Annotated in this window: 51 protein-coding genes, 1 tRNA gene and 2 pseudogenes (2 of these 54 cut by a window edge); 11 read left to right on the forward strand and 43 right to left on the reverse strand. The window is 61.5% G+C overall.

Translation table 11 applies throughout. The features are described from left to right. The 5 genes in view from murB to QZ571_RS01145 are tightly spaced (at most 40 nt apart) and all read right to left on the reverse strand, a layout consistent with a single transcriptional unit that may run on beyond the window. Nucleotides 1-96, reverse strand: partial view of a UDP-N-acetylmuramate dehydrogenase gene (gene murB / locus QZ571_RS01125; RefSeq protein ID WP_295530406.1) — the 5' portion only. Its footprint begins 834 nt before the window's first position; the window shows 96 of its 930 coding nt (coding positions 1-96); its start codon is at nt 94-96; its stop codon lies off the left edge, out of view. A 40-nt stretch (nt 97-136) separates the two neighbouring features. Continuing rightward, complete coding sequence (locus QZ571_RS01130; RefSeq protein ID WP_295530409.1) at nt 137-394, reverse strand: DUF2484 family protein; 258 nt, start codon at nt 392-394, stop codon at nt 137-139. Between the two features lies 1 nt (nt 395). Then, nucleotides 396-1805, reverse strand: coding sequence for a UDP-N-acetylmuramate--L-alanine ligase (gene murC / locus QZ571_RS01135; RefSeq protein WP_295530412.1), 1410 nt, complete (start codon nt 1803-1805; stop codon nt 396-398). After that, complete coding sequence (locus QZ571_RS01140) at nt 1802-2905, reverse strand: UDP-N-acetylglucosamine--N-acetylmuramyl-(pentapeptide) pyrophosphoryl-undecaprenol N-acetylglucosamine transferase (protein WP_295530415.1); 1104 nt, start codon at nt 2903-2905, stop codon at nt 1802-1804. Before QZ571_RS01140 ends, murC begins: the two co-directional genes overlap by 4 nt. 14 nt (nt 2906-2919) lie before the next feature. Then, nucleotides 2920-4086, reverse strand: a complete 1167-nt coding sequence (locus tag QZ571_RS01145) for a putative peptidoglycan glycosyltransferase FtsW (protein WP_295530418.1) — start codon at nt 4084-4086, stop codon at nt 2920-2922. A gap of 218 nt (nt 4087-4304) precedes the next feature. Between QZ571_RS01145 and murD the strand changes: the two genes are divergently transcribed. Continuing rightward, entirely contained in the window at nt 4305-5705 is a 1401-nt protein-coding gene (gene murD, locus QZ571_RS01150) for a UDP-N-acetylmuramoyl-L-alanine--D-glutamate ligase (RefSeq protein ID WP_295530421.1), read from the forward strand. 39 nt (nt 5706-5744) lie between these two features. On the opposite strand, the gene QZ571_RS01155 is transcribed toward murD, so the two are convergent. Beyond that, complete coding sequence (locus QZ571_RS01155) at nt 5745-6236, reverse strand: hypothetical protein (protein WP_295530424.1); 492 nt, start codon at nt 6234-6236, stop codon at nt 5745-5747. After that, the gene (gene proS / locus QZ571_RS01160; protein ID WP_295530427.1) at nt 6223-7560 is read right to left on the reverse strand and encodes a proline--tRNA ligase; all 1338 of its coding nucleotides are present in this window, start codon (nt 7558-7560) and stop codon (nt 6223-6225) included. The genes QZ571_RS01155 and proS overlap by 14 nt, the downstream gene beginning before the upstream one ends. A gap of 202 nt (nt 7561-7762) precedes the next feature. On the opposite strand from proS, the gene QZ571_RS01165 reads away from it, so the two are divergent. The 4 genes from QZ571_RS01165 to QZ571_RS01180 are packed head-to-tail and all read left to right on the forward strand — an operon-like array spanning nt 7763 to nt 13336. Then, nucleotides 7763-8851 carry an AI-2E family transporter gene (locus tag QZ571_RS01165; RefSeq protein ID WP_295530430.1) on the forward strand — a complete coding sequence of 363 codons (1089 nt, stop codon included), beginning with the start codon at nt 7763-7765 and terminating at the stop codon, nt 8849-8851. Nucleotides 8852-8854: 3 nt separating this feature from the next. After that, on the forward strand, nt 8855-9529 hold the full coding sequence (locus QZ571_RS01170) for a DnaA/Hda family protein (protein WP_295530433.1): 675 nt from the start codon (nt 8855-8857) through the stop codon (nt 9527-9529). A gap of 51 nt (nt 9530-9580) precedes the next feature. Continuing rightward, a complete protein-coding gene (locus QZ571_RS01175; protein ID WP_295530436.1) occupies nt 9581-11746 on the forward strand; it encodes an RNA degradosome polyphosphate kinase in 2166 nt (721 codons plus the stop codon). Between the two features lie 39 nt (nt 11747-11785). Continuing rightward, nucleotides 11786-13336: a Ppx/GppA family phosphatase gene (locus tag QZ571_RS01180; RefSeq protein WP_295530440.1), complete on the forward strand. Its 1551-nt coding sequence runs from the start codon at nt 11786-11788 to the stop codon at nt 13334-13336. On the opposite strand, the gene QZ571_RS01185 is transcribed toward QZ571_RS01180, so the two are convergent. From QZ571_RS01185 to QZ571_RS01195, 3 genes are read right to left on the reverse strand one after another with little or no spacing between them, the layout of a single operon-like run. Continuing rightward, nucleotides 13333-13779: an AAA+ family ATPase gene (locus QZ571_RS01185; protein ID WP_295530443.1), complete on the reverse strand. Its 447-nt coding sequence runs from the start codon at nt 13777-13779 to the stop codon at nt 13333-13335. The genes QZ571_RS01180 and QZ571_RS01185 overlap by 4 nt on opposite strands. 32 nt (nt 13780-13811) lie before the next feature. Beyond that, a complete protein-coding gene (locus QZ571_RS01190) occupies nt 13812-14840 on the reverse strand; it encodes an endonuclease/exonuclease/phosphatase family protein (RefSeq protein ID WP_295530446.1) in 1029 nt (342 codons plus the stop codon). Continuing rightward, on the reverse strand, nt 14840-15538 hold the full coding sequence (locus QZ571_RS01195; RefSeq protein ID WP_295530449.1) for a TerB family tellurite resistance protein: 699 nt from the start codon (nt 15536-15538) through the stop codon (nt 14840-14842). Before QZ571_RS01195 ends, QZ571_RS01190 begins: the two co-directional genes overlap by 1 nt. Nucleotides 15539-15800: 262 nt before the next feature. Here QZ571_RS01195 and recJ point away from each other — a divergent pair, with 262 nt between their 5' ends. Both recJ and QZ571_RS01205 read left to right on the forward strand, forming a co-directional pair. Further along, nucleotides 15801-17543 (forward strand): single-stranded-DNA-specific exonuclease RecJ, encoded by a 1743-nt coding sequence (gene recJ, locus QZ571_RS01200; protein WP_295530452.1) that lies wholly within the window; start codon nt 15801-15803, stop codon nt 17541-17543. Nucleotides 17544-17688: 145 nt separating this feature from the next. Continuing rightward, a tRNA-Glu gene (locus tag QZ571_RS01205) sits at nt 17689-17763 on the forward strand. 106 nt (nt 17764-17869) lie between these two features. Here QZ571_RS01205 and QZ571_RS01210 read toward each other — a convergent pair. From QZ571_RS01210 to ggt, 5 genes are all read right to left on the reverse strand, one after another. Next, nucleotides 17870-19396 (reverse strand): tripartite tricarboxylate transporter permease, encoded by a 1527-nt coding sequence (locus tag QZ571_RS01210; RefSeq protein ID WP_295530455.1) that lies wholly within the window; start codon nt 19394-19396, stop codon nt 17870-17872. Beyond that, nucleotides 19393-19839 (reverse strand): tripartite tricarboxylate transporter TctB family protein, encoded by a 447-nt coding sequence (locus QZ571_RS01215; RefSeq protein WP_295530458.1) that lies wholly within the window; start codon nt 19837-19839, stop codon nt 19393-19395. The genes QZ571_RS01210 and QZ571_RS01215 overlap by 4 nt, the downstream gene beginning before the upstream one ends. Before the next feature lie 3 nt (nt 19840-19842). Beyond that, nucleotides 19843-20820 carry a tripartite tricarboxylate transporter substrate binding protein gene (locus QZ571_RS01220; RefSeq protein ID WP_295530462.1) on the reverse strand — a complete coding sequence of 326 codons (978 nt, stop codon included), beginning with the start codon at nt 20818-20820 and terminating at the stop codon, nt 19843-19845. A gap of 201 nt (nt 20821-21021) precedes the next feature. Next, entirely contained in the window at nt 21022-22893 is a 1872-nt protein-coding gene (locus tag QZ571_RS01225; protein ID WP_295530465.1) for a heavy metal translocating P-type ATPase, read from the reverse strand. Between the two features lie 253 nt (nt 22894-23146). Further along, nucleotides 23147-24907, reverse strand: coding sequence for a gamma-glutamyltransferase (ggt, locus tag QZ571_RS01230; RefSeq protein WP_295530467.1), 1761 nt, complete (start codon nt 24905-24907; stop codon nt 23147-23149). Nucleotides 24908-25136: 229 nt separating this feature from the next. Between ggt and QZ571_RS01235 the strand changes: the two are divergent. Next, nucleotides 25137-25972, forward strand: a pseudogene (locus QZ571_RS01235) (IS5 family transposase). A gap of 337 nt (nt 25973-26309) precedes the next feature. On the opposite strand, the gene QZ571_RS01240 reads toward QZ571_RS01235, so the two are convergent. Beyond that, nucleotides 26310-28301, reverse strand: a complete 1992-nt coding sequence (locus tag QZ571_RS01240) for an AsmA family protein (RefSeq protein WP_295530471.1) — start codon at nt 28299-28301, stop codon at nt 26310-26312. A 295-nt stretch (nt 28302-28596) separates the two neighbouring features. On the opposite strand from QZ571_RS01240, the gene QZ571_RS01245 reads away from it, so the two are divergent. Then, nucleotides 28597-29118, forward strand: coding sequence for a hypothetical protein (locus QZ571_RS01245; protein WP_295530474.1), 522 nt, complete (start codon nt 28597-28599; stop codon nt 29116-29118). Between the two features lie 191 nt (nt 29119-29309). Here QZ571_RS01245 and speB read toward each other — a convergent pair whose 3' ends face one another. From speB to QZ571_RS01280, 7 genes are read right to left on the reverse strand one after another with little or no spacing between them, the layout of a single operon-like run. Further along, nucleotides 29310-30263 (reverse strand): agmatinase, encoded by a 954-nt coding sequence (speB, locus tag QZ571_RS01250; RefSeq protein WP_295530477.1) that lies wholly within the window; start codon nt 30261-30263, stop codon nt 29310-29312. A gap of 10 nt (nt 30264-30273) precedes the next feature. Then, entirely contained in the window at nt 30274-31044 is a 771-nt protein-coding gene (locus QZ571_RS01255) for a creatininase (RefSeq protein ID WP_295530481.1), read from the reverse strand. A gap of 11 nt (nt 31045-31055) precedes the next feature. Then, nucleotides 31056-31763 (reverse strand): SDR family oxidoreductase, encoded by a 708-nt coding sequence (locus QZ571_RS01260; RefSeq protein WP_295530484.1) that lies wholly within the window; start codon nt 31761-31763, stop codon nt 31056-31058. Then, nucleotides 31757-32512, reverse strand: a complete 756-nt coding sequence (locus QZ571_RS01265) for an SDR family NAD(P)-dependent oxidoreductase (RefSeq protein ID WP_295530487.1) — start codon at nt 32510-32512, stop codon at nt 31757-31759. Before QZ571_RS01265 ends, QZ571_RS01260 begins: the two co-directional genes overlap by 7 nt. Continuing rightward, nucleotides 32509-33297 (reverse strand): ABC transporter ATP-binding protein, encoded by a 789-nt coding sequence (locus QZ571_RS01270; protein WP_295530490.1) that lies wholly within the window; start codon nt 33295-33297, stop codon nt 32509-32511. Before QZ571_RS01270 ends, QZ571_RS01265 begins: the two co-directional genes overlap by 4 nt. Continuing rightward, entirely contained in the window at nt 33297-34112 is an 816-nt protein-coding gene (locus tag QZ571_RS01275; protein WP_295530494.1) for an ABC transporter permease, read from the reverse strand. Before QZ571_RS01275 ends, QZ571_RS01270 begins: the two co-directional genes overlap by 1 nt. Before the next feature lie 57 nt (nt 34113-34169). Then, nucleotides 34170-35231 carry an ABC transporter substrate-binding protein gene (locus QZ571_RS01280; RefSeq protein WP_295530497.1) on the reverse strand — a complete coding sequence of 354 codons (1062 nt, stop codon included), beginning with the start codon at nt 35229-35231 and terminating at the stop codon, nt 34170-34172. Between the two features lie 122 nt (nt 35232-35353). On the opposite strand from QZ571_RS01280, the gene QZ571_RS01285 reads away from it, so the two are divergent. Next, a complete protein-coding gene (locus QZ571_RS01285) occupies nt 35354-35974 on the forward strand; it encodes a TetR/AcrR family transcriptional regulator (protein ID WP_295530500.1) in 621 nt (206 codons plus the stop codon). Between the two features lie 191 nt (nt 35975-36165). On the opposite strand, the gene QZ571_RS01290 is transcribed toward QZ571_RS01285, so the two are convergent. From QZ571_RS01290 to QZ571_RS01360, 15 genes and pseudogenes are all read right to left on the reverse strand, one after another. Next, on the reverse strand, nt 36166-37965 hold the full coding sequence (locus QZ571_RS01290) for an ABC transporter ATP-binding protein (RefSeq protein WP_295530503.1): 1800 nt from the start codon (nt 37963-37965) through the stop codon (nt 36166-36168). After that, nucleotides 37962-38921: an acetamidase/formamidase family protein gene (locus QZ571_RS01295; protein WP_295530507.1), complete on the reverse strand. Its 960-nt coding sequence runs from the start codon at nt 38919-38921 to the stop codon at nt 37962-37964. The genes QZ571_RS01290 and QZ571_RS01295 overlap by 4 nt, the downstream gene beginning before the upstream one ends. Nucleotides 38922-38927: 6 nt before the next feature. Next, nucleotides 38928-40553, reverse strand: coding sequence for an ABC transporter substrate-binding protein (locus QZ571_RS01300; RefSeq protein ID WP_366929933.1), 1626 nt, complete (start codon nt 40551-40553; stop codon nt 38928-38930). Nucleotides 40554-40627: 74 nt separating this feature from the next. Beyond that, nucleotides 40628-41548 carry an ABC transporter permease gene (locus QZ571_RS01305; protein ID WP_038132514.1) on the reverse strand — a complete coding sequence of 307 codons (921 nt, stop codon included), beginning with the start codon at nt 41546-41548 and terminating at the stop codon, nt 40628-40630. Further along, entirely contained in the window at nt 41548-42435 is an 888-nt protein-coding gene (locus QZ571_RS01310; protein WP_295530516.1) for an ABC transporter permease, read from the reverse strand. The genes QZ571_RS01305 and QZ571_RS01310 overlap by 1 nt, the downstream gene beginning before the upstream one ends. After that, complete coding sequence (locus tag QZ571_RS01315) at nt 42413-43021, reverse strand: ANTAR domain-containing protein (protein ID WP_295530519.1); 609 nt, start codon at nt 43019-43021, stop codon at nt 42413-42415. The genes QZ571_RS01310 and QZ571_RS01315 overlap by 23 nt, the downstream gene beginning before the upstream one ends. Continuing rightward, nucleotides 43018-44121 carry a transporter substrate-binding protein gene (locus QZ571_RS01320; RefSeq protein ID WP_295530522.1) on the reverse strand — a complete coding sequence of 368 codons (1104 nt, stop codon included), beginning with the start codon at nt 44119-44121 and terminating at the stop codon, nt 43018-43020. Before QZ571_RS01320 ends, QZ571_RS01315 begins: the two co-directional genes overlap by 4 nt. 336 nt (nt 44122-44457) lie before the next feature. Then, nucleotides 44458-44619 (reverse strand): annotated as a pseudogene (locus QZ571_RS01325) (IS5/IS1182 family transposase); the annotation flags it as partial. A gap of 40 nt (nt 44620-44659) precedes the next feature. After that, nucleotides 44660-45430 carry a carbon-nitrogen hydrolase family protein gene (locus QZ571_RS01330; RefSeq protein WP_295530526.1) on the reverse strand — a complete coding sequence of 257 codons (771 nt, stop codon included), beginning with the start codon at nt 45428-45430 and terminating at the stop codon, nt 44660-44662. Between the two features lie 56 nt (nt 45431-45486). Further along, on the reverse strand, nt 45487-46662 hold the full coding sequence (locus QZ571_RS01335; RefSeq protein WP_295530529.1) for an iron-containing alcohol dehydrogenase: 1176 nt from the start codon (nt 46660-46662) through the stop codon (nt 45487-45489). A 22-nt stretch (nt 46663-46684) separates the two neighbouring features. Further along, a complete protein-coding gene (locus QZ571_RS01340; RefSeq protein WP_295530532.1) occupies nt 46685-47518 on the reverse strand; it encodes an ABC transporter permease in 834 nt (277 codons plus the stop codon). After that, a complete protein-coding gene (locus tag QZ571_RS01345) occupies nt 47511-48383 on the reverse strand; it encodes an ABC transporter permease (protein WP_295530536.1) in 873 nt (290 codons plus the stop codon). The genes QZ571_RS01340 and QZ571_RS01345 overlap by 8 nt, the downstream gene beginning before the upstream one ends. Before the next feature lie 3 nt (nt 48384-48386). Beyond that, nucleotides 48387-49475 carry an ABC transporter ATP-binding protein gene (locus QZ571_RS01350; RefSeq protein ID WP_295530539.1) on the reverse strand — a complete coding sequence of 363 codons (1089 nt, stop codon included), beginning with the start codon at nt 49473-49475 and terminating at the stop codon, nt 48387-48389. 64 nt (nt 49476-49539) lie between these two features. After that, complete coding sequence (locus QZ571_RS01355; protein WP_295530542.1) at nt 49540-50673, reverse strand: extracellular solute-binding protein; 1134 nt, start codon at nt 50671-50673, stop codon at nt 49540-49542. A 51-nt stretch (nt 50674-50724) separates the two neighbouring features. Next, entirely contained in the window at nt 50725-52086 is a 1362-nt protein-coding gene (locus QZ571_RS01360; protein ID WP_295530545.1) for a glutamine synthetase, read from the reverse strand. A gap of 110 nt (nt 52087-52196) precedes the next feature. On the opposite strand from QZ571_RS01360, the gene QZ571_RS01365 reads away from it, so the two are divergent. Then, nucleotides 52197-52979: a helix-turn-helix transcriptional regulator gene (locus QZ571_RS01365; protein WP_295530548.1), complete on the forward strand. Its 783-nt coding sequence runs from the start codon at nt 52197-52199 to the stop codon at nt 52977-52979. Between the two features lie 256 nt (nt 52980-53235). On the opposite strand, the gene QZ571_RS01370 is transcribed toward QZ571_RS01365, so the two are convergent. The 5 genes from QZ571_RS01370 to QZ571_RS01390 all read right to left on the reverse strand — a co-directional run. Further along, the gene (locus QZ571_RS01370) at nt 53236-54321 is read right to left on the reverse strand and encodes a tartrate dehydrogenase (RefSeq protein ID WP_295530550.1); all 1086 of its coding nucleotides are present in this window, start codon (nt 54319-54321) and stop codon (nt 53236-53238) included. Nucleotides 54322-54329: 8 nt separating this feature from the next. Beyond that, on the reverse strand, nt 54330-55172 hold the full coding sequence (locus QZ571_RS01375) for an SDR family NAD(P)-dependent oxidoreductase (protein ID WP_295530553.1): 843 nt from the start codon (nt 55170-55172) through the stop codon (nt 54330-54332). 47 nt (nt 55173-55219) lie between these two features. Continuing rightward, nucleotides 55220-56245 (reverse strand): LacI family DNA-binding transcriptional regulator, encoded by a 1026-nt coding sequence (locus QZ571_RS01380; protein WP_295530556.1) that lies wholly within the window; start codon nt 56243-56245, stop codon nt 55220-55222. 117 nt (nt 56246-56362) lie between these two features. Next, complete coding sequence (locus tag QZ571_RS01385; protein ID WP_295530559.1) at nt 56363-57256, reverse strand: NAD(P)-dependent oxidoreductase; 894 nt, start codon at nt 57254-57256, stop codon at nt 56363-56365. Nucleotides 57257-57304: 48 nt separating this feature from the next. Further along, nucleotides 57305-57348: the 3' portion of a sugar ABC transporter ATP-binding protein gene (locus QZ571_RS01390; protein WP_295530562.1), read on the reverse strand. Its footprint extends 1459 nt past the window's final position; 44 of the gene's 1503 nt are visible here — the last part of the coding sequence; its start codon lies beyond the right edge, outside the window; the stop codon is at nt 57305-57307.

Below are 57348 nucleotides of genomic sequence, written 5' to 3' on the forward strand. Positions count from 1 at the left end.
ATCCGCCGGGCCACCCACGCGCAGCCATGTCAGATCGGCCAAAGGCCGGTTCTGCGTAAGCGCGCCACGCGGCGTATAGCTGGACAGGTTGGTCATGGGCGCTCTCCTAGCGGGGTCACGCAAATCAGGCAAGAGACTAGGGGCGATCTGTCGAAGTGGCGACGCGGCGCAGCGCGCGCAGGAGAAAGATCACCGGCCAGCGCAGAACCGACATTCCGCCCGCCAGCACCAACAGCCCGACCACCGGCCCATGCACGAAGGTGATCCAGCCCAGCAACGGCACACCAAGCACGATCAGCACCCAAGCGGCAGGCCAATGAAAGCGCCCCGGCGCCATCGCCGCAAGGCTGGCAGCCAGTGCCCAGATACATGCGAGGGTCAAGGGAGTGGTCATATTACGCTTTCAGTTGTTCAGGCAGGTTATTGGCCCAGGTCGAGATCGTGCCCGCGCCAAGGCATACGACAATATCGCCGGGACGCGCCTGTTCGCGCACCAGCCGGGCAAGGTCGTCCTCAGAGAGGATCGCGCGCGCATGGCGGTGGCCATGTGCGATCAACCCTGCGACCAGATCGTCGCGCGACGCGCCCTCGATCGGGTCCTCGCCTGCGGCGTAAACCTCGGCGATGGCGACCACATCGGCCTCGTTAAAACAGGTGCAAAAATCGTCAAACAGCGAATGCAGGCGGGAATAGCGGTGCGGTTGATGCACCGCGATGACGCGCGCGCCGGGTTTCACAGATTGCCGCGCAGCCTTAAGAACAGCTGCGATTTCAACTGGATGGTGACCGTAATCATCAATGATCGTGACGCCACCCAGCACCTCGCCCACTTTGGTAAAGCGCCGGTTCACGCCACCAAACGCCGCCAGCGCCGCGCGAATTTCGCTGCGCTTCATGCCCAGATGACGCGCGACGGCCACAGCCGCCAAGGCGTTGGAGACGTTGTGGTCGCCCGGCATCGGCAGGGTGCAGCCCTCAATCACCGGCTTGCCCTCTTCGCCTTGCAGCGCGATGTCGAAATGGGCCACGCCCGCGTCGTAATGCAGGCTCACCGCGCGCACATCGGCCTGCGCGTTGAAGCCAAACGTCACCACGCGGCGGTCGTTGAGCTTGCCGACCAGCGTCTGCACTTCGGGGTGATCGGTGCAGCACACCGCCAGCCCGTAAAACGGGATGTTGGAGACGAAATCGTAAAACCCTTTGCGCAGCGCGGCGAAATCTCCCCAATGCTCCATATGCTCGGGGTCGATATTGGTCACGATGGCGATGGTCGCGGGCAAGCGATTGAAGCTGCCATCGCTCTCGTCGGCCTCCACCACCATCCATTCGCCCTCGCCCGCGCGCGCATTCGAGCCATAGGCATGAATGACACCGCCATTGATCACGGTGGGGTCGAAACCACCCTTATCTAGCAGCGTGGCCACCATCGTCGTGGTGGTCGTCTTGCCATGCGTGCCACCGATGGCGATGTTGGATTTGAGCCGCATCAGCTCGGCCAGCATCTCGGCGCGGCGCACCACGGGCAGGCCACGACGGCGCGCCTCTTCCAGTTCGGGATTGCCGCGTTTGATCGCGGTCGAGATCACGACAACGCCCGCCTCGCCCAGATTTTCGGCGCGCTGACCCTCGAAGAATGTCGCGCCAAGGCTTTCGAGCCGCTTGGTGATCTTGGACGCCTTTGCATCCGAGCCCTGCACGGTGAAGCCTTGGGTCATCAACACCTCGGCAATACCGGACATGCCGATCCCGCCGATGCCGACGAAATGGATGGGGCCGAGTTCTCCGGGCAGTTTGGTCGCGTTCATGTATTCTGTCCTGCTAGGTCTTGCACGAGCGCCACAAGCCGCTCGGTCGCATCGGGAACGCCGTAGGAAACGGCGGCGAGCGCCATTTGCAGCGCACCATCGGGATTGTCCAGCACCAGCGCGATCTGATCGCGCAGCGTATCGGGGTCGAGTTTGCTTTCGGGAATGGTGATCGCGCCGCCTGCTTTGGCCAGTCCCTTGGCATTGGCAACCTGATGATCGCCCGCGGCTGCCGCATAAGGGATCAAAATGGCAGGGCGCCCGATCACGGAGATATCGGCGATTGAACTGGCTCCGGCGCGCGAGATCACCAGTTGGCATTCGCTCAAGCGGCGGGGCACGTCATTGAAGAACGGTGCGACCTCGGCGTCGATCCCGGCCTGCTGATACGCCTCGTTCACACGATCCAAGTCCTCGGCCCGCGCCTGATGGGCGACGCGCAGATTGGCGCGCTGGTTTTCGGGCAGGCGCGCCATAGCTTCGGGCACCATGTCAGACAGGATCCGCGCACCTTGCGAGCCGCCGATTACTAGGATCGACATCGGGTAATCGCCGGGCGCGATATAGGCAGCCCCTGCGCGCTCCAGCACCGAGCCACGCACCGGATTGCCGGTATAATCCGCCTGCACGCCCTCGGGCACATCGGTGGGCCAAGTGCCACAGGCAAAGCGGTTCACCCGCTTGGCAAACACCCGGTTCACGCGCCCCATAATACCGTTTTGTTCATGAATGGCGCGCGGCAGCCCCAAGAACGTGGCCGAGGCCAGTGCTGGAATCGTCGGATATCCGCCAAAGCCGACGACCACCGTGGGGCGATCAGAGACATTGCGCAAAATGGCCGAGAGTATGCCGCCGAAAATCTTGAACGGGGTGGTCAGTTTCGCCAACACGCCACCGCGCGCGAAGGTCGCTGAACTGACCTGTTCGATCGTGACCACATGCGGAAATCCACCTGCGTAACGTGCGCCGCGCGCATCCGTAGACAGCTTAACCCGCCAGCCCCGGCGCACCATCGCTTCGGCCAAGGCTTGGGCGGGGAACATATGCCCGCCCGTGCCGCCTGCAGCGATTAACAATAACGGAGTTTTATCCTTGGCCATGTCACCCTCCTGGGTTAGCGGCCACGCCGCGCGAGGATATCAGAAATCTGCCCCTGCGGCCGCGTGCGCGTCAACGCAAGCAACATGCCCACCGCGATCCCCGAGGCAATCACCGACGAGCCACCATAGCTGACAAACGGCAAGGTCATACCTTTTGCAGGCAACAGCCGCACTGCAACACCCATATTGATGATCGCCTGAATGCCAAAGGCACAGGCCAAACCGGTGCCCGCAATCCGCGTAAACGGGTCGCGCTCGCGCGTCAGGCGCAACATCGAGCGGATCACGACAGTGGCGTAAAGCGCGATGATACACAGCACAAGGATCAGCCCGTATTCCTCGGCCGCCACGGCAATGATGAAATCGGTATGCGCATCGGGCAGCGACCACTTGACCGAGCCCTGCCCCACGCCGACCCCAAAGAACCCGCCCTCTTGAATGGCGTTGGTCGCATAGCCGATCTGCGTGCGCGGATCGACATCGGTCGAGAGAAACCCGTCAATCCGGCGCGCGAAGTGATCCGAGAAATTATAGGCGAAAAAGCCCCCCGTGATCGCCAGCCCGCCGATGCCCGTCAACAGCGCAATCGGCGCGCCCGAGACGAAATACATCACCGACCAGGCGAACAGCACCAATGAGGCCTGCCCAAAATCGGGCTGCAGCGCCAGCGCCACCACGATCACGCAGGTCAGCAAGAACGAATAGGCACGACCGGGCGGGCCGCCGACCTCATGCGCCGCCGCCATGAACCAAGCCGAAATGATCACAAATCCGGGCTTGAGAAATTCCGAGGGCTGAATCGACGCAAATCCCAAACTATACCAACGCACCGCGCCTTTGCCGAAATCCGTGCCCAAAATCGGCAGGAACATCACCGCAACAAACGCGCCCGCAAAGCCGATCACGCCAAGCCGGCGGATCTGGCGCGGGTCCAGCATCGAAATGCCCAGCATGATGATCAGCGCAATAGCGCCGAACACCGCTTGCCGTTTAACATAGTAAAATTGCTCCAGCCCATTGCGTTCAGCCAACGGAACCGAGGCCGCCAGCCCCAGCAACATGCCAACCCCAAACAGGATCAGCACCGCTGAAAGCGCCCATTTATCAATGGTGCGCCACCATTTCGGAAGAACAGGCTCCCCTGCGCGCACAGGCACAGTGCCAAAGGCCATCTCTGTCATCGGTAATACCGCCGTCTCTGCCTCAAATCGCCCGTTTGCCGGGTCTGCTTGAAACTCTAACCGAAATCGCTTGGGCTGGCTAGAAGAAAGGGCGCGCGGCGAAGGGGTTCGCGCGGCGCTTCTTGGCGCGATCGCGCAGGAAATCCCTTTCCCCTTCCCCTTGGTTCAAATATCCCGGGGGTGCGGGGGCTGGCCCCCGCTTGGCGCAGGAGACACGCATGATACCGGTTCAGGGCTATGACGGGCAAAAAGTGGCGGTGCTGGGTTTGGGCCGCTCGGGTCTGGCGAGTGCCGCAGCCCTGCGCGCAGGCGGGGCCGACCCAATCTGCTGGGATGACAGCCCCGAAGGGCGCGCGCGCGCGCAAGCGGCGGGTTTCACCTGCACCGATCTGAGCAAACAGGGCGCGTTTGACGATATTGCCGCACTGATCACCTCGCCCGGCATCCCCCATCTCTACCCCGTCCCCAACGCAGTGATCGCGGCGGCGATGACGGCTGGCGTACCGGTCGATAATGATATCGGGCTGTTTTTTGCCTCTTGGGCCACGCCCGAATGGGAGAATTTCGACATTGCCCCGCGCACGATCTGTGTCACCGGATCGAACGGGAAATCCACCACCACAGCGCTGATCCACCACATCCTGACCGAGGCCGGGCGGTCGTCGCAAATGGCGGGCAATATCGGGCGCGGCGTGCTTGATCTCGACCCGCCCGAAGCGGGTGAGGTCGTTGTGCTGGAGCTATCGAGCTATCAAACCGATCTGGCGCGCGCGCTGACCCCCGATATCGCCGTGTTCACCAATCTCTCGCCCGATCATCTGGATCGTCACGCCGGTTTGGGGGGCTATTTCGCCGCCAAGCGCCGCCTGTTTTCCGAGGGCGGGCCGGATCGTGCCGTGATTGGCGTGGATGAGCCCGAGGGCACCTATCTGGCCAATCAGCTGGCGGTGTCGCGCAGCGATGATCGCGTGATCCGGGTGTCGGCCGGACGCAAGCTGGGCGATTGGGGCTGGTCGGTTTTCGCGCGCAAGGGTTTCTTGAGCGAGTGGCGCAAGGGCCGCCAGATCGCCTCGATTGATCTGCGCGACGTGACGGGACTACCGGGCGCGCATAACCACCAAAACGCCTGCGCTGCCTACGCCGCCGTGCGCGCGCTTGGGGTCGCCCCGCGCGAGATCGAGGCCGCGTTTCACAGCTTTGGCGGTCTTCCCCATCGCAGCCAGACCTTGGCGGACAAAGCCGGCGTGCGCTATGTCAACGACTCCAAAGCGACCAATGTCGACAGTGCCTCCAAGGCCCTGCAAGCATTCAACAATATCCTCTGGATCGCGGGGGGCTTGGGCAAAGAAGGTGGCGTTTCAGGCGTAAAACCGCATCTGGGGTCCGTCAAGAAGGCCTATTTCATCGGACATTCGGCGCGCGATTTCGCGCTGGAACTTGCGCCGTTAAACCATGAAATCTGCGAAACGATGGAAGCCGCCGTGGCCGCAGCCGCACGCGATGCCGAGGCGGGAGACACGGTGCTGCTGGCCCCCGCCGCCGCCAGTTTCGATCAATATCCCAATTTCGAAAAGCGCGGCGAGCATTTCGCCGAACTGGTCGCGGCCCTCCCCGGCTAAGCCCCTGCCCGGCTAAGCTGATCAGCCGCAGAACCGCGCTTATTTACAGGCCAATGAACCCGGGATGTCGGCCAGAAGCGGCGCCATCTCGGCGCTTTGGTCTTGCATGTAATCAATGCGCAGCTCGGCCAAGATCGGACCGCCCTTGCAATTGAGACGCACGGTCTTGCGCAGCTCGACCTTGCCCAGCGCGGTCAAAGAGCGCAGATCAAACCCCGCCTTGTCATGCTGATCCGAGGTCACCTGATCGCCATCAAGCAGCAAAGACTGCAGCATCTGATCATGCGCCGCACCCAAATCTGCCCCGCTGTCGGGATGGGCGCGCAAGGCGACATGGGGGGCGACATGGCGCTCAAACCCCGGAGCGGTGAACAGATAGCCACCGCCATACATCTGCGCCGAGGGCCAGCCTTCGGGCACCTGCGCGGCAACCCCGAGACTGTCACTGGACCACGCCACCAGCCCCGCCGCCTGCGCCATCGGCGCGACCAGCACCAGCGCCGCTGCCAGCATCAGATCACAGCGCCGCATAGATCGCTGCGACCTTTTCGACCGCCTCCTCTGATGTCATCTCTTCGCTTTCGCCGGTGCGCCGCGAGGTCAGTTCGACCTTGCCCGACGCAATCCCGCGCGGGCCAACGGTGATGCGCCACGGCAGACCGATCAGATCCATCGTCGCGAATTTCGCGCCAGCGCGTTCCGCGCGATCATCATAAAGCGGCTCAAGTCCAGCCTCGACAAAGGCGCGATAAAGCGCCTCGCAGGCGCTGTCACAGCTGACATCGCCTTGCTTGAGGTTGACGATGCCGACATGGAACGGCGTCACGCCCTCGGGCCAGATGATGCCCTTGTCGTCGTGATTGGCCTCGATCAGCGCACCGACAAGGCGGCTGACGCCAATGCCGTGGCTGCCCATATGCACCGGCACGCGGCCCTGATCGGGGGTGTTGACGGTGGCCCCCATTGCCTCGGAATATTTGGTGCCGAAGTAGAAAATCTGGCCGACCTCGATGCCCCGGCCCACGCGGCGGCGCTCTTCGGGGATGGCGTTGAACAGCGCTTCATCATGGGTCTCATCGGTGCGCGCATAAAGGGTCGTGAACTCTTCGCAGATGCCAGCGACTTCATCGCGATTGTCGTAATCGACGCGGCGCTCACCCAGTTTCAGATCGGGCACTTGCGCATCGTAGAACACCTCGGATTCGCCAGTCTCGGCCAGCACGAGGAATTCATGCGTATCATCGCCGCCAATCGGGCCGCTATCGGCGCGCATCGGGATCGCGGTCAGCCCCATACGTTCGTAAGTGCGCAGATAGCTGACCATGTGGCGGTTATAGGCGTGCAGCGCATCTTCCTTGGTCAGGTCGAAATTATACCCGTCCTTCATCAGGAACTCGCGCCCGCGCATCACGCCGAAACGCGGACGGACCTCGTCGCGGAATTTCCACTGGATATGATACAGCGTAAGGGGCAGCGATTTATAGCTTTCCACATGCGAGCGGAAAATATCGGTGATCATTTCCTCGTTGGTCGGCCCATACAGCATGTCGCGACCATGGCGATCCTTGATGCGCAGCATCTCGGGGCCGTAGGCGTCATAGCGCCCCGATTCCTGCCACAGATCGGCAGGTTGCAGCGTGGGCATCAACAGCGGGATGTGACCGGCACGCACCTGTTCCTCATGCACGATCTGCTCAATGCGCTTAAGCACCTTGAAGCCCAGCGGCAGCCAGGAATAAATCCCGGCCTGCTGCTGCTTGATCATGCCCGCGCGCAGCATCAGCCGGTGGCTGGCGATTTGCGCATCGGCGGGGGTTTCCTTGAGAACGGGTAGAAAATAGCGGGACAGGCGCATGTGCGGTCCTTTGGGCGTTGGGTGATCTGTTGGCAAATGGCCTAGAGGAAATGGGGGGCGTGGGCAAGATGGCGGTTACGCACAAGCCCCTTGCGAAACAACAGCGCCCTTGCGCCCCGTTTGGGTCTGATCCAAGCAGGCAGTGCTTGATTTCCCCCGATTATCCGCCACGTTAAGACGACCGCTTTGAAAAGGAGCCCCGATGGCCCTGCCCGTTCGACAGCAAATGATCTATTGGACCCTCGCCGCTGTGGTGCTGGTTCTTGCATTGTGGCGCCTTGGGGATGTGATCTTGCCCTTCATCATGGGCGGCGCCATTGCCTATTTTCTGGACCCGCTTGCCGACTGGCTTGAACGGCTGGGGCTCAGCCGGGCGGTCTCGACCATCCTGATCGCACTGGTTGGGGTGCTGGCCTTTGTCGTGTTGTCGCTCGCGGTCCTGCCCATGCTGGTGCGCCAGTTAGGGCAGTTGATCGCGCTCGCTCCGGACTTGCTGGCATCGTTCCAGGCCTTTTTGACCGATCGCTTCCCCAATCTGGTGCAAAATTCGGTGGTCAGTGACACGCTCACCGCAGTGGGTGACGCGATCAAGGCGCAGGGCGGTCAATTGGCGAGCACGCTGCTGAGTTCGGCGATGACGGTTGTGAATCTGGTGATCTTCATCGTCGTGGTGCCGGTCGTGGCGTTTTACATGCTGCTGGACTGGGACCGGATCGTGGCCAAGGTCGATAGTTGGCTGCCGCGCGATCACGCCCCCACCATCCGCGAAATCGCACATAATATTGATCGGGTGCTGTCGGGTTTCGTGCGCGGACAGGTCACGGTCTGTCTGATTCTGGGCACGTTCTATGCGATCGCCTTGATGCTGGCGGGGCTGCAACTTGGGCTATTGGTGGGCGCGGTCGCGGGTGCGCTGACCTTCATTCCCTATATCGGCGCGATCATCGGGGGCACTCTGGCGATCGGCTTGGCGCTGTTTCAGTTTTGGGGCGATTGGCTCCAGATCGGGATCATTGCGGGGATCTTTGCCTTTGGCCAGTTCATGGAGGGCAATATCATCACCCCCAAGCTGGTCGGCGATTCCGTTGGGTTGCATCCGCTGTGGTTGCTGTTTGCCCTGTCGGCCTTTGGCACGCTGTTTGGCTTTGTCGGGATGTTGGTCGCGGTGCCGGTGGCAGCGGTGATCGGGGTGGTTGCAAGGTTCCTGATCAATCAATATCTGCATGGGGCGCTGTATGGCGGCGTAGTCGGGCAAATCCTGCCCTGCGACCCTGAGGACAACGAGAGCTGACATATGGCCGAGCAGTTGATCTTTCCCCTGCCAATCCGCTCGGCGCAGGGGCGAGAGGATTTCTTTATCGCCCCGGCGAATGCGCTGGCGCTCAGCACGCTTGATGCGCCAGCGAGCTGGCCAAACGGGCGGATGATCTTGATCGGGCCAGAGGGGGCGGGAAAAACGCATCTCGCCGCGATCTGGGCGCAGGAACAGGGCGCGCAAACCATCCGTGCCGCCGATCTGAGCGATGCCGACGCCCCGCGTCTCTCCGCCCAGGGCGCGGCTGTGGTTGAGGATGGCGATGACCTCCGCAACAACCCGACGTGCGAGAAAGCGCTGTTTCATCTGCACAATCTGATGCAGGCCGAAGGGGGCAAGCTGTTGATCACCGCACGCACCCCGCCGCGCGATTGGGGGCTAAGCCTGCCCGATCTGATCAGCCGGATGCAGGCCTGCGCCACCGTGCGCATCACGCCCCCCGATGACGCGCTGCTGGCCGCCGTTCTGGTCAAACTGTTTGGCGACCGCCAACTCAGCGTCACGCCCATGCTCATCGAGTGGCTGGTGACGCGCATGGATCGCTCGCTCTCGACCGCGCGCCGTCTGGTTGTCGCGCTTGATGCCCGCGCACTGGCCGAAAAACGCGCCATTACGCGCCCTTTAGCGGCGCAGGTGCTGGACAGTCTGGACTAAGCTGCGCACACTGTCACAGCGCCTTTACAAACCCTAACGATAAGCGCGGACATGACCCAAGCCGATTTCCTCAAGACCCCGTTCCCTGCGCCCGTCACCCTGCCCGAAGAGGAAATCTTGGGGCCGGGTCGGTTCTTTAACCGTGAACTGAGCTGGTTGGCCTTCAACTGGCGCGTGCTCGAAGAGGCCCGCAACCCGCGTGTGCCGCTGCTGGAACGGGTGCGGTTCCTGTCGATCTCGGCAACCAACCTGGATGAGTTCTATTCAGTGCGCGTCGCTGGCCTGATGGAGCTGGTGCGCGAGGGCAATATCAACCCCTCAGATGATGGGCTGACCCCGGCCGAGCAGCTGGACCGGATCAACGCCGACGCGCGCAAGCTGATGGACACGCAGCAAACGACGTGGTCCGCGCTAAAGCGCGAGATGGAGCGCGAAGGGATCACCGTTGTGTCGCGCTCTCGGTTGACCCGCGCCGATCTGAACTATCTCTCCGAGCATTTTCTCAACAAGGTGTTCCCGGTGCTCTCGCCCTTGGCGATCGACCCGGCCCACCCGTTCCCGTTCATCCCCAATACCGGCTTCTGTCTTGCGCTGGAATTGGAGCGCGACACCGACAAACGCCGCCTGCAGGCGCTGCTGCCGATCCCTCAGCAGATCGACCGTTTCGTGCGCCTGCCCGGCGAGGCGCGGTTCTTGCCGCTTGAACAGTTGCTGATGATCCACCTTGGATCGCTGTTTCCGGGCTATCGCGACGTTGGTTCGTGCAGCTTCCGGGTGCTGCGCGACAGCGATCTTGAGGTTGAAGACGAGGCCGAAGATCTGGTGCGCGAATTTGAAACCGCGCTCAAGCGGCGTCGGCGCGGTCAGGTCATTCGGATGTCGGTTTCCGCCGGCGCGCCCGCCGATCTGCAAGCGCTGGTGATGCGCGAATTGCATGTCGATCCCGATGAGGTGGTCGCCGAAAAGGGCCTTGTGGGCATCGCCGATGTCAAGGAACTGGTGCTCAACAACCGCACCGACCTGCTTTGGCCGCCCTTCACGCCCCGCGTGCCCGAGCGCGTGCAAGACCACGAGGGCGACATGTTCGCCGCGATCAAGCAAAAGGATATTTTGCTGCACCACCCCTATGAAACCTTCGATCTGGTGGTGCGCTTTCTCGATCAGGCGGCCAATGATCCTAATGTCTTGGCGATCAAACAGACGCTTTATCGCACCTCGAAAGACAGCCCGATCGTGTCCTCGCTCTGTGAGGCGGCCGAGGCGGGCAAATCCGTCACCGCGCTGGTCGAGCTGAAAGCGCGCTTTGACGAGGCCGCCAATATCCGCCAGTCGCGTCGGTTGGAACGCTCGGGGGCGCATGTTGTTTATGGCTTCATGAACTACAAAACCCACGCCAAGATCAGCACCGTGGTGCGCCGCGAGGGTGAGAATCTGGTGACCTATACCCATTACGGCACCGGCAATTATCACCCGATCACCGCCAAGATTTACACCGATCTCAGCTTTTTCACCTGCGACGCTGCGCTGGGGCGCGATGCGACCAAAGTGTTCAACTACCTGTCGGGCTATGTGCAGCCCGAAGGGCTTGAAAACCTTGCGATCTCGCCGATTTCGCTGAAACCGCGCCTGCTGGAGATGATCGCGCGCGAAAGCGCATTTGCCAAGGCGGGCAAGCCAGCCTCGATCTGGGCCAAGATGAACTCGGTGATCGATTCCGAGGTGATCGACGCGCTCTATGCCGCCTCGCAGGCGGGAGTGAAAATCTCGCTCGTGGTGCGCGGCATTTGCGGCATTCGCCCTGGCATCAAGGGATTGTCGGAAAATATCCGGGTGAAATCCATCGTCGGGCGGTTCTTGGAACATTCCCGCATCGTGTGTTTTGGCAATGGCCACGGCCTGCCCTCGGATCAGGCGCGGGTGTTCTTTTCCTCGGCCGATTGGATGGGGCGCAACCTCAACCGGCGCGTCGAAACGCTGGTCGAGGCGAAAAACCCCACCGTCAAAGCCCAGATCGTCAGCCAGATCATGGCCGCGAATATGGCCGATGAGGCGCAAAGCTGGATCTTGCAGCCCGATGGCAAATTCATCCGCCACCTGCCCGAAGATCGCGAAAAGCTGTTCTCGTGCCACCGCTTCTTCATGGAATTCCCCTCACTCTCGGGGCGGGGTTCCGCAGGGGCAAGCGACGTTCCAAAACTTGCTCATAGCTTCGACTAGCCCTAGCGTGCGCATAAGACGACTCAACCGGACGGGCCGATGAAATCCAAAAATAGTGCGCAGCCGACCACCCAAGGCAATGATGATTGGGACCCGTTTGGCCAGCCGCTTTTCGACGACCCCTCGGTGCGTGCGCTCAGCCGCGTCGGTGTTGTCGATATCGGCTCGAACTCGATCCGGATGGTGGTCTTTGACGGGGCCGCGCGCAGCCCGGCCTATTTCTTCAATGAAAAGGTGATGGCGGGTCTGGGCCAAGGTCTGGCCGAAACCGGCAAGTTGAGCGCTGACGGGCGGGTGCGGGGCTTGGCCGCGCTCAAACGCTTTGCCGCGCTCGCCGAGGGGATGGAGATCGGCCCGCTGACCTGCGTCGCCACCGCCGCCATGCGCGACGCCGAGGATGGCCCCGAATTTCACGCCGAGATCGAGCGCGAAACCGGCCTCAAGCTGCATGTGATCGACGGTATCGAAGAGGCGCGGCTTTCCGCGCAGGGCGTGCTTTTGGGCTGGCCCGAGGCCGAGGGGTTGGTCTGCGATATCGGCGGCAACTCGATGGAGCTGGCAGAGATCAAGAACGGCAAGGTCTGGCGACGCGCCACCTCGCAGCTTGGTCCCTTTCGCTTGCAGATGGTCGAAGGCGGCAAAAAGGCGCTCGCGGCGCATATCCGCGACACGATTGCCGATCTGGCCGCCCAAGTTGGCACCAATCACGACCGGATTTATCTGGTGGGCGGATCGTGGCGCGCGATTGCCCGACTCGATATGGAGCGGCGCGGATATCCGCTTTTGGTGCTTCACGAATACCGCATGAGCCCCGATGATCTGCGCGAAACGATCGACTGGATCGCCAAGTCCGACATGGACAAGCTGCGCGCGAAAACCGGCACCTCCTCGGCGCGGATGGAGCTTGTGCCGCTGGCCAGTCAGGTGCTGGGCGAATTGATCGAACAGTTCCAGCCCCGCGAGATTGACGTCTCGGCTTACGGAATCCGCGAGGGCCTGCTGTATGAGCAGATGCCCGAACGGTTGCGGCGGCGCGATCCGCTGGTCGAGGCCTGTCGCCACACCGAACGCCTGATGTCGCGCATGCCCGGTTTTGGCAAGAAACTGCATGCCTTTATCGAGCCGATCTTTGGCCCGCTGCCACCCGAGAAATTCCGCCTCGTGCGTGCCGCCTGCCTGCTGCACGACACCACATGGCGCACCCATCCGGATTACCGCGCCGAGGCCTGTTTTGAAAACGTCACGCGCGCGAATTACTCGGCGATGTCGCATACCGAGCGGGTGTTTCTGGGCCTTGCGCTGTTGCACCGCTACAAAAACTCGCGCTCCGGCTCGCAGCTTGAACCGCTGTTTGGCCTGCTCTCTGAGGAACGTCTGCAAGAGGCAGAGGTGCTGGGCAAAGCGATGCGGTTTGGCGCGATGTTTGCCACGCACAGCCCGGCCGATGCGGGTGAGTTGTCTTATTCGTCCAAGGCTGGCGTGTTGGAGCTCAAGCTAACCAAACGCGGCAAGGCGCTGTTTGGCGAGGTCGCCGAGGCGCGGTTCCGCTCGCTTGCCAGCGCGCTCAAGGCCGAGGCGAAAGTGTCCTAAAGCTCGATCCCGTCATTGGGAATTGGCGGGTGGCCCGGCGGCAAATTTGGCCGACCCGGACGCGGCATTTTCGGCTTTGGCGTGTCCGGAATCGGGGCCTCGGGCGGCTCGGTCAGAAGTGGCGGTGGTGGCGGCGCATCGGCACGGCGGCGCAACAGGATATCGCCATTGTCCAGCCGCTCGGGGGCTTCGTAGTTTTTCACATCGTCAATCAACGCCATGAATTGACGCAGCTTCGGGCCAAATTTCTCAGCCGCATCGCCCAGCCCTTTTTGCATGTCTTCCAATTCGGGACGCATCTGATCAATGATGCCGCGAAACAGCAGTTGCGCGCCCTGCTCAAGCAGCGAAAATCCGCGATCGGCATCGCTTTCGGGCGTCTGCGCCTGCGCTGGGCACGCGGCAAGACAGGCCATCAAAATGGGAACCGTAAATGCTTTCATACCTCCCAGCCTACGCCGAGAAACGACAAAAATCACGCCTCTTCGACAGGGCCGAACTGCAAATCGACCGAGACGGGAAAATGATCCGAAGCTTGCAGCAACGCCTCGCGCAATTCGGGCACGCGATAGATTGCCGGGTCGTCAAACGGGTGCCAAATGCGCCACGCTGACGCCTGCGCCACCAGATCAGGCGAGAGCATCACGAAATCCAGCATCGCCGAGAAATACTGTTTCTGCTCAACCAGATAGAAACGCGCAGAACTGGGCGCGGCAGAGGTTTGATGGGCGGCACTCAGGCGCGCATGCGGGTCGTGCAAGCGCCACGCCTCCGGCCCGCCCTCGCCCGCCACGATTTCCACGCCCGAGCGTCCAAACAGCTTTTCATATTCATCCAGCCCCGGACCGTCGTTGAAATCGCCCAGCACAACAAGGCTATCGCCCGCGCGCAGATGCTCTTCGATGCGACCGCGCAGCCAAATCGATTGCGCCAACTGCTTTCGCCGGTTCTCGATGCCGATCCGGATCGCGGCCTCGCGGCTGGTCACACCATGGGGCCCCTTGGATTTGATATGCACCCCGATCAGATGAATCACGCGACCTGCAATTGCTTCCAATCTCACCTCAAGTGGCGGCTTGGAAAAGGTCACCGTGTCCATTTGCGCATCAATATCGAGGTCGATTTTCAGCACACCATCAAAGCGCGGCCAAGCCTCGCTTTGCCCCGGGTCATGGCGTGCGCGCACCACATCCGGGTCATAGAGCAACGCAACTTCCTGCTGCGTCTCATTGGAAAACCCGATCAGCGCCTTGCGCTGGCGCAGCTCGAATTTCGCCGCGAACTCTTCAAGCATCGCGACCGTCTTGTGGCGGCGATTGTCGTCAGGTGCCTCGACGATGAGCAGCACATCGGCCTGCAAAGCGCTCAGCACGATGCCAATCGCCCCGATCTGCTCGGCACGCGTCACACTATAGCGCGCCGACCATTCGCCATCCTCCAACAAATGACCGTTGCGGTCGAACAGGTTGGTGAACCACTCGATATTCCAGGTGGCCACCCGCATCAGGGATGCGCCGTAGAATCGCGGATTTCTTCCCACGCGGCATTGAGTGCAATCAAGCGTTGTTCGGCCAGTTGCACAGCCTCGGGCGGCAGGCCACGGGCAATCGCGCGATCGGGATGGGCCTCGCGCACCTTGGCGCTCCAAATCTTGCGCACCTCGGCAATCGGCGTGCCGGGCGCCACTTCCAGTACCGACCACGGATCAGGCGCGGAATCGGGCACGAAAGCGGCCTTCATCGCGCGAAAACAGCACTCTTCCAGCCCGAAAATCCGCGCGACTTCGTGCAAGAACGCATCCTCGCCCTCGTGGTAATCGCCATCGGCCATCGCAATAAAGAACAGCCCCTCGAGCACATCTTTAAGCACATCCGCGCCGGGCCCGAACATCCGCGCGATCTTGCGCGCATAGGCGTCAAAGCCCGCCACATCGGTGCGCGCCATGTCAAAGACGCGCGCCGCGTTGACCTCTTCGCCCGCCGGAATCTGAAAGATGCGCCGGAACGCGGCGACCTCATCGCGGGTGACCTGCCCATCGGCCTTGGCCATCTTGGCCCCCAGCGCAATCACCGCGATGGTGAAGGCAACCGAGCGTTCTGGCGGTTCGCGCAGGTTGTCAAAGACACTCGAAAGCCCCTCACCCCGCCCAAGGGCGGACAAGGCTTGCGCGATACGCGACCAAAGTGAAAGTGGTTTATCCATACCATCCCAGATCTGACTCTGCGCAGCAAAGTTTACCCTGCGCGTTTCGGATTTGCACCCGTTCAAATACGCAGCCGGATTACAACGCTGTAATGTCGATAAAAGGACGCTCTGGGATAGATTACGATGCCCGAGTGTCTCAAAACATCGAAAAATGGAAATTTATGGCGCGCGGAGATGCCGTCATGCCCGCGCCTTTCGCATGCCAAGCCGCACTCTGCGCCCTCTGGCGGGGACGCCTTCATTTGGCTATGAACACTGCATGAGCAGTTTTCTCTCCGTTGATCATTCATTGAGCGGGCGGCGTTGGGTTGGTCCCACCCCCGAGACCGACCGCCTTGCCGAGGCGATGGCGCAAACCACCCGCCTGCCGCTGCCGCTTGCACGCATCCTTGTGGCGCGTGGCGTCAGCCCGCAGGAGGCCGAGGGGTTCCTTGAGCCGACCCTGCGCGACCTGCTACCCGATCCGCGCAGCCTCAAGGATATGGAGCGCGCCGCGACGCGGTTTCTCGCAGCGATAAATGCGCATGAAAACATTGCCATTTTTGCTGATTACGACGTGGATGGCGGTTCGTCGGCGGCGCTTTTGATCCATTGGTTACGCGGCATGGGCCGCCAAGCGACGCTGTATATTCCCGACCGGATTGACGAGGGCTATGGCCCCAACGAGCCCGCGATGGAGGCCTTGGCGCGCGATCATTCGCTGATCGTCTGCGTCGATTGCGGCACGCTCAGCCACGGCCCGGTTGCGGCCGCCAAACCCGCCGATGTGATCATTCTCGACCACCACTTAGGCGGCGAGACCCTGCCCGACGCGCTGGCCTGCGTGAACCCCAATCGGCTCGATGAAACCGGCGATCTGGGGCATCTTTGTGCTGCCTCGGTGGTGTTCTTGATGCTGGTTGAGGCCAATCGCCAATTGCGTGCGCAGGATGTGCAGGGCCCGCCCCTGATGGCGCTGCTTGATTTGGTGGCGCTGGCGACGGTGGCCGATGTCGCGCCACTGCAGGGCTGCAACCGCGCGCTGGTGCGCCAAGGGCTCAAAGTTATGGCGCGGCGCGAACGCCCCGGCCTTGTGGCGCTGTGTGATGTCGCCCGGCTGGATCGCGCGCCAAGCGCCTATTCGCTGGGCTTCGTGCTGGGGCCGCGGATCAATGCGGGCGGACGGATCGGTGCCGCCGATTTGGGCGCGCGGCTTTTGGCCACGGATGATCCCAACGAAGCGCTGGCACTGGCAGAGCGGCTTGATGTGCTCAACTCGGAACGTCGCGAGGTCGAGAACGCGGTGCGCGCCTCGGCGCTGGTTCAGGCCGAGCAACGCGGGTTGGACGGGCCGCTCGTTTGGGCGGCGGGTGAAGGCTGGCATCCCGGCGTGGTCGGCATCGTGGCCGCGCGGCTCAAAGAGGCCAGCAACCGCCCCGCCGTGGTGATCGGGCTGGAGGACGGTATCGGCAAAGGCTCGGCGCGCTCGATCAATGGCGTCGATATTGGCGCGGCCATTCAACGCGTCGCCGCCGAAGGGTTACTGCTCAAGGGCGGTGGGCATCGCATGGCCGCCGGGCTGACTGTTGAAGAGGGCAAACTGGAGGCCGCGATGGCGCGCCTGTCCGAATTGCTGGCCAAGCAAGGGGCTGGCACGCAGGGCCCGCGCGATTTGCGACTTGATGGGCTGTTGATGCCCGGCGCCGCAACCCCGCAACTGATCGAGGATATCGACCGCGCCGGCCCCTTCGGCCAAGGCGCGCCCGCCCCGCGATTTGCCTTTTCCAATATGGAAATCGTTTCGCCACGTCCGATCGGCGAAAGCCATCTGCGTTTCATGTTTGGCGATGGGATGGGCGCACGAATCGAGGCGATAAACTTTGGCGCGTTCGACGGCCCGCTTGGCCCCGCGCTCAGCGAACGCGGCGCACAGCGCTTTCATCTGGCTGGTCGTCTTGAGATCAATTCCTGGGGCGGGCGCAACAAGGTGCAGCTGCGTCTTGAAGATGCAGCGCGCGCCTGAAGCCGCTGTTTTCACACCGCATTCGGCGCGGATTCGATCTCGATGCGAAAGTTTCGCAAAAACATCAAAAACCCCCTTGCGAGTCACCAAGCTCTGGCCTAAACACCGCCCACGCTGACAAGCCAAGCGCTTGATCGTCGTAAGTGGCCCGTTCGTCTATCGGTTAGGACGCCAGGTTTTCAACCTGGAAAGAGGGGTTCGATTCCCCTACGGGCTGCCACTTTTCTGATAAATTCCATGAAATTAAGGCCCTGCGCGAACGCGTCAGGATTGGTCCACGACTTGCTACGTTGTGGGCTTTGTTTGATTCCCGAGACTTGTGGCGCCTACTCGGCCTCGCCATTGACCGACGCGACCCGATCTGGCCCGCGCGATTTGCGCCGGATGGCTTGCAGGAGCGACATCGCCAATAGGGCAGCCGTGGCCAGCACGAAAGCGGCCGCGATGGGGCGGTGCAGGAACACCATCGGATCGCCGCGCGAGATCAGAAGGGCGCGGCGCAGATTGGTCTCGATCAGCGGCCCCAGCACGAAGCCAAGCAATAGCAGCGCCGGGTTGAACCGCGCCAGCGACAGCGCGTAGCCGATGGCCCCAATCAGCGCGACCGCGAAGATGTCAAAGCTTGATCCGCGCACCGAATAGACGCCGAGGCAGACAAAAATCAGAATCGCCGGATAGAGCCAGCGAAACGGGATGCGCAGCATCGACACCCAGATGCCGATCAGCGGCAAGTTCAGCACCAACAACAGCAGGTTGCCGATCCCGAAGCTCGCGATCAGCCCCCAGAACATGTCGGGGCGCTCTGCCAGCATCAGGGGACCGGGTTGCACGCCGTGAATGACCAGCGCGCCCAGCATCAGTGCCATGATCGGATCGCCCGGAATGCCCAGCGTGAGTGTTGGGACAAAGGCGCTGATCGCAGCGGCGTTATTGGCGGCTTCGGGGCCTGCAACGCCCTCGATCGCTCCATTGCCGAACCGCTCGGGGTGGCGTGAGATGCGGCGCTCGGCGGCATAGGCGAGAAACGACGAGATCGTCGAGCCGGTGCCCGGAAGGGCGCCGAAGAAGCTGCCTAGGCTTGCGCCGCGCAGCGCCGGAAAGGGAATGCGGCGCAGCTCGGCCCGGCTGGGCAGCAACTCGCGCAGCGCAATGCGGCGCGGCACGCCGGTGCGTTCGGCGACGTGGATATTGGCAATCACCTCAGCCACGCCAAACAGCCCCATCGCCAGCGCCACAAGGTTCACACCGTCCATCAGCTCGGTCTGCCCAAAGGTGAATCGCTGCTCGCCCGAGTTCACATCGGTGCCAACGCAGCCCAAAATCAGCCCCAGCACCACCATCGCAAAGCCTTTGGCCGGGTGCTTGGCACCGATGGTTGAGGCGGCAACCAGCCCCAGCAGCATCATCGCGGCATAATCCGCCGCGCCAAAGGCCGTGGCCGCGCGCGACAAGACGCCCGACAACAAGATCAGCACGAAGATACCAAAGAACGAGCCCAGAAAACTTGAGATCATCGAGGTGAACAGCGCAACACCCGCGCGCCCCTGCTGCGCCAGCGGATAGCCATCCAGCGTGGTCACCGCCGATTGCGGCGTGCCCGGCAGGCGCAGCAAGATCGAGGCCACCGCGCCACCATATTGCGAGCCGTAATAGACCCCCGCCAGCATGATCAGCGCCGCCTCCGGGCTGAGGTAGTAGGTGATCGGCAGCAAAAGCGAGATCGTGGCCATCGCACCGATCCCCGGCAAGACGCCCACGAACGTGCCCAGCACCACGCCCAGCACGCAATAGATCAGCACGCCCGGTTGCAGCGCAACGCTCAAGCCATGCAGAAAGCCGTCCCAGCCGCTCATGCTTGCCCCGGCCAAAGCGGGACCGTCATTTTTAGTCCGAAATGAAACACCACGACCGACAGCACGGTGATGCCCAGCGCCAAAGCCAGCCGCCAGCCGACCCGACGATCAGGCGCGGCGATCGAGGCGATAAGAACGCTCGCCAGCGTCACCGGCACCAGCCCCACAGGTTCCAGCCCTGCCGCGAAAACAAGGATCGCGGCGAGAACGGCACCGGCCTCTTTCCACGCGATGCGCCCGCGATGGCCTGCGCGCGCCCAAGCGGGCAGCGCGATCATCAGCCCCAGCACCGCCAGTACGCCGCCCAGAATCGCCGGAAAGAACCCCGGCCCCATCCGGCGCAGCGAGCCGATATCGTAATGGCCAGCAGCATAGAGGGCGACAAACAGGCCAATCGCGGCAAGAAGAATGCCGCTCGCCAGATCGTGGATATCGTGCTTCATCGATCAGTTTTTCGCGTCGATCCGGTCCAGCACGGCCCCCCAGATCTTGGTGTCTTGCGCAATCCGCTGTTGCAGATCCTCGGGCGTGCCCCCCGCCGCCTGCCAGCCCATATCCTCAAGACGCTTTTGCACCGCCCCATCCGCGAGGATCGTGTTGATATCGGTGTTGAGCGTTTTGATGATCGCCGGATCGGTTCCGGTGGGGGCAATGAAAGCGTTCCACAATTCCGCCCGAAAATCGGCAGGCAGCCCGGCCTGCCCGGCCATCACCGGCACACCGGGGGCTTGGGCAAAGGGCTTTTGCGAGGTGATCCCGAGGATCTTCAGCGTGCCCGCCTTGACATATTGCATCGCCGCCGAGGGGGCCATGAAACCGGCGTCGATCTCATGACCGATGATCGCGGTGGTGACCGGAGCATACGAGGTAAAGGGCACGTGCAGCATCTCGACGCCCGCACGGTCCGAGAACAGCTCAGCCGTCAGATGCGCGCCAGATCCCTTGCCGACCGAGCCATAGCTAAGCGCTTCTGGCTCTTTGCCCGCAGCGGCGATGAAACCCGCCAGATCGTTGGCCGGGAAATCCGCCGCCACGACCAGCACCAGCGGCGAAGTGGCGACCAGCACGATGGGCATGATGTCGGTCGCGACGTCATAGCCCAGATTCGGCATCAGACGCGGCGCGGTCGTCATTGGCCCGTTGATCGTGGTACCAAACGTGTAGTCCTTGTCCTTGGCGTTCAGCATCTGCTGAATACCGATCACACCGCCCGCGCCGGGTTTATTCTCGATCACGATCGGCTGGCCCAAAGCGGTGGCGAGAGGGTCCGTCACGATCCGCGCCAACAAGTCCGGCGAAGAGCCCGCAGGAAAGCCCACGAAGGTGCGCAGCGGCTTGGTGGGCCATGCGGCTTGTGCGAAAGCAGGCTTGCAAAGCGTAAGGGCGGCCGCCCCCATAAAAGCCGCGCGGCGCGTGATGGTCATGGCTGTCTTCCCCCGGATGTGTCGTGCATCAAAGCACTGTCATCGCGCAAGATTGCGGAAACACTCCCCCTTGGCAAGGGTCGCGCAATTCAACGCGCGAAATCGCCGCGCGCAGGCCTGACCGTGGTCGGATCGTCATGCGCAGAGCTTGATCGACGCCTTCACCCCACTTGAGAGCAGCCCCATAAGGCCAACGCAAACCTATTGGCCTTGGGCGCTCTGCCCGGATCGGTTGGGCACGATCCTGAGCGCGCGCAAGGCGTTCAAGATGACGGCGACATCGATCAGTTCTTGCAAGAGCGCACCTTCAACCGGCGTCAGATAGCCAAACGCCGCCGCGGTCATGCCCAGTACCGAAAGCCCGATCCCGACCACGACACTTTGCAGCGCAATCTGGCGCGCGCGCTGCGCAATCTCGACCCCCGCCAACAGGCGGTCGAGATGGTCAACCAGCAAGACGATATCCGCCGCCTCCGCCGAGGCCGCAGTCCCACGCGCGCCCATTGCAACGCCAATATCGGCGGCGGCCAAAGCGGGCGCGTCGTTCACGCCATCGCCGACCATCATGACCGGGCCGTTCTTGCGCTCGCTTAGCACCAGCAAGACTTTTTGGTCCGGGGTCAGCTCGGCGCGCACGCCCTCCAGCCCAAGCCCCTTGGTCACCGCCGCGGCCACCGCTTGGCGATCACCGGTGGCCAGCAAGATGCGCCCGATCCCGAGCGCGCGCAGCCCCGCCAGCAGATCCCCCGTGCCTGCGCGCAACGCATCCGCCATCACCAGATGCCCCACCGCTTTGCCGTCAACCGCCAGCGACACGACCACCGACCCCGCCTCGATAATCGTGCGCTCCAGCGCCGGGGCTCCGGTCTGCGTGGCGACAAACGCAGCGCCACCCACCACAACCGCACGCCCGTCAACGGTTCCGGCCACGCCTTCGCCTGGTGTCTCAAGCACGTTTTGCGGGATCGGCAGTTCTGTCCCGCGCGCATGGGCCGCAGCAACGATTGCCTGCGCGATCGGATGTTTCGAGGCCTGATCGAGCGCGGCTGCGAAATACAAAACTTCGTCTTCAGACAGCTCCCCCGACGCCTCGATGGACACGATTTGCGGGCGCCCGTCGGTCAGTGTTCCCGTCTTATCAAGGATCAGCGTCTTGATCCGCGCCAGCGCCTCAAGCGGCTTGGCCCCTTTGATCAACACGCCGAAATGCGCCGCCCGCGACAGCCCCGCGACAAGTGCCACCGGAACCGCAAGGATCAGCGGGCAAGGCGTTGCGACCACCAGAACGGCGACCGCACGGATCGGATCGCCCGTCATCCACCACGCCGCCGTCGCCAGCACCACGGTGACGATCAGGAACAGCAGCGAATAGCGATCCGCCAGACGTGCCATCGGAGCCTTTGAGGCTTGCGCGGCCTCAACCAGCCGGACAATCCCGGCATAGGTGCTATCTGCCGCCCGCCGCGTGACCCGCAGATCAAACGCATCGCCCGCATTGGTGGCCCCACTCATGATCTCTTGCCCGCGCTGCATCCGCACCGGCATCGACTCGCCCGTCAGCGCGGACTGGTCCAGCATCGCCCACTCTGTCGCAAGCGTGCCATCGACAGGCACCGCGTCGCCCTGCCGGATCAGCAACAGGTCATCCGGCACGATCTCGTCCAGAGGAACGTCGTCCAGCGCGCCTTCGCGGTGTCGCGTGGCGCTGCGTGGCACGCGCGCGAGAAGATCGCTCATCTCGCGGCGGGCCCGGCCTTCGGCAAAGCTTTCGAGGTACGTGCCCCCGGAATACATCAGCGCCACCACCGCGGCCGCCAGTTCCTCGCCAAACAGCAGCGCTGCAGACATCGACAGCGCGGCCACAATATCGAGCCCAACCTCGCCCTTGGCCAAAGACTGCGCGATCTCGACCACAAGGCCGATCAGCACAGGCACGACAGCGCCCCACCAAATCAGCGTCGCCAGATCGGGTTTGCCCGCAAACATGACCCCCAAACCCGCGAACAGCCCGAGAGCCGCGATGACCAACAGGACCGTTTTCAGACGGTCTTGCAACTGAACCGGTTTCTTCATGGGCTTCCTTTTTCGGGCTTTCTTGGGAAGGTTAAGCCAGCACTGACATCATATGACAGGTCTTTCATATGTCATCCGCCCTGTTTCTGTCGCGCAAGAAAGATCGGCCTGTCTTTAGCCCTCAGAAATACCTGCCCCCGGCAAGAGCCAGCGCGAATTCAATCGCGCCCTTGCAGACACCGCATTTTTGGACATCGCGCCGAAATTCTGCAGCCGGGCCAAAGCTTTGAACAGCGATGTTCCCGCCGCGCGTTTAATACCCTTTCGCCAGACCAGAGGGTCGACGGTTGTCATTGGCCCCCTCCAGCAGCCCGGTCGCGGGATTGGCCAAGATCGCCTCATCCGCGCCCCAAGGCGCGCGCTCTTTGAATGTATAGCCCATCGTCTCAAGCGCGGATTGCGTCTTGCGCGTCAGATAGCCGGGCTCGACAGAAACCAGATCGGGCAACCACTGATGATGGACACGCGGCGCATCGACAGCCTGCTGCATGTTCATCCCGAAATCGACCACGTTCAGGATGCTTTCCAGCACAGTCGAGATGATGGTCGAGCCGCCGGGGCTGCCAGTCACCATGAACAGCTTGCCATCCTTGAGCACAATCGTGGGCGTCATTGAACTCAGCGGGCGCTTACCGGGCGCGACCGCATTCGTCTTGCCCTGCACCAGACCGAAGGCGTTGGGCACACCCGGTTTGGCGGTGAAATCATCCATCTCATTGTTAAGGAAAAACCCGGTATCGCCCGCGATCTTGCCGCTCCCGAAAAAGAAGTTGAGCGTGTAGGTCACGGCCACCGCATTGCCCTTGGCGTCCACGATGGAATAATGCGTCGTGTGCTGCCCCTCATTCGCCCCCAGACTGCCTTTAACCTGCGAGGACGGCGTGGCGCGATCTGGCTGGATCGTGGCGCGCAGGCCGGCGGCATGTTCGGGCGAGATCAGCGTTTCAACCGGGTTTTTCACGAAGGCCGGGTCGCCCAGATAGGTGTTGCGATCCGCAAAAGCACGCCTCTCGGCCTCAACCAGCGCATGGGTGACCTCGCCAGAGGCATAGCCCCATTTCGCAAAAGGATAGGGTTTGATGATCTGCATGATCTCACATACCGTGGTGCCGCCAGAACTGGGCGGCGGGGCCGAAACGACCTGATAGCCGCGATAGTCACAGCTGACAGGTGCGCTCCAGGGGGCGGTGTATTGGGCGAAATCCTGCATCGTGAACAGCCCGCCCCCCGCCTGACTGGCGGCCACGATCGCCTTCGCAATCGGGCCGTCGTAAAACGCCTTGCGCCCTTGGTCTGAGATCAGCTCCAGCGTTTTGGCAAGCTCGGGCTGCTTAAGCCGCTCGCCCGCAGCGTAGGGCGTGCCATCGGGATGCAGGAAGGTTTTCGCGACATTGGGCTGGCTGGCAAATAGCTTGGTGCGCAGCTCCATGAGTTTCACATCCGCCGCGTTGAGCACAAACCCGTCGCGCGCCAGCTTGATCGCCGGGGCCATCACCTGCGCGCGCGTCATCGTGCCATATTTAGCCAGCGCCTCTTCCATCCCCATCACGGTGCCCGGCACGCCCGTTGCGAGCCACGAATCCCGGCTCAGCTTGGGGTCGGCATTGCCCTGTGCATCCAGAAACATATCCGCCGTCGCCGCCAACGGCGCCTTTTCGCGAAAATCGAGAAACAGGTTTTGGCCATCGGCCAGATGAACGGTCATGAAGCCGCCCCCGCCAAGATTGCCGCAACACGGATGCACCACCGCCAGCGCGTAGCCCACCGCGACCGCCGCATCCACCGCATTTCCCCCGCCCTGCAGGATATCGACGCCAATATCGGTGGCCAGATGCTGCGCCGTGACCACCATCGCATGTTTGGCCGTCACCGGTTGAGCGGCCGCCATCTTGGCGCGGCTCGCCCCGACCACGCCGAGATCGGGCAAGGCCGAGGCGGCACTGCCTTGGGTGTCGGCAAAGGCCGGAGATGCAAGCAGAAGACAGGCGGAGAAAAGGGCGACAGCGCGGCGCATGGGCAAGGCTCCTTGATGGCGTTCAGTCTTGCGCCAATCAGATAGAGCGGATCGCGGGCTTGAACAGCCGCCTATGCGCCCAGATCATGGACCAACGCCGCAAGCCCGTTCATGCGTCGCCCCCCTCGCCCACAATTTTGAACCCAAAGATTTCGCAATCCTCTAGGGTCTGGACCCATTGATTTCAGGCTCGCTGCGTGATTCACGACGCCGCAAACGGAGCGGTGCCGTGTCTGATCTTTTCTGGTTGAGCGATGCGCAGCTGGCGCGTCTTGAGCCCTGCTTCCCCAAGTCCCATGGCAAGCCACGGGTCGATGACCGCAGAGTATAGAGTGGAATTATCTTCATCAATCGCAATGGGTTACGTTGGCGAGATGCGCCTGCGGAATACGGACCGCACAAGACGCCATATAACCGCTGGAAGCGATGGAGTGAAAAGGGCGTTTTTGCCCGGATCATGGCCGGCCTCGCAGTGGAGCACCGCGAGGAGAAGACCGTCATGATTGACGCGACCTACCTCAAGGCCCACCGAACAGCGACCAGTATGGGCGTGAAAAAGGGGGGCGTGGCCGTCTGATTGGCCGAACCAAGGGCGGGATGAACCACTGCCCGGCAGGGCATTGCGCAGCAATGGCCCGAGAGGGACAAAACTGCATGCCATCTGTGACAGCCAGGGGCGCCCGCTCAACCTGTTCGTGACCGCAGGGCCCCCTCTCGGCGATGCTTGCATCGCCTGCCGGGCAGCGGGTCAGTGATTATATCGAAGCGCGGGCATTGCTCAGCAGCCTGCCAAACGTGGATTGGTTACTCGGAGATCGCGGCTATGACGCCGATTTGTTCAAAGAAGCGTTGGAAAACAAAGGGATACGCGCCTGTATCCCTGGCCGAAAGCAACGCAAGACGCCCGTGAAATACGACAAGCGCCGCTACAAACGACGCAACCGCATCAAGATCATGTTCGGTCGGCTCAAGGACTGGCGGCGCGTCGCAACCCGATACGACAGATGCCCAAAAGTCTTCCTCTCGGCCATCGCCCTCGCGGCAACCGTCATCTACTGGCTTTGAACCTCAATGAGCCAGACCCTAGCTGACCGACCAAGCCCATCGCGCCAATATAAAGAAAGACCGACAGTAAAATACGGGCGACGACACTGGCAATTTGTGCCAGCGGCAAGAAGCTGCCCACTTTCGGATACCCCTGCCGCAAGACGGCTTCGGTCGCTTCAAGATGGCGCAGAAGACGCGGATCCAGCTCCGGCCTTTGACTGGGCACCAACGCAACCGCCCCCTCGCATACCCATCCAAAACACTGCGCGGCCCGTGCCTGCCTTTCACGCCAAAACGTCTAGAATGATGCGTGGGCTGGGCACGACAGGCTTGAACCGGCCCTGCCTGCAACGCACTACTTGAGCAGTTTCAAAAGCCCCTTCTTGGCCTCGTCTTCCAGCCTTTGACGCACGGCGTCTTGCGCACTCTGGCCGTCTTGAGGCGTGATCCCAAGCTTCTTGGCAACCTCGGACTTAGCCCTGTTTTCAAGGTCTTTCTTGGCCGCATCGACCTTGTCGCCGGTAATCGCATTCATATCGAGGCCGAATTTCGGCTTGGCCCAGGACCCGGTAATTGTCAGCGGCACCTGCACGCCGCCGCTGCCATCAGCCTTACTCAGCGCGGTGGGTGTCAGCGTGTAATTCAGCGCCTGCGCGCCGACATTCACCTGCCCCTTGCCAGCCGCGCTTAGCAGCGGTGCCTTGAGCGCTAGATCATCATTGCTCAGCACCCCTTTATCAATGGTGAAGCTGGCACTGATCTGATCAAAAATCGTCTTCGCCCCCTCGCCCACATAGTTCAGGTTCAGCGTGCGCAGCATGCCCACCAGATCAAGCCCCTGCAACGCGCCCTTTCCCAGCGTGAAATTGCCCGAGCCCGACAGCGAGCGCGCCAGCGCCGCCTCGCTATTGCCCGAGGCCAGCAGCTTTACCGTCACATCGGCCGCGGAATCGAGGCGCTTGTAATCGACCAGATCGCTGAGAAACGGCTCTAATGAAACGCCTTTTGCCACCAGATTAGCCGCCACTGACAGCCCGCCGCGCGCATTGGCCACCACCTGCCCCGAGATGTCGCCGCCATAGGCCGACACTTGGCGCAGATCGGCCACCGCGCGGCCATTCTCCAGCGTGATCTGCGCGCGGGTCTGGCCCAGCTTACTTACCCCAAGGTCGATCGAAGGTGCGTTCAGCGTGATCTGCGCGTCCGCCATGTGCAAGGCGCTCAGGTCAATCGGCGCGGTTGACCAGCCGCTGGCCGCTTTGGTGCCAGAGCCCGTGCCTCCACCTCCGCCGCCCCCGTTTGATGCCGCCAGCGCGGACAGGTTCAGCGCATCCGCATCAATCTGCGCAGTAATCTTGGGCTTGCCCTTGGGAAATGTCAGAGCGCCCGCCACGCGCATCGCATTGCTATCGAGCGTAATCTGACCTGCCGTCAGGTTTAGCGCTCCGTTTGGCGAGAGCGTCACATCCCCCTTGGCGGTGATACTGTCATGGCCCAACCCTTGGGGCAGATCAGATATTGACTGGCCAACAAGGGCCGCCAGCGCCGCTGGATTTTTGAGAGTAGCGACCAGTTTGCCCTGCGCAGCCAGTGGCGACGTGCCCAGATTGCCCTTGAAGGCCACGTTTGAAGCCCCCATCCCAACCGTCACATCCGCTGGCACCGCCTTGCCCGTCAAGCTCGCCGCAAACTGCGCCAGCGTGCCCGTCAGGGTCATCGGCTGGCCATTGAGTTCGGCCTTGAGGTTGAAATTAGCCGGGCCGGTATAGGACGGGATTTCCAGCGTCGCGTCGATCTTGGACAGGGCGATGCGCTGGCCCGTCGCTTGGTCGATCCACGTCAGCGACCCATCGCTAATGATACCCTGATCCAAGCTGAAAGCCTGCCTCACGCCGCCCGTGCTCGGGACCTTCTTCCCGGCGGGGTCGGTGCTGGCGGGTTCGATGCTGGCGGGCTTGGCCGGGGGAGTAAATTCCCAATTGCCCGTGCCATCCCTGCGCCGCTCAAGCAGGATCCGGGGCGCCAGCAGCTTGACCTTGGAGACGCGGATCTCCCCGCCAAACAGCACCGCAGGCTCAACCCCGATTTCGACCTCTTTGGCAGACAGCATCGGCCCGTCCTTGGCCCAAGACGCATTGGCGATTTCCACCGGCCCCATGCGCACCCCCAACTGCGGCCATAGCGTTGCATGAACCGCGCCCGTCAGAGTCATTTTGCGCCCGGTCGCGGCCTCAAACTGGGTCTCGGCAATCTGGGCGATCTTTTTCGACGGGATCAGCAGCAGCGCCCCCCCGGCCGTCAGTGCAAGCAGCAAGATAAGAGCAATGGCGCGAACGATCCAACGCATGGGGCCTCCGGGGATTTGACGTTTGGCTCTGGTCGATGTGCAAGAAAAGGGGTGCAGGGCGCGCAAGGACAAACGGATTGCGCTGAGAACACCACGGAAGCGCTGCGGGGGCAAGTGTGGCGACAGGCATCCAAGACCCCGCATTTCTGGCGGCGCGCCGCGCAAAAACCAACTTCCGCGTGAGGCGCGCGCTGCGTGCATTGCTGCCAAAGCCTCACGCGGGTAGGTTTGGGGCTGGCGAAAATCGCAAGACCCCGTCCCCCGTCACAGACAGATCGAAAAGGGTAGAAACATCATGCGGATAGCTCTTGGCGGACTGATCGTGCTTAGCTGTCTGTCTTGCGCCAACGCGCAGCAATCAGCGCCCCAGCCCTTTGCCCGCCCCGATTACTCCGACAATCGCTCCAGCGCGGTTGATGTGATCAAATCCTATTACAACGCCATCAACCTGTCGCAATATGCCCGCGCCTATAGCTACAAACTGCGCGGCACGCCCGAGCTTGACGCAAACGCGCTTGCGGCGGATTACGCGAAATTTCGCGATGGATTTTCCGATACCGCGCATGTCTGGTTGAAGTTGGGCTTCGTGACGTCGGACACCGCAATGAGCACGACCCATTACGCGGTGCCCGTGGTGATCGAGACCCTCTCGGATTCCGGCACCCGCCAAGCCTATGCCGGCTGTTATGATGTCGTGCGCGTCTCAGCAGGGGTGCAGGATTTTGTGCCCTTCGATCCAATCCGCATTGCGGGTGGAACGCTGCACAAGATCAATGGCGACATGGCGTCGGCTGCGATGCCCAAGTGTCCCATCTGATTTCGCAATTTTCTGGACGGGCGCACCGCACGCTGCCTGTGAAGCAAGCGCCGTGACCATCAAAACCCGCTGAGCCACAACGCCTAGCCGTCGCCATGATAAACCGTCTCACCGCAATTTCTCGTTGGTGAAAACATGACTGCCCAGAGATGCCGTTTGCTACGGTATCGAACGCAAATGGAAGATTGACCTTAGCGGCGACGATCCACCAAATCAGCCATCACGCAAAGCAACTCAAACATCATAGTCGCGCCGACCAGCGCCGTCATGCCCGCCAGATCGAACGGAGGCGCGACCTCGACCACATCAGCGCCGATTATGTTCACCCCGGCCAATAGCCGGACCATCTCTTGCGCCTCGCGCGTGGTAAACCCGCCGATTTCAGGAGTGCCAGTGCCCGGCGCCATCGAAGGATCAATCGAATCCACATCGAAGGTGATATAGGTCGGGGCGTCCCCCACGATGGTATGCGCCTCAGCCATCACCTCGGCGACGCCGCGACGCACGAACTCTTCCATATAGATGATGCGGATGCCCTGAGCCTTGGCCCAATCATGCTCGCCCGGTTCATAAACCGATCCCCGGATGCCGATCTGCACAATCCGATGCGGGTCTAGCAGGCCTTCTTCGATGGCGCGCCGGAAGGGCGTGCCGTGGGTAAAGGGGTTGTCGCCGAAATAGCTGTCATTGGTGTCGGAATGCGCGTCGAAATGGATCAGCCCGACAGGCCCTGATTTGGCGAGGGCGCGCAACACCGGCAGCGTCGTCAAATGGTCGCCGCCACACGAGAGCGGCAGCGCACCGCTGGCCACGATCTTCGCCATCCCCGTCTCGATCAAATTCAACCCATCAAGCAGGTTAATCGGGTTCACCGGCAGATCTCCGACATCGGCGACATTGGCGATGCTGAACGGCGCTATGCCCGACGCATGATGCGCCGCGCGCATCAGGCTTGATTGATTGCGCACCTCGCGAGGGCCGTGACGCGCGCCCGCCCGATTGGTGGTGCCACCATCCCACGGAATGCCAACCAACGCGATATCAAGCCCCTCTGCTGTCGGCACGGCAGGCAGGCGCATGAAGGTCGAATGACCCGCAAAGCGGGGAACTTTTGCAGCGTCAACGGGCTGGTGAAAGGTCGTCATGGGTATGTCCTCAGTTGAATTCTCGCGCAGCAGCGGCTGTGATGCCCGCCACGCAATCGGCGAGCAACAGTTCGCCATTCTCGGCCGATGACCCTTCGGTCAGCGACAGCACGCCCGAGGGTGGGACCTCGGCGCAAGGTTTGGGGAAGCGGTCATAGGGCAGGAAGGCGGCGGGCCCGTCATGGCGCGCCTTGGACAGGTCCACCAACTCGGGGCGCAGCGCCATCATCATCGATGTTTCCAGCACCGAGGCATGCTCCAGCTCGATCCCCGGATAGCCATTGGGGAAGATGCGATCCAGCGTTTCGGGGCGCACCATATCCCAATGATCGACGCGCAAAATGACAAGGTCCGCAGCGCGGTCGCGACCGATCGCATCCAGCGCCAGTTCGATCCCCTCAATCGTCGGACCGATATTTTCGTAATGCCCATTCACGGTGACGATCTTGCGCACGTTCTGGCGAAACAACTCGCAGATCACATCGCGCACGATCAGCGAAAACGTATGCGCACTCAGATTGAGCGTGCCGGGAAAGCCCGGCCCCCCGCCCGTCTTGGGCTGCGAGCGATTGCCATAAGCAACGGTGGGCAAGACCAGCCCGCCCAGCTCAGCCGCCGAGCGTGCCGCAATCGCCGTGGGGATCACCACATCGACATTCAGCGCCATATGGCGACCATGCTGCTCGGTTGCGCCTAAGGGTAGAAAAACGGGCGCCCCGGCAGCAATGCGCGCCTCGACATCGGGCCAAGGAAGCTCTGCGTAAAATACACTATCTATCATACTCTGATCCATTATGTCATGGCCGCGCCGCCATTGGCGCCAAGGCATTGCCCGGTAAATAGGGTGGCTCCCGGCCCGGCCAGAAAGACCACCGCCGCGGCCACTTCTTCGGGGCGGCCAATGCGGCCAAGGGGGTTGTTGGTTTCCAAGGCCTTGCCCTCGGGGCTGAGGTTTTCGAAATCCAGCAGCGGTGTATCGGTGGGGCCCGGCGCGACCGCATTTACCAAAATGCGCGGCGCCAATTCGCGCGCCCAAGATCGGGTGGCCCCCAGCATCGCCGCCTTGGTGGCCGCATAGACAGAGCCCCCCGCGCGCCCCAGATAGGCCAGTTCCGATACGATATTGATGATCCGCCCGCCTTCGGGGAGATGCGCCAAAACCTCGCGCGCGACCAGCATTGGCGCGCGCAGATTGATGGCGGTCATTCGGTCGATATGATCGGCACTAAGATCGGCCAAGGACCGCTCTTCGAAGATGCCCGCATTGTTGATCAGAATGTCGATGCCACCCAAGCGCCGGGCCGCCTCGCCAATGGCGGTCTTGATCTGCGCTTCGTCGGCAAGATCACAGGGCAGGATCGCGATGTCGCCCTCGGACGCAGCCAGATCAAGCCCGATCACCTTGGCCCCGGCATCGTGCAACGCCAAGGCGATGGCCCGCCCGATCCCGCTGGCAGCCCCCGTGACCAACGCGCGTTTGCCTTGCAACGGTTTCACCACGGCACTTCTCCTCGGTCCACGCCCAGAGATTGGCCCGTGATATTGCTGGCCAAGTCCGAGGCCAGAAACAGATAGGTCTGGGCCATATCGGGTGGCTCCATCAGCCCCGGCAGAGCCTGCCCGGCAACGATGCTATCCAACAACACGGCCTCGTCCTCCCCTGACTCCGCTGCGATCCGGCCCAGTGAACGCATTGAGGCCTCGGTGCGCACCCAGCCGGGACAGACCGCGTTGACGCGAATGCCACGCGGCCCCAATTCGCGCGCCCAGGTCTTGGTCAGCCCGATGATCGCGTGTTTCGAGGCGACATAGGCACCAAAGCCCGGCTCGGCGACCCGACCCCAGATTGAAGCCGTATTCACGATCGCGCCCCCCGCGCCCATGTGCGGCAGGGCTGCGGCGGTCACCAAGGCCGTCCCGGTGACATTGATGTCGATCACCCGGCGAAACGCATCGCTGACCGCGTCAGAACCGTCACTGATGGGCGTCATCAGCTCCAAGCCGGCATTGTTGATCAGCACGTCGATCCGACCAAGTGGAGCCAGCGCTTCGGCAACCTGTCCCTTGTCAGAGATATCTGCCTGCGCCGATGTCGCGCCCAGTTCTGCCGCGCGCTCATGGATGGCGGCGTCATCGGCAATCAGATGTAGCTGCGCGCCCGCCTGCGCAAAGCCCTGTGCGATGCCAAATCCGATCCCGCGGCTTGAGCCGGTGATGACAACGCTGCGTCCGGAGAATGAGAGTGTCATCCGTGCTGCCCCTCTTCACGCATCATCCGCATGATCTTGCGTTCAATGTCGATATACCCCGGACATTCCAGCAACTCTTCCTTGCTGCGCAGTCGTTCTGCCGGTTTGAAATCGGGGATGATGTCTTCTTTGATCCGACCCGGATGGCTGGACAGAAAGACGATTTTATCCGCCAGAAAAATCGCCTCTTCGATGTCATGGGTCACGATGATCATCGTCGTTCCCGAGGCTTCGGCGACCTCGATCATCAATTCCTGCATCTGCCAGCGCGTTTCGGCATCCAGCGCGCCGAACGGTTCGTCCATCAGCAACACTTCGGGCGCATTCGCCAAGGTCCGCGCAATCGCCACCCTCTGACGCATCCCGCCCGAAAGCTGGGACGGATAGGTGTCGATGAACTTTGACAGCCCGACGAGACCTATGAAATGGGCCGCACGCTCGCGCCGTTCTTTGACCGGGACGCCGTTGACCTTCATCCCGAACTCGACATTTTTGCCAACCGACATCCAGTCAAACGACGTGTAGGCCTGAAAGACCATCCCGCGCTCGCGCGCCGGGCCGTCAATCTCGGCCCCCTTCAGCGCGATCGTCCCGCTGCTTTGCGTCTCAAGCCCCGCGATCATCCGCAGAATGGTTGATTTGCCGCTACCTGATGGCCCCAGAAGGACACAGATCGAGCCCTTCTCAACCGCAAACGAAACATTATCGACAGCCGTCAGCGACTGCCCTTTGGACAAGGCGAAGGTTTTCGAGACGTTATTAATCTGAAGCAAAGGTTGAGACATCAGCGCACCTCTTGCAGATAGGGAAAGAGGCGGCGGTGCAGGATCGCGAAGGCTTTGTCGAAGATAAGCCCCAAGACACCGATCACGATGATACCCGACAGGATTTCGTCGGTATGCAGAAAGCGACGTGCGCGCATCATCATCGCGCCGATACCCGTGGTTGAGGCGACGATCTCGGCGATCACCAGATAGGTCCAGACCACGGCCAACATCTGGCGCATCGCCGTCAGGATATTAGGGGCAACGGCGGGCAGCATCACGCCAAAGACGGTGGCCCACCGCCCGGCCCCCAGCGTAAGAGCCGTTTCAATCAACTCTTTGCGGATTTCTTTGGTGTGATCCGCGATCAGCGTGATGAGAAAGAAGATCACGCCCAGAAACAGCAGCGCCAGTTTCGGCGCCTCACCGGTGCCAAACCACATCAGCAGGATCGGGATGAACGAGGGCGCGGGCAGATAGCGCCAGGCGGAAACGAACGGCGCAAAGATCGCATCGACCGCCGGAAAGGCCCCCATCGCCACCCCCAGCGGGATGGCCACAAGGCAGGCCAGCGTAAACGACACCAGCACGCGCATCATCGAGATCAGAACATCGCTACCAAAACCGCTAGCGAACAGGCGAACAGTCGCACTCAGGACATCGCCGGGTGCCGGAACCAGAAGCGGGTTCACCCAGTGCAAGCTGGTCGCGAGGATCCAGATGCCAAAGAACCCGGCCCAAATCCCGATCGCCGAGATCAGCATTTGGCGCGATGACACCGGCACGCGCACCTGTAAGAATTTGGGCTTGCGCCGGGTTGGAAACTTTTGCCGCATGATGGGCTCCCGCAAGGGCCCCTCGACCGAAGTCGAGGGGAGGTAACTGACAAAGGGTTACTCAGTCGCTTGGAAGGACTGGCGATAGCCGGATTTGACCAAGTCGCCCATCAAGGAACAATCAATGCCGGCAGCCGGGTCGATCGTGTTCTTCATAAGGCCAAGCTTGATCCACCATTCGTTGGTCAGTGCCACCGATCCGGCCATTGAGCCATTGGGCAATCCAAAGGGCGGCGCCCCATCAAGAACACCACAGGTGCGCGCCGATTCATCGAAATCAAACATATAGATGCCGCCCGAAAGGCTTTTGCCATTGGTGCCAATCACCGAGGCCACATCGGCAGCCGGCCATTGCAGATATTCGGCGATCATCTGGTTGGTCTCTTCGACATTTGCGTGCCAGTAGGCGCGGGCATCCCACTCGGCCTTCAGCACGGCCAATGCCGCGGGACGGTTCTTGGCGATGAAGTCTTTGTTCATGAAAAGCGAATCCATGAAAATGCCGGTCTTGAGCATTTCCGGATCCGTGGTGTCGACGATTGACTTGGTGCCAGGTGCGGCCTCGATCACCTTCGAGATCCACGGCTCATACATATAGGCCGCAGCAAGGTCACCCGAGAGCATCGGCCCCACGGCCTCATCCGCGTTCAGGTTCACCCAATCCACATCGCCCGGCGCGATGCCCACGCGGTCCAGCCACAACCCCATCAGCAATTGACCAATATATGCTTGCGGTGCGGCGACCTTCTTTCCCTTAAGCGTCTCTGGCGTCATCCCGGCGGCAAGAACCACGTGATCAACACCGTAAGACGGGTTGAGATAGGCGACGTTGACTTCATTCAGGCCCGCATCGACGGCAACGGGGATATAATCCGCCGTGCAGCCATAGACGTCGATCTGCCCCGCCGCGAGCGCAGCATGCCCACCCAGCGGATCCTCGAAGTTCACGATGTTCAGGTCATAGCCGGAAATCAGGTTTTTCTGCTTGGCTACGTCCATCATGGCATAGCCCGGCCAAGATACGCAGATTCCGACATTGATGGTTTCGTTTGCCTGCGCAGCAGCAGCGCTGCCCAACATGGCGCTGGCGATCGACAGGGCGAAGGTGAGTTTACGCATGATCAGCTCCCAGATGCGGTTACTCGAAAAAATATACGCAACAAAATTTTTTAGTCTACTAAAAATTTTACATCACTAAAATTTAGGTTGCATTTCCCGCCGCACATCTCGAAAATACGCCTATGGAACGATCACAAACATTGAGCCTGCGAGAGCGGCAAAAAGAGGGCAGACGCGCGCGCATCATCGCCGCGGCCAAAAGCCTTTTCGTTGAGGCTGGGCTCGACAATATCACTATCGAAGCGATTGCCGAGATTGCCGGTGTCTCAAGCGTCACGGTGCATAATTACTATGGCACGAAATCAGGCGTGCTCCTTGCACTGGTCGCCGAAAGTGACCGCGAGCTTCTTGAAACGCTTGATCGAAATCTGGCGGCCCCACCGCCCGATCTGGTTAATCTTGTGCTGCGGTTCTTTACGCTCATCTGCGACCACACGCTGACGCATCTCGATAAACCTGTTTGGCGACAGGTAATTTCGGCGTCCATCAGCGGAACCGAACCACGTTTCAGCAAGCTTTACCGTGAGCTTGACCACCGTCTGGCCTCGGTTTTGATCCGCGAGATTGAGAATATGAAAGCGGCAGGGAGGCTTGATGACGACACCAATTCGATCCATCTCGGTTGGGCGCTATTCAACCTGCAAAACGCTCGCTTCATCGAGTTTATCGCCTCCGACAGTAAGCATCAGGATCAGGCATTGCGGGATTTGCGCAACGATCTGAACGCCTTGCTACCTCGCTAGGAGCCAGATTTTTAAGGCCTTCGCGTCTGAAACGCGAAGACCCGTGCAGAAAGTGGACGGACTTCTACAGTCACGATTGACGCTATTGGGCATATGGCGGGGCACACCCCGTTTTGGCCAAGCCGCGCCAACATAATGCGCCCCACCAAATCAGCAGATTCAAAGAGCCGTCATTAAACCCGAACGCTTACTTAGCCAGTGACAAACGCATCAGCGACCAGATGCCCGTCACCGACATTGCGCAACGCCATCCGCGCGGGACTGGCACCCAACTTGTAAATCGGACTTGGGATTTCTGAGGCAAGACGCGCAACGGGCGGGCGGGAATAGGTCGGATCGGGCACCGGAACTGCCGCCATAAGGCGCTTGGTATAGGGATGGCGCGGATCACCAAAAATCTGCGCCCGTGTGCCCATTTCGACGATCTGGCCCATATACATGACCGCTACCCGGTCCGAGATATTCTCGACCACCGCCATATCGTGGCTGATAAACAGATAGGCGATGCCAAATTCACTCTTGAGCGCATCAAGGAGATCAAGCACCCGCGCCTGCACTGACACATCCAGCGCCGAGACGCTTTCATCGGCGATGATCAACTTGGGTTGCAGCGCAAGGGCGCGCGCGATGCAGATGCGCTGGCGCTGGCCGCCGGAAAACTCGTGGGGGTAGCGATCAAGGTGATCGGGTGCCAGTCCGACGCGTTCGAACAGTTCCGCCACGCGATTACGGCGTTGCTCGGGTGTGTCGATCGCGTGAATAACCAGCGGCTCTGCCACCAGATCGCCCACCCGCATACGTGGGTCCAGCGCGGCCATCGGGTCTTGAAAAACGATTTGGACGTCGCGCCGTAACGCTTTCATATCCTTGCCGTTTAGCCCACCAAGCGTATGGCCCGCCACCTCGATGCGGCCCTGATGCGGCACCAGCCCGACAAGCGCTTTGGCAATGGTGGATTTCCCACAGCCTGACTCGCCGACAAGCGAAAACGTTTGGCCCGCGCGGAGATCAAAGCTGACATTTTCGACCGCATGCACCCGGTGCGTGACCCGCGACAAGATCCCGCCGCGAATGTCAAAGCGCACCTGCACATCGCGCAGGCTGGCCACGATGTCCGTTTGCGCATCGCCTAAACTGGCCCCGCTACCATCGCCCATGCGCGGCACGGCAGCCAAAAGATCGCGGGTATACTGGGCGCGCGGGGTGGCGAAAATATCATTCACCGCGCCCTGTTCAACAGCGCGGCCCTGCTGCATCACAATCACCCGCTCGGCCATCTCGGCCACCACGCCCATATCATGGGTGATCAGGATAATCGCGGTGCCCATTTCGCGTTGCAGATCGCGCAAAAGGTCTAACACCTCGCGCTGCACCGTTACATCAAGCGCGGTTGTGGGTTCATCCGCAATCAGCACATCGGGGCGCAAGGCCAGCGCCATTGCAATCATCACCCGCTGACGCATTCCGCCAGACAATTCATGCGGATATTGCGTCATCCTGCGTTCCGGCTCGGAAATGCGCACCGCTTTGAGCGCCTCAAGCGCACGTGCCTCAGCCTCGCTCTTGGAGATCGGCTCGTGGGCGCGAATAGCCTCGGTCAGTTGTAGCCCTATGCTCAGCACAGGGTTGAGCGAGGTCATCGGCTCTTGAAAAATCATCGCGATGCGATCGCCGCGAATGGCACGCATCTTGGTCTCGGGCAGCGCCGTCAGATCGGTGCCATTAAGCGTGATCGCCCCGGCACTGACGCGCAGCGCAGGTGGCGGCAACAGCCCCATGATCGCGAGCGATGTCAAAGACTTGCCAGAGCCGCTTTCACCCGCAATGGCGATGGTCTCGCCGCGCGCAAGGGTGAAACTCAGATCACTGACCAAGGCCCGCTCGACGCCCTCGGCGCGCACGGAAATCGTCAGCCCCGCAACCTCGAGAACGGTCGGGGCGACATCTGGGGCCGGCACGGCCCCAGACTGAACTGTAGGGTTCTGGTTCATTCGAAGACACATCTCGGGAAATAGAAGCTGACAACCCAGTTGGGCATATCGACGATCTCGGAGATCCGCAGATCGCCACAGGTCGAGACCAGCATATAGGCATCAACCGGGGCCATGCCGCGCTGCGCACAGAGCAGATCGACCATACCCGCCACCGCGTCGCGCGCCGCCGACATCAGGTCGGGGCCAATGCCCGTCGTGACCTCATAGCCCGCGCTGTCAAGATGACGCGTAACCGGGCCCGGCGTGGTGAAGCGCGGGAATTTCAGCGGCTCGTTCTTGATTACATCAAAGCTGAGCACGGTGTTCATCGGGCTTTCAATCGCGGTGCCGCAGACCTCTCCATCGCCCTGCGCGGCATGGGTATCACCGACCGAAAACAGCGCGCCCTCGACCTCGACGGGCAGATAAAGCGTGGTGCCCGCCGCCAGATCACGGATATCAAGATTGCCCCCTACGCGCCGGGGCGGCACGATGGAATGCAGCCCGGCCTCGGCAGGGGCGACCCCGATCGTGCCGCAAAACGGCTTGAGCGGCACCTTGCCCTCGCGTCCCCACAGCGCCTTATCAGGCGATACGGCATCATATTTCCAGATCGTCAGCGCAGGGTCGGTGAACTGATCGGCCAACAGCCCGAAGCCGGGAATATTGGCCGTCCAGCCCCAAGCGGACCCCTCGGCCTCCCGCGGGGTGAAGCTGTCGATCGTTACTTTTAGCACATCACCGGGCATAGCGCCGTCAACATAGATCGGCCCGGAGACCGGGTTGATCTTGCCGAAATCCAGCGTTGCAACATCGGCCACGGTCGAGGACGGGCCAAGCTGACCGGCTGAACTATCATGGCAGTAAAATTCGATGGTCGATCCCGGGGCTACCGTCTCGGCCGGGACAAGCGAATTGTCCCAGCCGAAATGGTGTTGTGCGCCATGGATCGTGTAGTCACAGGCTTTGCACATGTTCTCTCACTTCGTCACATAAACATAGTCATAGTTGACCGGAATCGAGACCGGATCGACGTAGAGGTTGTCTGCCCCGCCCATCCGTTCAGATTTCATGGTGTAGCGCTGCTCGTTAAAGACCGGCACCCATGGGGCTTGCTCCATCACCTTGGCATAGACATCCGACCACATCGCAAGACGCTTGGGATCGGCGGGATCGGTAAAGCTGTCGGCCTTTGTGGCCTCGGCGTCGATCTCGGGGTCGCAGAATTTCGACCAGTTCCAGCCGCCCTCGCCCGCGCCCGCACAGCCCAGGATCGGGCCATAGAAGTTCGAGGGATCGGGGAAGTCGGCAATCCACGCCATGCCGCCCGACCAGATCATCGGTGCTTTGCCCGCGCCACCCGCCTCGATCACATTGGCCTGAGCTAGCGATTTGATCTCGGCGGTAATACCAATCGCCTTCAGATCCTGCTGGATCGCCTGCGCGATGCGCGGATTGGGATCGGTGTTCATGACGTAAAGCTCGGTCGTGAACCCATCGGCAAACCCGGCCTCGGCCAGCAGTTTTTTGGCGGCGGCATCGTCAAAGGAATAGCCTTTGTAGTCTTTGATATAGCCGGGCATCGAGGGCGGCAGCGGCTGATTGGCCGGAATCGCGCGCCCGTTGATCATCTGCGTGATGCGCTTCTTGTTGATCGCCATATTGACCGCTTCGCGCACCTTGAGATTGTCAAAGGGCGGCATTTTGACATTGAGCGTGATATAACCGGTCTGCAGCTGACCGCCCTCGACCACGCGGGCTTTTTCGGCGGGGTTGTTCATGACCTCTTCGAATTTCGCAGGCGGAATGCCATCGCCGGGCACGTCCACCTCGCCTTTTTGCAAGCGCAGCAGCGCCACGATGGGCTCTTGACCGACTTCAAAGGTGATCTGGTCGAGATAGGGCACGCCCGCGCGCCAGTAATCGGTGTTCTTGGCAAAGACCAACTGCTGCCCGATGGTCCAATCCGCCAGCTTGTAGGCGCCGGTGCCAACGGGGTGTTTGCCGAAATCGGCGCCCCATTTCTCGACTGCTTCTTTCGGCACGATCGAGGCGAAATTCAGAGCCATCACATGCAGGAAGGTCGCATCGGGACGGCTGAGCGTGATCTTGACGGTCGCAGGATCCACCACCTCGACACCGCTAAGTTCGCTGGCGGAACCATCCGCCATCGCGTCATAGCCCATGATCGAGCCAAAGAAGCCCGCGCCGGGCGATTGCGTGGCCGGGTTGGTGACGCGATCAAGCGAGTATTTCACATCCTCGGCGGTCATCTCGCGCCCATTGTGGAATTTCACGCCGGGACGCAGGTGAAAGGTAAAGGTCATCCCGTCATCAGAGACGTCATAGCTTTCGGCCAGCCCCGGGCGCAGCTCGGTCGTGCCGGGGACGTAATCCATCAGCCCGTCAAACAGCGATTTGATCATCGACCAGTTCTGCCAGTCATAGCCGATCGCGGGATCAAGCGTGGCCACGTCATCCTTGTAGGTGACGATGATATTGCCGCCGGGCTTGGCATTGGGGTCGGGCTGGTAATCTTGCGCCAGCGCGGCACCGGCGAATGACAGCGACACCGCCAGCGCGCTTGTCGTCAGCATGGTTTTCATCAGGCTCATTTTTCTCTCCGTCTGTTGAACGTTTCTTGCAGTCTTGCCCCGTTTTGCCGGGGGTCTGGTTGCGATCAGCGCAGCTTGATGCGCGGGTCGATGAAGGGGGTGATCATGTCGGCAATCAGGTTTCCCAGCACGATGGCGCAGGCCGAGACCAGCGTGACGCCCATGATGATCGGGATATCCACGCGCTGGATCGCCTGCCACGCGAGCTGGCCGATGCCCGGCCAGCCAAAGACGCTTTCGACGACGACGATGCCCGACATGAAAATGCCGATATCAATGCCGATCATCGCGATAATGGGCAAAATGGCGTTGGGCATGGCGTGCAACACCAGCACGCGCGACCGGCGCAGCCCCTTGGCGCGTGCGGTACGAATATAGTCTGAGCGCAGCACGTCGATCATGCTTGATCGCATCATCCGGCTATACCAACCCGACCCCATGATCCCCAGCGTCAGTGCGGGCAGCACAAGGTTGGAAAAGCTGCCATAGCCGCCGATTGGGAACCAGCTTAGCTTGACCGCAAAGACATAAAGCAGCAGCAGACCAACCACGAATTGCGGCGCAGACACCGCTACGAAAGAGGTGATCATCAGCGTCTGATCCAACGCGCCGCCACGCCGGATTGCGGCGATAATGCCCAGTGTCAAACCGATCACCAACTCGGCCACGATAGCGCCCAGCATCAACAGTAGTGTAGCAGGCAAGCGCGCCATGATCAGCGTAGCGACATCCGTTTTTTGCAGGTAGCTGCGCCCCATGTCGCCCTGCACCAATCCGACCAGATAGCGCCAGTATTGCACCACAAACGGCTGATCGAGCCCCAATTGATGGCGGATATTCTCGACCGTCTGCGCGGTGGCGGACCGTCCCGCAATCTGACGCACCGGGTCGGCGGGCAGCACGTAGAGCAGGAAGAAGGTGATGAAGGACACACCCAGTAGGATCAGCGCAGCCTGGATCAGGCGGCGGGCAAGATAGGCCAGCATTACGAACGCCCCCTTTGCGTCGGGTCGAGCACATCACGCAGCGCATCGCCCACAAGGTTGAAGGCCAGCGCCAGCAACAAGATCGCAGCGCCCGGAATAAACACGAGCCAAGGTGCGGCCTGAAAATAGGTCTGGTTTTCGAAGATGATGTTGCCCCAGCTTGGCGTTGGGGGCTGCACGCCGACGCCAAGGTAGCTAAGCGTGGCCTCCAGCAGCACCGTGGTCGAAATCCCCAGCGTGCCCCAAACGATGATCATCGGCACGAGATGGGGCAGGATATGGCGAAACAGGATGCGCGCCGTTCCCGCGCCCAGCGTCTTTTCAGCCGCGACGAATTCGCGCTCGGCCAGCGCCGAGGTTTCAGTATAGACCACACGTGCCGTCTGCACCCAGTTCACCAGCGCGATCACCATCGCCACGATCCACAGAGAAGGCGTGAAAATCGCCGCAAGACAAATTGCCAGCAATAGCGCGGGAAACGCCATCATCAGATCGGTGAAGCGCATCAGCACCGCGCCAATCCAACCGCGGAAATATCCCGCCGTGACGCCAATCAAGGTGCCGATAATCAGCGACAGCCCATTGGCGACCACCCCGATAATCAGTGAGGTGCGCGCGCCATACAGGATGCGCGAGAACAGATCGCGCCCCAACAAATCGGTGCCCAGCCAAAACTGTGCCCCCGGCGGCATCGGCGCGCCTTCCAGCGTGAGCCCGTCAAACATTTGCTCTTGTGGCTGATAGGGCGCAATCCAGGGCGCAAAAATCGCTCCGCCGACAACGACCGCAATCAACGCCAACCCCAACAGGGCCAGCTTGCGTCCCAGCAAACGACGCCAAGCGCTTTGCGGGCCAGTCGCACCCTTAGCCAAGGTCAGATCGGTCATTTGCACCTCCTTGCGCATCGTGGCTGGCAACAACGCGGCGCGCGCCATCTTCAAAACTCACCCGCCACGCCATCGCCATCTGGCGCAACTGGTCATAGGCTTCGGACTCGGATTTGCCGCGCGCGGCAAGCAGCGTGACCGCGCGCACGACGGTTTGGCGCTCATCAAGGCGGCGGCGCAGATCGGCGATCTCGGCGGATAAGGACTGGCGCGCCTCAAAGGCGATGCGGGCAATCAGGAGCGCCGAATAGGCCCCACCATCGCCCACAGGTTTGAGCAGTTGCGCATGCGCGCCCGTCTCAAGCGACCACTCGATGCGTCCGGGCGCTTCTGAGCCGATCAGCGCAATCATCGGCATTGGGCTTTGCCCGGTAGGCCAAGGAAATTGCGCGTCATAGCCTTGATCGGCATCAAAAAAGACGAAATCCCCCGACAGCGCTTCGGCGGGCAGTTCGGGCCAGCACTGAACCACATCCAACCCGATTGCGCGCAATTGCCGATCCAGCGCTTGCAGCGTGGGATGAGGACGGTGCAGCACATAGACGCGCGCACCGCCCAGAACGGGAATGCGAATGCGCCTTGTCATGACACCACCCGTAAGCTGGAAGCCCCCTGCAAGATCGCCTCGCGCCCATGTGCGAGGTAGGGATCGCCCGCCACCGGCGCAAAGCGTTCACGCGGGACGAATGCGCCATTTTCGACCTGCGCGATCAGCACAGGAAGCTGCGTGTGATGGGTGGCCAAATCGATCCCTTCGCTGCCACCGGGCGCATGGGCCAGAAGCTGCGACAGGCTTTCCCGCGCCGCCCCTGCATGCCCCGACAGCAAGCGCGCCAGTCGATGCACCGCAGAATAGGCCGCCGCCTCATGCGAGGAGCCGAAATTCTGTCCGCCATCGGGCCAGCCCTGCACACCGCGAAAATAAGGCCCCGCCGCCACCAGCCCTTCGGCAGCATCGGGATGGATCGCGGGCAATTCGCATTCGGTCAGGTTGCACGACAGGATCGGGCACGTCTCGGGGCGGAAATGCGCATCCTCCTGACCCAGACGGTGATAGGCCTCAAGGAACGCATATTGCGACGGACCAATCAGGTTATTGAGCACGAAATCGGGACGTGTGGCGCGGATCTCGGCAATCAGGCGCTCGATTTCCAGCGCGCCAAGCGGCAGGTAACGCTCGCCCAGCACCTCGCCACCCGCACCCGAAATAACCTCGCGGGCGAGGCGGTTCATCTCCCAGCCCCAGATGTAATTCGACCCCATCAGGTAGCCCCGCCGCCCCAGCCGCGCAAAGGCCCAGCCCAGCAGCGGCAACAGATGCTGGTTCGGGCAGGCATGGGTGTAAACCACGTGATCGGAGGCCTCGAACCCTTCGTAAGGAATGGTGTACCACAGCGTGCCGCCCGCGCGTTCGAGCGTCGGGATGACCTCTTTGCGACTCCATGAGGTAACGCAGCCGATCACATGACGCGCCGAACTTTGGTTCAAAATTTCCTCGCAAAGCGGGCCGTAAGCATCGGCATTGCCCTGCGGGTCGCGCTCGACAGCAACGAAACTAAGCGGCATGTCGGGATCGGCGTTGATCTTGGCAATCGCGCCCAATACGCCGCTGCGGCAAGCCTCGGAGATCAGCGAATAGCTTCCCGACCGCGAGTAAAGCAAACCCAGTTCAATGCGTTCTTTCATGACGTTCCTTCGACTTGTCGAAACCCCAAAAATGCAAAACGCCCCGCTGACCGACCGCTGAAAAGCGGAGTCAAAGCGAGGCGCAAATGCCGTTCGGACCTTTCCGATGTGTCTTTAGCGTGCCATTTCGCTACGTTTCAAAACAAGGGGCAAAATCACAAACCTGTATGCAAGGTGACCCTGCATGAGAGAAAACAGTGCCATTGCATAATTTTTAAGCTGGTATGGTTATCTTTGCATCAGATGCTAACTTACCGAGCGGCGCAGAACTCTGCCATGACGAGAAATACACTCCCACAACTCTCGCTCTAGATGGCAAACCATGAAAGGGTTCGTTTCGGTGCGACTTCGAGCGTGGGGTCCTGTCCTGCACGTCCAGACCGCCCAGCCGTAGTGCCGGGTGGCACGCAAGGCTTCGATTCGACCCCGTGCAACCGGGCAATCGTCCTTCCACGCCCGCCCATTTTTGCGGATTAGATTGATCGAAATAGCGTCACGCACGCAGCTGGCGGCATGCCATCAGGTAAAGATATTTATCCTAGTACTGGCGCAGATCTTTGAACTGGACCGACATCACCTCTGGCGGATACTCAGCCCGGTGCGGGATGTCTGCAACGAGCATTGTGGGCCCTGTGCCGCCCTGCGCCAACGGCTGCCCATCTGGCCCGGCAATAATTGACCTCCCTCCGAAACTGATTTCGCCATCGGGCCCTGAATAATTTGCATAGACCACCGTCACGGCGTTCTCATTCGCGCGTGCACGCACCAGCAGATCGGGCACATGATCGTAGCCCACCGGGTTCGCCGTGGGCACGAGGATCAGCTCGCATCCCGCTCGCGCGAGCGCCCGCGCGTGTTCGGGAAACTCAATATCGTAGCAGATCAGCAGTCCCATCCGTGTGCCGTTCAGCTCAAAGACGGGCGGCGCTTGGGTGCCAAAGGCGAAACTCGCCTTTTCCATAGCCCCGAACAGCTGGATCTTGCGGTAATGCGCGATCCGCGCGCCGGTCTTGTCCAGCACCGACGCCACATTGAAAACCTGATCCCCCAGCCGTTCGGCCCAGCCATAACAGATCGCACACCCCGTCTGACGCGCAATCTCTCCCATGGCGCGGCACCAGACTCCGTCTAATGGCTGGGCCTCTGCGTGATGGGCCTCGGGGCGATTATAGCCGGGCAGGATCAGTTCGGGCAGCACCACAAGATCGGCGCCTAGCGAGGCCAGCCCTTTGACCCAAACCTCTATGACCGACAGAATCTGCGCTGTGTCAGAAGAAAGCGGCTGCGGCTGAACGAGGGCGAGTTTCATGGCGTTCTCCTGTTGGCGCTGATTTGCTTGCCCCGCGCGGACCGGATCAAGCTGGCTCAAAGTGCGGCGCGCAGAATCTGCTCAACCCCAGCCGCCGTCAAGGGAACGGGGTTTCCGCCCGCGCACGGGTCACGCAAGGCATCGGCCACCAGCGCCGCAATATCGGACTCGGCTACGTCAACACCCATGCCGCTAAGCGTCGAAGGCATGTCGATACGCGCCCGCAACGTCTCTAGCCAGTCCAGCACAGCCGCGCCGGGATCATCGCCTACCAGCCGCAATTCATGTGCCAGCGTCGCCATCTGCGCGCCCACCGCCGAGAGATTGAAGCGCAGCACATGCGCCATCAGCACGGCGTTGAGCATCCCGTGATGGGCACCATGGCGCGCGCCCAACGGGTGTGCCAGCGCGTGAACTGCCCCCAGCCCTTTTTGCAAAGCGGTGCAAGCCATGGCCGAGGCGGCCAGCATGTTGGCACGCGCGCCAAGGTTACCCGGCTGCGAATAGGCCGTCGCCAAGGACTCGTCGATCATCTTTAGCGCCGTCAGCGCCAGACCATCTGCCATCGGATGCCAGCCCGGCGCACAGAGCGCTTCAAGCGCGTGCGAGAGCGCATCCATTCCCGTCGCGGCCGTCAAACGAGGCGGCAGACCGACCGTCACCTGCGGGTCGAGGATCACCAGCTCGGGAAGCATCTCGGGGTGGAAAATGATGACCTTGCGATGGCTGTCCGCGTCGGTGATCACCGAGGAGCGCCCGAATTCAGAACCGGTCCCGGCTGTGGTCGGAATGGCGATCACCGGCACCATCCCTTCGGTTTGGACGCGGCGGAAATTGTCGCCGACATCCTCGAAATCCAGCAATGGGCGATCCTGCCCGGCCATCATCGCGACCGCCTTAGCCGCATCCATCGCCGAGCCGCCGCCCAGCGCGATCACGCAATCATGCCCCCCTGCGCGCAAGGCCGTGAGACCGGACATGACGTTTTCAACGCTCGGGTTGGGTTGCACATCGCAAAACAGGCCGGGCGCAATGCCGACACTTTCAAACGCCGCCTTCGCCTGCGCGACGATGTCCGAGGCCGCAAGCCCGCGATCACTGATGATCAGCGGCGCGCGCGCCCCGATCTCGGCCAGCCCGGCGGGCAGATCGGCCAGCCGCCCTGCCCCGAACCAGACCAGCGTCGGGAAACTCCAGCGGGTTTGCAGCGTCGTAAAATCATGTGCAGTCATCGGACAAACTCCGTTGGATGGGTCAGCCCTCAGCGATCTTGATCAGGCGACGGCGGGCGGCGCGTTTGCGCAGACTGCCGACGGCAAAGATCAGCACCAAGGCTGGCAGAAAGGTCAACGTGGCCAGCGCCGGATAGATCGGCGACGATCCCACAGCGATGCCCGAGAACACGAAAGTGGGCAGCGTGCGTGTCGATCCTGACAGGCTGTAAGTGATGTAGAAATTCCCCCAAGACAGCAGGAAGGCAAAGATCGCGGCCGAGAAGATTCCGGGCCAGATCAGCGGCAAGGTAATCTCGCGCAATATCTGCCAGCGCGTCGCCCCCGCATCCTCGGCGGCGTAATCAAGCGTGTCGTCATAGCCCTGCATTTGAACCGAGATAATGACGATGCAGAACGGCGTGATGTAAATCACATGGCCGATCACCGCCGACCAAAGCCCCGGCGACAGGTTCAGCCACCCCGCCAGCACGGAAAACCACAGCAGCATCACAACCCCAAGCAGCAATTGCGGGAACAGGAGCGGCGCGAAGGTCAGAATGCGGAAGCCCCACTGAAACCGAAACTTGTAGCGGCTCCAAGCAAAGGCTCCGCCAATCCCGAGAAGTGTAGCGAACACGGTCGCAAGCACCGCCAACAAAGCGGAATTGCCCAGCGACGACCAGAAATCCCGATCCGCCAGCAACGCGCCATACCAGCGCGTCGAGAACTCGGAAATCGGCCAGGACAGGAACCGGCTTTGGGTGAAGGAGAACAGGATCAGTGTCGCGATCGGGATATAGAAGAAGATCAGCACCGCGATCACCGAGCCATACAGGACGAAATCCGCAAGACGTTTTTCCATCTGATCAGTCATTGGAGCCCCTCCGTGCCTGCCAGAAAGCCAGAGCCCCGGCCACAGCCAGAACCGCGGCCCCGATCACGATCAGAACAAGCGTCAGCGCCGCACCGAGAGGCCAGTTCACCCGCGTCTCAAAGCTTTGACGGATCAGTTCGGCCGCAAGCGGCGACGTGCCCCCACCCATCACCTTGGGTTCCAGAAACACGCCAAGGCTAAGCACGAACACCAGCACCGCGCCCGCCCAGATGCCGGGTTTGGCCAGCGGCAAGGTCACTTCGACAAAGGCCCGCAGCCGCGTCGCACCGGCATCGCGCGCCGCCAGAACCAGATCGCGGTCAATTCGCGCCATCGACAGCGCCGTGGTGAAGATGGTGTAGGGCAACAGGTTGTACACCATGCCGATCATCGTCGCATTTGGCGAAAACAGCACATTCACCGCAGCCGGAGGAAACCCGATCGACTCAAGCGTGCCGTTAAGCACGCCGGAGCGATCCAGAAACAGCACCCAGCCAAAGGTTTTCAACACCGCATCGGTCAGGAATGCAAAGACCATAAGCAGCGTGATCTGATCGGACCAACGCGACAGGCGATGCAGCATCCCATAGGCAATCGGGATTGCCAGCACTGTGCAGAGCAGCGTGCAAACCAGCGCCATCGTCAAGGTGCGCCACATGATCTTCCAATAGTGGATCTGGCTGAACACATCGGTCCAGACGTTCAGATCCCAAGTCCAGACAAGCCGGTAATACTGCGTACCCTGAAAGCTGAGGAGTGCCGTCATGATCAGCGGGATCACGAAGAACAGGCCCATAAGCACCAGCAAGGGCAAGGTCGAGAGCCGCAAAGCTCCGTCGCGCCACGATTTCTGCATCTCGGCCATGGCTCAGGCCTCCACAGCGAACAGATCGCTCAGCGAGAGACCAAGCTGCACCGCGTCGCCCTGCTTGGCGGGTAGAACGGAGGTGCCCGGAACATCCATCACGATCTCGGTGTCAGCGACTGTGATGCGATACTGGATTGAGGCACCACGGATGAAATACTCGCTCACCGTGCCCGCAAGGGTGCAATCGGCGCTTTCACCCGGCGCCAGAAGCCGCAGCATCTCGGGGCGGATCATCAGCAGCGCATCTGCCCCGGCAGCAACCCCCGCGGCAACCTGATCGGCGCCAAGTCGCGGCGCGCTGCACTGCAAGATGTCGCATGAGAACTCAAACCCCTCGCCCGCGCGCGTAATTTTGGCGGGCAGAAGGTTCGTGTCGCCGATGAACCCGGCGACAAAGGCATCCGCCGGTCGGTAGTAAATCTCGGACGGCTCTCCGATCTGCACGATCTTGCCCGCGCGCATCACGCAGATCCGGTCGGCCAGCATCATTGCTTCTTCCAGATCATGGGTGACATGGACAAAACTGGTGCCGACATGGCGATGCAAGTGTTTCAACTCTGCCTGCAGCGATTTCTTGAGCTTGGCATCGAGCGCGCTCATCGGCTCATCAAGCAGCAGCACGGGCGGTTGCGAGATCATCGAGCGCGCCAGTGCCACACGCTGTTGCTCGCCGCCCGACAGCTCATGCGGGTAGCGGTTGAGATAGCTTTCCTTCAGATGCATCAGCTCAAGCATCCGACGCACAGCAGTGTCGATCTCAGACTTGGGGCGCTTGGCCAGATGCAGCGGAAAGCCGATATTCTGCGCGACGGTCTTGTGCGGGAACAAGGCCAGCTTTTGAAACACCATGCGTGTCGGGCGCGCCGAGGCCGGCATGCCCGCCATGTCCTGCCCGTCGATGATCAGACTGCCGCCGGACAAATCCTCGAACCCGGCAAGGATCTTGAGCAGCGAGGTCTTGCCGCAGCCCGAGGGCCCGACCAGCGCGAGGAACTCGCCATTGGCCACGCTCAGCGTGATGTTGCTCAGGGCGCGATAGGTGCCGTAATATTTTTCGATTCCGGTGGCTTGGATGATGGGAGAAGCCAAGGCGTGTTTCCTGTCTCAGATAAGGGAGCAAGGGCGGCACGCGCCGCCCCTGCAACGCATAGGATCAATTCGCAGCAGCCAATTCCTGCGACCAGATTTCAAGCATCTGGTCCATATTGGGCGCGACATTATGGAAGTGAGACTTATCCCAGGCCTCCCACATGTAATCCATTTGCAAGACGTCCTTCTGCTCGTCTGTGAACAGCGCTTCGGCCTTTTGCGAGGGAACGAGGTTGCAGGTCGCTTCGGTCCAGGCCAGCTCGACCGCCACCTCCGGCGAGGTCAGCGTGCGCAGCAATGCATTGGCTTTGGCGCCATCGACCGGGTCCTTGACCACGCCGCCCGCTTCCATCCAGATGATGCCCTGATTGAGACCGTCCTTCGGCTCGGGGACGATCGACATGATGTCTTTCTGCCCATCCTTGCGCAGCGCCGAGGTGCAGTAGGTGCCGCCCCCGATCAGCGTGCGGAACGATCCATCCATAAGCCCCTTCTGCGCGACCGAAAGATCGCCCACGACCGCGCGGGTATTCTTGAAGAGCGCGCGCAACACGAGGCGGATCTCGTTCAGCTCCTTGTCATCCAGTTCTTTGTAGGGGTCGATCCCGGCATACAGCGCCATCGGCATGATCGGCCAGTCGCCCCAATCAAGCACGCAGATCTTGTCCCGATAGGCCGGATCAAAGCAAGGCGCGTAGCTGCGCCACGTTTCCAGCTTGTCGAACTTGGTGTTAACCGTCGGTCCGACCCAGCCCCAGCGGGTGGGAAGACCGGTCGTCTTGCCCTCGAATTCAAGCGGCGCGAAGGGCGCGCGGAACTGCGGATAGAAGTCCTCGTAAACATCGGCAAATTCGCCATCATCAAGGAATTCAGCGATCCCAGCCGGTCCCATCCGCTGCACCCAGGGGCTGTCCGTCGCCACCACGTCGAAATCGCGCCATGCACCTGCTGCCAGCTTGGCAAACCCGCCGGGGCTGTCGGTGATCAGGTCGATCGAGACCGAAACATCATTGGCTTTCTCGAAGGGTTTGATGATTGCCGGGCTGTCATAGCCCTCCCAGCACATGAATTTCATCGAGGTCGCGGCCTCGGCCCGCCCCGGCACAAGGCCAGCCCCCGCCAGACCAGCCGCGCCCATCCCTTGCAGGAAGGTGCGGCGGTTCGGAGAGAACATCGGTATTCCCTTGGTTTTCTTCATCTTTCTTTACTCCCGGTTGGATTGATAAGCGCCTGTTATCGTTTTTCTATTTCAGACGACTTCTAGATATCGTTCACGCTCCCAAGCGCTTACATGGCGCGCAAAAGCAGCATACTCGTGTCGGCGCGCGCGCACGAAGCTGTCGATAAAGACATCCCCAAAGATCGCCCGGGCGACCTTGCTCTCATTCAGCCAATCGGCGGCCATGCCGAGATCGGTGGGGAAGCGGGTCTCGGGCGCGGGCGTGGCAAGGTATTGATCCCCGCATATGGGCGCCCCCGGCTCGATTTCGTTCTCGATCCCCCAAAGGCCGGCCCCCAAGCACATCGCCAGGGCAACATGCGGGTTGGTATCTGCAGAGGGGACGCGAAATTCCACCCGCGTTGCATCGGGACTGTCATTCATCACCCGGGCTGCGACCGTGCGATTCTGGATACCCCAAGAGGCCGAGATCGGCGCCCACATTCCCGGCACCATCCGACGGTAAGCATTCACCGTCTGGCTGCACATCGCGAGCATCTCTGGCATCAAGGTGACCAACCCGCCAATGAAATGGCGCGCAGTGCGGCTTAGCCCGTCAGTATCGTTCAGATCGACAAAAGCGGGGCTGTTATCGGCCAAGTTGCGCAGCGAGACATGCAGGTGGCCGGACTGCCCCGACAGGTTTTCATTCAGCTTCGACATAAAACAGGCGGTCAGCCCGTTGCGCCGGAAATAGGTTTTGGCAAAGTTCTTGAACAGCGCGGCATCATCAGCCGCCTTAACCCCCTGCGCATGGGTCAGCGGCACCTCAAAACAGCCCGGACCCAGCTCGGTATGCAGCGCATCCATCCCAATCCCCAGCCGATCCATCATCGCCTCGAGACCCGTCAAAAGCGCATGTTCATTGGCCAGCGTTTCAAGCGAATAAGTCCTGTTGCCCAGCGCGTAATGTTTCGGTGCGGCAAAGCCGCCCTCGCGCAGGCTCGCGGCGGTTTCGTCCAGCAGGTTGAACTCAAATTCAAACGCCGAATGGACCGAGAACCCCATATCCTTGGCCTTCTTGATCTGCCCGATCAGCTGGTTGCGCGCTGAGTGTTCTCCGAAGGGCATCGCGAAATCGGCAATGCAGATCGCCTGATCGCCCTCAAAAGGCCAAGCCCGGACCGTATCGGGGAAAATTTGCGCGGGGACATCGATATAATCGCCCCCGCCATAGGTTTCCTCGGCACTGTCCCATTTATAAAGCACGTCGCAAAACGGGTAGCCGCCTTGCGCCAGCTTTTCGGCCTTGGCGCGCGCCACCCGTTTGACGCGGAACATCCCGTCCTGATCGAAAATCCCGATATGAACATGCTGAGCGCCGATCCGGTCGAGCATTTCGTGCATATCGCTGTCATTTGGGCTATCGGCTTGCATTCGGGCGCATTCCATTTTTTCCTGATACAGTTCAGCTTAGGGAATTGCGCGCCCCCACCAATACCCCCCGAGGGGTAGAGCATTCCCCAAAGGCTTGGCCCCGCAACGAAGCGAGACCCAAAACGATGTCAGACTGGAACGAGCGCTTGGCCGAAGCGATTACCGCCGTAGGAACGGAGGGTTTCGCATGCGCGCTCGATCGGGCGACAGAGGCGCTGTTTGGCTATAAAATCTGCATGATCTTTGCCTATGAAGGCAATGCGACCCCGCAATCTCTGTATCACAACTTGCCGCCCGAGACGGCGCAGATCGTCATATGGGATTACTGCACGGGTCCCTATTTGCTGGACCCGTTTTATGCCCAGACCGAGGCGGGCCGCTGCTCGGGGATGGTCGGGTTGCGACAGATGGCGCCGGACAAATTCTTTCAGTCGGAATATTACGCCAAGCATTACAGTCGCACGGGTATTCGTGACGAAATCGGTATCTTTGCCGAGATCGGCCCGCGCCGGGTGGCGGTGATCAGCTTTGCGCGCGAACGTGGGCAGCCGGTGTTCAGCGCGCGCGAGCGCGAACGGCTGGCCGTGGTGGGCCCGGTGATTGAAGCATTGATGCGCGCCCATTGGGGGGGCGCGGCGGCGCGCGGCGCGCTTGCCAATCCGCTAGCCCCTGCCCTTCCACCCTTGCAAATTCTGCTGGATCGGATCGCCGGTGGCGTGCTGACCCCGCGCGAAACCGAGGTGATCGCCATGGTGCTGCGCGGCTATTCAACCGCAGCGATTGGCGCGCATCTTTCGATCAGCGACGAGACGGTGAAGGTCCATCGCAAGAACGCGTATCGCAAACTGTCGATATCGTCCCAAGCCCAGCTCTTTTCGCTATTTCTAAGCGCGCTGGAACCATCTTGATCGTCTAACAGCCAAGCTATCAGAATATCGCGTCGGCGGTTCTTGGAAGGACCGTATTACTTGCGACACCTGACCCTATCAGGTCACTGCCTTCGACTTTGCTGGGTCGAAGGTCAAGACGACAAGTGGCAAGACCATGGGGTATGACTACAGCGTCGTCTCAACAGGCTGCATCCCGGCCCCCTCATCGGACGTCCCCCTATCTATTGGCGCGTCCGGCGGGATACAGGCCGACAGATCCGGACGTTATGGATCGTCAGCCTGTCGGCCCTTCCGCGTCAAGCGCCTGGCAAAGCCGCGCCGTCACCTGCGCGGTGCTGCACGCCCCGCCAAGGTCACGCGGGCGGCTTTCGGGATCGCTGGTGACCACCTCGATCGCGCGCATCAAGCGCGCCTCGGCCTCTGTCTCACCAAGATAGCCCAGCATCATCGCCGCGCTCCAGAATGTCCCGATCGGATTCGCGACACCCTTGCCCGTGATGTCAAAGGCCGAGCCGTGGATCGGCTCGAACATCGAGGGCGCGGCGCGCTCTGGGTTGAGATTGGCCGTTGGCGCAATCCCGATAGAGCCTGCAAGCGCCGCAGCAAGATCCGAGAGGATGTCTGCATGCAGGTTCGTCGCGACAATCGTGTCGAGCGAGCCGGGATCGAGTGTCATACGCACGGTCATCGCATCGACCAGCATCCGGTCCCATGTCACATCGGGAAACTCGGTCGCGACCTCGGCGGCAATCTCATCCCACAGCACGAGTCCGTAGCGTTGCGCGTTGGATTTCGTCACCACCGTCAGGTGCTTGCGCGGGCGCGCGCGGGCCTGCGAGAAGGCCACGCGCATGATCCGCTCGACACCCGCGCGGGTAAAGATGGCGGTCTCGGTCGCGACCTCATGGGGCTGGCCGCGATGGCTGCGCCCGCCCTGCCCGGCATATTCTCCCTCGGAGTTCTCGCGCACGATCAGCCAGTCAAGATCGCCCGGGCCGACGCCCGAAAGCGGGCTCGACAGCCCCGGCAAAATCCGGGTGGGGCGCAGGTTGGCATACTGATCAAGCCCCTGGCAAATCGCGAGGCGCAAGCCCCAGAGCGTTACGTGATCGGGCACATCGGGGGCACCAACCGCGCCAAACAGGATCGCATCGAAGGCGCGCAGGGCCGCGACTCCGTTCTCGGGCATCAGCGCCCCTTCCCGCAGATAGCGCTTGGACCCCCAGTCGAAGCGCTCCACCTCGAGGCGAAATGCGTTGCTCTGTCGGCCAAGATGGTCAAGCACATCCAGCGCGGCCTCAATCACCTCGGGGCCGATCCCGTCGCCGGGAATGGCCGCAATGCGGTGCACACGCGTCATCGCGGCGCTCATTTCTTCAGCCAAGCCTTGAAGGCATCCCCGTAATCGGGATGCCAGCGCGAGAGCGGCGGGCGGTTCTCTGTGATGTCACCGGCGGCCCAGAGAATGCGCTTCACATCGGTGGCACGATCAACATCGTTGTCGGGGCACAGGATGTAGAAATCCCCACGCTCGACCGACTCGAAGAGAAATGCCACGACCTGTTCGGGCGTCCAGGCGTCGTCGGGTTTCTCGGTGCGACCATTCGCGGTAAGCGGCGTGTAGACGAACCCCGGAATGAACAGCCGCGCCTCGACGCGGGCCCCCTCGCGGTTGCGCAATTCATGCTGCAGGGCCTCGGTGAAGGCCTTTACCCCGGCCTTCGAGACATTATAGGCCGGGTCGCCCGGCGGTGTGGTGATGCCTTGCTTCGAGCCGGTATTGATGATCAGCCCCGGCGCGCCCGAGGCGATCATGCGCGGCGCAAAGATCTGGCTGCCACGGATGATCCCACCCATATTGACCTCTAGGATGCGGTCCCAGTTGCCCTCGGCGTCGAAGATCGAGCTGCCCGGCTGCATCCCGGCATTATTCATCAGCACATTGACCGAGCCAAAGCGTGCCTCGACCGCATCGGCCAGCGCGGTGAGTTGTGCACGGTCCGATACATCGGTGGCCAGAGCCATCACATCCGCCTCGGCGGCGCCCTGTGCGATCAAGACGCTTGGCGCCGCATCAAGTGCAGGCCCCGGCAGATCGGCGATGCAGACGCGCAACCCAAGCCCCGCAAGGTGGCTGGCGGCGGCAAGGCCAATGCCCGAAGCACCACCTGTGACGACTGCGACATTGCCATTGGCGAGAGCGGAATGCATGGGAAGCTCCTTTCTGATCGATATCCGGGTGAACCGGCGGGCCGCATTCAGGCGGTTGCGCCGGCGAACACCTCAAAATCGGTGTCGATAATTGTGGGATTTGGCGGACGTTCGGGCGAGGCCAGAACCTCCTCGATCGACTTCTTGCCGATCAGATAGCGGTTCGAGCGCACGGTCGAAAGAGGTTGCGGAAGCTCCTTGCCGATATCGAGCCCGTTGAAGCCGAAAACGGCGAACTCGTCGGGCAATCGAATGCCCTCGGATAGACAATGGAACACGCCGCCCACCGCCATGTCGTCGTTGGAATAGACCGCTACATCGATTTGCGGCGCTTGGGCGCGCAGCCGTGCGGTCTGCGCCCGGCCCTCTGCGACCGAACTGGCGCCATCGGTCATTGCCTTGGATTCAATTGACAGGCCAGATTCGGCAAGCGCTTCGCAAAGCCCATCATACCGCAGCCGGGCGCGGCGATCGGCAGTCCAGTCATGACCGACATAGCCGAAATGGCGATAGCCGCGCGCGATCAGGTGGCGTCCAATCGCATGACCCGCGCGGTGATGGGACATGCCGACGGCGATATCGATCGGGGTGCTGTCAATATCCATCATCTCGACGACGCGGATCGCACTTTGATCGAGCATCTTTCGGGTGGCTTCGGTATGTTCGAACCCCGCCAGCAGGATCGCGGCGGGTTTCCACGCGAGAATGCCGCGCACCACGACCTCCTCGCGGTCGATGTCGTAGTCGGTGGTCGAGATCACGGGTTGCAGATCGCTTCCTTCGAGCCCGGCATGGACGCCCTGCAACACCTCAGGAAAGACTATATTGGAGAGCGACGGGATCACCACGCCGATCAGGAACGAGTCGAGCGAAGCAAGCGAGCCAGCGATGCGGTTGGGCACGTAGCCCATCGCGCGGACTGTCTCCATCACCTTCTCGCGGGTGGCCTCGGCGACCAGCCCCTTGTTGCGCATGATGCGCGATACCGTCGACTCGCTGACATTGGCACGGCGCGCGACCTCGCGCACCGTGATCTTGCTTTTGCGGTCGGGCAATCGCTGCTTGGTTCCCATGACGCTTTCCTCCAGCTCGGTTCGGACAAGCCCGTTGATGACAAGCAATGCATCTTGCGGACGTGTTTGCCTAGACTCTCTAAGTCCGACCCGAAAGTCCCGACCCGCTCTCGTCGATCACAGATCGACGTAGTTACGCCACGGATGGGCCTCTTTGAAGCCGAGAACCTCGCGTGCCTTGCGGTTCGAAATCGGTGCCTCGTCGGGGCCCATTTCGCGCGTGATCGGCGTGTTCGGGCAGTATTTCTGCAAGAACTCGGTGGTCGGCATATCGGCGGTGATGGTGTCGTTGACCGCGTTGAACGCCTGATAGCCCAAACCGTCTTTCTCGATGCACAGATGCACGATCTCGCCCAGATCGCGGGCATCGATATAGCTCCAGGCGTTGCGCTTGCGGCTCATCGGGTCGGCAAGGAAATTCTTGAACATGCCGTATTCATCGGGCTCGATCACATTGCCGATGCGCAGCGCATAGATATCCGCACCGTAACGGGCTGCGAAGGCGCGGGCGGTCTTTTCGTTGCAAACCTTCGAGAGACCGTAGCTGTCCATCGGGTCGCTATCGTAATCCTCTTCGAGCGGGAAGGAATGGAAATCCTTGTCGCCCTCGGCGAAACACACGCCATAGGTCGTCTCGGAGGATGCAATGATCACCTTGCGAACGCCCAGCTTCATCGCCGCCTCGATCACGTTATACGTGCTCATGACATTGGCCTGATAGGTGACATTATCGGGCTCGATCAACACCCGCGGGATCGCGGCGAAATGCACCACCGCATCGGGGGCCGAGGGCGGCGCGCCCTTTTCGAACCCGCCGAAGTCGTGATGCGTGGTCAATGCGTTGAACACCGCGCCGCTATCGGTCACATCGGTGATCAGCGTATTCACGCCGGGCACATCAAGCGGCTTGAGGTCGAGGTTGAGCACATCGTAGCCCTTGCTCAGCAGATATGGCACCGCATGACGCCCCGCCTTGCCGGTTCCGCCTGTAAACACTACGCGCTTGGTCATTTCAGTCTCCGTTTCATTCTTTCGGTTCTAAGGTTTTGCGGGATGGCCTTAGCCGGTCGCCGCCAGCATCACACTTTCCTGCGTTGCGTCTT

It is taken from the genome of uncultured Thioclava sp. (genome assembly GCF_913064665.1).
In the GTDB taxonomy this organism is placed as follows: Bacteria; Pseudomonadota; Alphaproteobacteria; order Rhodobacterales; family Rhodobacteraceae; genus Thioclava; species Thioclava arctica.

Excerpts from the sequence above, each read along its gene's own strand:
- QZ571_RS01130 (WP_295530409.1), bottom strand. The coding sequence starts at position 394 with ATGACCACTCCCTTGACCCTCGCATGTATCTGGGCACTGGCTGCCAGC.
- murC (WP_295530412.1), bottom strand. The coding sequence starts at position 1,805 with ATGAACGCGACCAAACTGCCCGGAGAACTCGGCCCCATCCATTTCGTC.
- QZ571_RS01140 (WP_295530415.1), bottom strand. The coding sequence starts at position 2,905 with ATGGCCAAGGATAAAACTCCGTTATTGTTAATCGCTGCAGGCGGCACG.
- QZ571_RS01145 (WP_295530418.1), bottom strand. The coding sequence starts at position 4,086 with ATGACAGAGATGGCCTTTGGCACTGTGCCTGTGCGCGCAGGGGAGCCT.
- murD (WP_295530421.1), top strand. The coding sequence starts at position 4,305 with ATGATACCGGTTCAGGGCTATGACGGGCAAAAAGTGGCGGTGCTGGGT.
- QZ571_RS01155 (WP_295530424.1), bottom strand. The coding sequence starts at position 6,236 with ATGCGGCGCTGTGATCTGATGCTGGCAGCGGCGCTGGTGCTGGTCGCG.
- proS (WP_295530427.1), bottom strand. The coding sequence starts at position 7,560 with ATGCGCCTGTCCCGCTATTTTCTACCCGTTCTCAAGGAAACCCCCGCC.
- QZ571_RS01165 (WP_295530430.1), top strand. The coding sequence starts at position 7,763 with ATGGCCCTGCCCGTTCGACAGCAAATGATCTATTGGACCCTCGCCGCT.
- QZ571_RS01170 (WP_295530433.1), top strand. The coding sequence starts at position 8,855 with ATGGCCGAGCAGTTGATCTTTCCCCTGCCAATCCGCTCGGCGCAGGGG.
- QZ571_RS01175 (WP_295530436.1), top strand. The coding sequence starts at position 9,581 with ATGACCCAAGCCGATTTCCTCAAGACCCCGTTCCCTGCGCCCGTCACC.
- QZ571_RS01180 (WP_295530440.1), top strand. The coding sequence starts at position 11,786 with ATGAAATCCAAAAATAGTGCGCAGCCGACCACCCAAGGCAATGATGAT.
- QZ571_RS01185 (WP_295530443.1), bottom strand. The coding sequence starts at position 13,779 with ATGAAAGCATTTACGGTTCCCATTTTGATGGCCTGTCTTGCCGCGTGC.
- QZ571_RS01190 (WP_295530446.1), bottom strand. The coding sequence starts at position 14,840 with ATGCGGGTGGCCACCTGGAATATCGAGTGGTTCACCAACCTGTTCGAC.
- QZ571_RS01195 (WP_295530449.1), bottom strand. The coding sequence starts at position 15,538 with ATGGATAAACCACTTTCACTTTGGTCGCGTATCGCGCAAGCCTTGTCC.
- recJ (WP_295530452.1), top strand. The coding sequence starts at position 15,801 with ATGAGCAGTTTTCTCTCCGTTGATCATTCATTGAGCGGGCGGCGTTGG.
- QZ571_RS01210 (WP_295530455.1), bottom strand. The coding sequence starts at position 19,396 with ATGAGCGGCTGGGACGGCTTTCTGCATGGCTTGAGCGTTGCGCTGCAA.
- QZ571_RS01215 (WP_295530458.1), bottom strand. The coding sequence starts at position 19,839 with ATGAAGCACGATATCCACGATCTGGCGAGCGGCATTCTTCTTGCCGCG.
- QZ571_RS01220 (WP_295530462.1), bottom strand. The coding sequence starts at position 20,820 with ATGACCATCACGCGCCGCGCGGCTTTTATGGGGGCGGCCGCCCTTACG.
- QZ571_RS01225 (WP_295530465.1), bottom strand. The coding sequence starts at position 22,893 with ATGAAGAAACCGGTTCAGTTGCAAGACCGTCTGAAAACGGTCCTGTTG.
- ggt (WP_295530467.1), bottom strand. The coding sequence starts at position 24,907 with ATGCGCCGCGCTGTCGCCCTTTTCTCCGCCTGTCTTCTGCTTGCATCT.
- QZ571_RS01240 (WP_295530471.1), bottom strand. The coding sequence starts at position 28,301 with ATGCGTTGGATCGTTCGCGCCATTGCTCTTATCTTGCTGCTTGCACTG.
- QZ571_RS01245 (WP_295530474.1), top strand. The coding sequence starts at position 28,597 with ATGCGGATAGCTCTTGGCGGACTGATCGTGCTTAGCTGTCTGTCTTGC.
- speB (WP_295530477.1), bottom strand. The coding sequence starts at position 30,263 with ATGACGACCTTTCACCAGCCCGTTGACGCTGCAAAAGTTCCCCGCTTT.
- QZ571_RS01255 (WP_295530481.1), bottom strand. The coding sequence starts at position 31,044 with ATGATAGATAGTGTATTTTACGCAGAGCTTCCTTGGCCCGATGTCGAG.
- QZ571_RS01265 (WP_295530487.1), bottom strand. The coding sequence starts at position 32,512 with ATGACACTCTCATTCTCCGGACGCAGCGTTGTCATCACCGGCTCAAGC.
- QZ571_RS01270 (WP_295530490.1), bottom strand. The coding sequence starts at position 33,297 with ATGTCTCAACCTTTGCTTCAGATTAATAACGTCTCGAAAACCTTCGCC.
- QZ571_RS01275 (WP_295530494.1), bottom strand. The coding sequence starts at position 34,112 with ATGCGGCAAAAGTTTCCAACCCGGCGCAAGCCCAAATTCTTACAGGTG.
- QZ571_RS01280 (WP_295530497.1), bottom strand. The coding sequence starts at position 35,231 with ATGCGTAAACTCACCTTCGCCCTGTCGATCGCCAGCGCCATGTTGGGC.
- QZ571_RS01285 (WP_295530500.1), top strand. The coding sequence starts at position 35,354 with ATGGAACGATCACAAACATTGAGCCTGCGAGAGCGGCAAAAAGAGGGC.
- QZ571_RS01290 (WP_295530503.1), bottom strand. The coding sequence starts at position 37,965 with ATGAACCAGAACCCTACAGTTCAGTCTGGGGCCGTGCCGGCCCCAGAT.
- QZ571_RS01295 (WP_295530507.1), bottom strand. The coding sequence starts at position 38,921 with ATGTGCAAAGCCTGTGACTACACGATCCATGGCGCACAACACCATTTC.
- QZ571_RS01300 (WP_366929933.1), bottom strand. The coding sequence starts at position 40,553 with ATGAAAACCATGCTGACGACAAGCGCGCTGGCGGTGTCGCTGTCATTC.
- QZ571_RS01305 (WP_038132514.1), bottom strand. The coding sequence starts at position 41,548 with ATGCTGGCCTATCTTGCCCGCCGCCTGATCCAGGCTGCGCTGATCCTA.
- QZ571_RS01310 (WP_295530516.1), bottom strand. The coding sequence starts at position 42,435 with ATGACCGATCTGACCTTGGCTAAGGGTGCGACTGGCCCGCAAAGCGCT.
- QZ571_RS01315 (WP_295530519.1), bottom strand. The coding sequence starts at position 43,021 with ATGACAAGGCGCATTCGCATTCCCGTTCTGGGCGGTGCGCGCGTCTAT.
- QZ571_RS01320 (WP_295530522.1), bottom strand. The coding sequence starts at position 44,121 with ATGAAAGAACGCATTGAACTGGGTTTGCTTTACTCGCGGTCGGGAAGC.
- QZ571_RS01330 (WP_295530526.1), bottom strand. The coding sequence starts at position 45,430 with ATGAAACTCGCCCTCGTTCAGCCGCAGCCGCTTTCTTCTGACACAGCG.
- QZ571_RS01335 (WP_295530529.1), bottom strand. The coding sequence starts at position 46,662 with ATGACTGCACATGATTTTACGACGCTGCAAACCCGCTGGAGTTTCCCG.
- QZ571_RS01340 (WP_295530532.1), bottom strand. The coding sequence starts at position 47,518 with ATGACTGATCAGATGGAAAAACGTCTTGCGGATTTCGTCCTGTATGGC.
- QZ571_RS01345 (WP_295530536.1), bottom strand. The coding sequence starts at position 48,383 with ATGGCCGAGATGCAGAAATCGTGGCGCGACGGAGCTTTGCGGCTCTCG.
- QZ571_RS01355 (WP_295530542.1), bottom strand. The coding sequence starts at position 50,673 with ATGAAGAAAACCAAGGGAATACCGATGTTCTCTCCGAACCGCCGCACC.
- QZ571_RS01360 (WP_295530545.1), bottom strand. The coding sequence starts at position 52,086 with ATGGAATGCGCCCGAATGCAAGCCGATAGCCCAAATGACAGCGATATG.
- QZ571_RS01365 (WP_295530548.1), top strand. The coding sequence starts at position 52,197 with ATGTCAGACTGGAACGAGCGCTTGGCCGAAGCGATTACCGCCGTAGGA.
- QZ571_RS01370 (WP_295530550.1), bottom strand. The coding sequence starts at position 54,321 with ATGACGCGTGTGCACCGCATTGCGGCCATTCCCGGCGACGGGATCGGC.
- QZ571_RS01375 (WP_295530553.1), bottom strand. The coding sequence starts at position 55,172 with ATGCATTCCGCTCTCGCCAATGGCAATGTCGCAGTCGTCACAGGTGGT.
- QZ571_RS01380 (WP_295530556.1), bottom strand. The coding sequence starts at position 56,245 with ATGGGAACCAAGCAGCGATTGCCCGACCGCAAAAGCAAGATCACGGTG.
- QZ571_RS01385 (WP_295530559.1), bottom strand. The coding sequence starts at position 57,256 with ATGACCAAGCGCGTAGTGTTTACAGGCGGAACCGGCAAGGCGGGGCGT.